This window comes from Streptomyces acidicola, assembly GCF_009377235.1.
GTDB lineage: Bacteria > Actinomycetota > Actinomycetes > Streptomycetales > Streptomycetaceae > Streptomyces > Streptomyces acidicola.
The window spans coordinates 1-41,952 of sequence record NZ_VMNX01000063.1 but is presented as its reverse complement, the minus strand read 5'-3'; the positions used below and the strand labels follow the sequence as shown (position 1 = coordinate 41,952).

Sequence of the window (41,952 nt, the reverse complement as noted above, 5' to 3'; positions counted from 1 at the left end):
CCGTCACCTTCCCCGACACCCCCCTCTCCCCACCCCTCGGCCTGGGTGGCAGCCTCCCATTCGAGACCGCGGCACTGCAGTTGCCCGAGGGCTCCCTGCTGGCCCTGTTCACCGACGGGCTGATCGAAGACCGCCACCGCGACCTCGATGCCGGCCTGGACCTCCTGCGAGGCGCCCTGGCGCACCCCGGCCGCACCCCGGAGGCCGCCTGCCAGGCAGTCTTCGACGCCCTGCTGCCCGAGCGCCCCCGCGACGACGTCGCCCTGCTCATCGCCCGCACCCGGATCCTGGCCCCCGACCGGGTCGCCGACTGGGACGTGCCCTCCGACCCCGCGGCCGTCGCCCGCGTCCGCTGCGACGCCGGTCGCCGGCTGCAGGCGTGGGGCCTGGACCAAGTGGCCTTCACCACCGAGCTGATCATCAGTGAGTTGGTCACCAACGCCATCCGCTACGGCACCCAGCCCATCCGGCTCCGCCTGCTTCACGACCGCAACCGCCTGATCTGCGAGGTCGCCGACGGCTCCAGCACCTCCCCTCACCTGCGCCGTGCCAAGGCCAGCGACGAGGGCGGCCGCGGGCTGTTCCTCGTTGCCCAGTTCGCCCAGCGCTGGGGCACCCGCCACACCTGCCGCGGCAAGGTCATCTGGACCGAACAGGCCCTCCACGACGGAGCCGCCGAACCTCGCTCCGACCTGGTCGACGTCTTCCTTGACCAATGGGACGAATAAAGATCCGGTGAGCAGACCGACCGCACACGCCGCAGCGGTCAGAAATTCCCCGGCGGGCTGGAGCACTGCGGTGTGTCATGAGCTCGATCCGTTGTCCAGATGCCCTGGGCGCCATTTGGCGTCCTCCCGGGCACGGCCGCGCGACCGACGGTCTTCCGGTCGGGACTCGGCTGACCGGTGTGCCCGCCGAATCCGTAGATCGCCATCACGTCCGCCTCCTGTGGGCGCACCCGGTCTGGATCGACACCCGCGACGGTGTGCACTGCGGGTCCGAGCGGAACATGTTCGTACGGTTGACGCAGTCGGCGGACAGACGGTCCAGGTTCGGTTTCCGGGTCAGCGGGTCGGTGGTGCCGAGTCGCTGGCACTGGAACTGGTCGGTGATCAGCGGTACGACGTGGCCAGGTGACACCGGGACCCCTCACCGCTCGCACTGATATCGATTTCAACCTTCCGGGCACGGGATGTCAAGCAAATCCCCGGAAGGCATTGACCAAGTGACGACCACAGACCTACGGTCCCTGACATCGATTTCAAACCAGGGAGGCGCAGGGTGTCGATCTTGTCCCCGCCCCAGGCTTCGCCGCATGCCGCAGCCGTCGAGGCTGCGCCGGAAACCCGTCGGCAAAGGCGCCGCGGAAACCTGACCGGCCTGCTGTTCGCCGTCCCCGCACTGATCCTGCTGGGCGTTTTTCACGTCTGGGCCAGCGTCTTCAACGTCGCGATGTCGCTGACCGACTGGTCACTGGGCGGAGCCTCGTTCGTTGGTCTGCGCAACTATCTCGAGCTGGTCGGCAGCGCCGAGTTCCAGAACTCGCTCGTGGTGACGCTGTTCTTCGTCGTCGGCACGGTACCGGTGACGATCCTGCTCGCGCTGCCGATCGCCTACGCGCTGCAGTACCGGTTGGCGAAGTTCCACCTCTACCGGGTGCTTGTGTTCACGCCGTACGTCGTGCCGACAGTGGCGTCCGCGATGGTGTGGGGCGTGATCTTCGGTTCCAACCAGGGCAGTCTGGCCAACTGGATCCTGTCGTGGTTCGGCGCCGATCCGCGGCAGTGGCTGGTCGACGGAACCGGTGTGCTCAACCTGCTCCTCGAACCGCTCGGGGTCCGGCTGCCAGGGCTGTGGGCCGGGCCCAGTGTGGCGCTCTGTGTGGCGATGCTCGCCCAGATCTGGCACATGCTGGGCTTCGCCGTCATCGTCCTGCTGTCCGGACTGGCCGGAATCGGCGAGGAGGTCCGTGAGGCGGCCAGGATGGACGGCGCCGGAGAGTTCCGCATACTGCGCAGTGTCGTGGTCCCGCTGTTGTCGCCCACGATCCTGTTTCTCGCCGTGATCTCGCTGATCTTCGCCGTCCGTGAGTTCAACATCATCTACGTCCTGACCGGTGGCGGGCCGCAGGGCAGCTCCGAAACCTTGTCGATGCTGATGGTCCGGCAGTTCTACGAAGACAACGAGCTCGGGCGGGGTGCGACCACCGGCACGTTCCTCGCGTTGAGTGTCGCGGCGCTGACGCTGGTCCAGTTCTGGATCTCCCGGAAGCGAGTCCATTATGAGTGAATCGCGAACGACGAACCGGCTCCTCCGCCGGGCCGGTAATCTGCCGGCGCACCTCGGGCTGGCCGCGGTCTGCCTGGTCCTGCTTGTGCCGCTCTACTGGATGGTGACGACGGCGCTGAAGCCCCTGCAGGAGGCATTGGCGACACCACCGACACTGTGGCCGCACCATCCGGCCTTCTCGAACTTCGTCGAGGCACTGCGGCAGGCTCCGTTCGCTCGCTACCTGGCGAACACGGTGCTGACGGCAGTCCTGACCGGGGTCGGCAACGTGGTGATCGGCTCGCTGGCCGGCTACGCGCTGGCGCGTGGACGCTTCCGCGGTCGCGGTGCTCTGCTTGCCTTCGTGCTGGCCAGCGTGATGGTGCCGGCGGAGGCGACTTTCATTCCGAACTACGTGACGATCCGCGATCTCGGCTGGTACGACAGCTACCTCGCTCTGGTCATGCCCTGGCTGGTAGGTGCGTTCAGCGTCTTCCTGTATCGGCAGAGCTTCCATTCGCTGCCGGAGAGTCTGCTTGAGGCGGCCCGCCTGGACGGCTGTTCCGAGTTCAGGATGTTTCGCTCGGTCGCCTTCCCGCTGGTGCGGACGACCTCCCTGACGGTTTTCGTGCTCAGTTTCGTCTGGACCTGGAACGCGCTGCTGTGGCCCCTCCTCGTCACCTCTCGCCCTGAGCTGCGTGTGCTGCAGCTTGGCCTCACCGCCTTCCAGACGGAAGGCGGCGTCTACGTCAACCTGCTGATGGCGGCGACAGTGCTGTCGGTCGCGCCGGTCCTCGTGCTGTTCGCCACGTCCCAGCGCCTGGTCATCAGCGGCATCGCAGAAGGAGCCCTGAAATGAACGTACTCGCCCGCCTCAGATCTCGCCGCCGACTGACGGGGGCCGGGGTCGCCGCCATTGTGGCCCTTGTCGCCGGCGCCTGCGGGGTCAGCGGTGCGACCGCGCCGAAAGCTGAGCAGGGAGACATCCCGGCCGAGGTAAGCAAGCCGACGACAATCAGCTTCTGGCATGTCTACACCGGTGCCGACGGGACGGCGATCGACGCACTGGTGAAGAAGTTCGAGGCGGCCAACCCGAACATCAAGGTGGAGCCCCAGTTCGTCGGCGGCTTCGCGGATGTCCACAAGAAGGTGGTATCGGCGTTGCAGGCCGGATCGGCGCCGGACGTCGCGATCGCTTATCCGCCCAACGTCTTGGAGTACGCCAAGTCCAAGCGGGTGCTGGACCTTACCCCGTACGTCAAGAAGGCCGGAGTCGGTCTCTCCAAGTCGGACATCAGCGACATCCTCCCGAGCGAGCTGCAGCGGAACCGTTACAGCATGAACGGCGGCGCCTACCTGAGCTTCCCCTTCGCAGTGAACGTCGCGGCGCTTTACTACAACGGCGATCTCCTCCGTAAGGCAGGCTTCGACGCCCCGCCCCGGACGTGGGCCGAGTTCGAGCGCCAGTGCAAGGCGGTAAAGGCGCTGGGCAAGACGTGCTACGCCGCGAATGCGAACGCCTCCACTCTGAACGCGATCGCCTACTCCTACGGCACCTCGCCGGTGACGCCGGAAGGCAAGGCGTCTTTCGACGCGCCGGAGTGGGGTGACACGCTCGGTCTGCTCGGTCGGCTGGTGAACTCCGGCTCGGCTCAGCTCGCCAGCACCGGCGACGCCCAGACCGCCGACCAGAACGAGTTCGTGTCCGGGAAGGCGGCGTTCATCATCCGGCCGAGCCGGGTGGCTCCTTTCCTGAGCCAGGCAGTGGGCGACAAGTTCAAGTGGAACGCCGCCGCGCTGCCGCAGGCCAAGCAGACCGACACCCCGACCACGGCGTTGTACGGCCCCGGCCTGGTGGCCTTCAGCTCCGATGCCGATCGTCAGCTGGCGTCGTGGCAGTTCATCCGTTTCCTCGCCTCGGCCCAGACGCAGGCGTCGTGGGCGATGAGCACGGGCAACCTGCCGGTCCGGCACAGCGTGCAGACCGACAAGTCCTACGCGGCGTACCTGAAGGAGCACCCCGCCACCGCTGCCGCGGTCGGGCTGACGGGCGGCGCGCACTGGGAGGGCGCAGTGGGTGATCAGGGCATCGTGACCTACCTGCCGCAGAAGTTCCGCAATTCGATGGAGGACATCGAGGCCGGCGTGCTCAGCGGGGCGATCAAACCGGTGCAGGCGCAGGACCAGCTGCAGGCGCAGGCGACCCAGGCCCTGTCCGCAAAGTGATCCAGAACGCGAACCAGGGAGGCGGGAAGGCGTGAACCAGCCGAACATCGTGGTGTTCCTGAGCGACGACCATGCCGAGTGGGCGCTCGGATGCTCGGGCAACTCCGAGATCCGAACCCCCGCTCTCGACCACCTCGCTCGCACAGGCGTCCGGATGCGTAACGCCTTCACCGTCAGTCCTGTGTGTTCGCCGGCCCGTGCCTCGTTCTGGACCGGTCTGCTCCCGTCCCAGCACGGCTTGCACGATTTCCTGGCCGAGCGCGATCCCGAGGTGAACGCTGTGCCATGGCTCGGCAGGGAGACGTTGCTCGCCGACCTGTTGCAAGACGCCGGATACCAGACCGCGATGGTGGGCAAATGGCACCTCGGCCGCTCGGAGCAGCAGCGGCCCGGCTTCGATCACTGGCGGCCGCGAGACTACCTGTCACAGGTGTCTCCGGCCGCCGGCCGGCACGCGGTCACCGATGACGCCGTCGCCTTCCTCCGTGATCGCGACATCGACCGTCCGTTTTTCCTGTACGTCGGCCACTATGCGACGCACAGCCCGTGGCGGGACCACCCCGAGCGGATCGTCGGTCAGTACCGGACGGCGTCGTTCGCGGATATTCCGGATGATCCCGTCTATCCCTATGGCCGGATGGCCGGTGAAGCGCTGTTCCCGACCCGGACCGATCCGCGCGAGGCGCTGGCCCAGTACTACGCCGCCGCGACGGAGATCGACGAAGGCGTCGGCCGGGTCCTGGACGAGCTCGAGGCGCAGGACCTGGCCGACGACACCCTCGTGGTCTACCTGTCGGATCACGGCCTGATGACCGGCCATCACGGGTTGTGGGGCAAGGGCAACGCGACTGTGCCGTACAACATGCTGGAGGAATCCATCAGGGTTCCGATGATCCTGAACCATCCGGGAGTTCTGCTCGGCGGCCAGACGCGCGACGAATTCGTGACGCAATGCGACTTGTTCGAGCTGCTGCTGGAGCATGCCGACGTGCCCGTCCCGGAGGCGGTCCGCCGTCGGCATCGGTATCCCGGCAGGTCGTTCCGTTCGTTGTGCCGGGGCGGCGCGGAGCCCAACTGGCCGGACGCCGTGTACGGCGAGTACGGCGACACCCGGATGATCCGCACCCGGGCGAACAAGCTGGTGAACCAGCCGACGGTCGGGCGGACGATGCTGTTCGACCTGAACGGCGACCCGCGGGAGACGGCCGACGTTGCCGGGCAGAAGCAGTGGGAGACGACCGTGTCGGTTCTGACCACGCGGCTGAACAGCTATTTCGCCCAGTACGACGAGCCGGACACGAGCGGCCTCCGAGTCGCCGAACTGCCCCGGCACAACCGCCGGGAGGCCTGGCGCGACCACGGGCGGCACGACATCGTCGCCCACCCGCCCTGGCTCACCGACCAGGCCGACCGCTAGGGCCCTTCTGATGGATCTCCGTGGAGGAAGGAGCGGCGTCCGGTGCGTGCGATCGGCGTGCGGCGTGGAGGGTCATGTGGCGGAGCCACCTGTCCCTTCGCGGCGTGCGTCGAGCGTGCGTGCCGGGCGTCGCGACGCCGCGGAGATCCATCAGAAGGGCCCTAGGGGGAAGCAACGCAGACGATCTATCGACACGTCAACTTTGAAATCGATTTTGACCACCAGCCATGCTGCTGGCCGGGCGGACGTTCCGGTAAGCGCGCAGGCCACCTGAAACGTCATGCCCCCGTCACGGGCGAACCGTCCCCGCACGGCGGCCCCGACAACCCCGGATGAGCACAGACGCAAGGAGCGAAGGACATGGGTGCGTGCTGCGGCCCCACGGGCGGGCAGGAGCAGGCGACAGGGCGGAGGGATCTGCCCTTCGAGCCGCCTCGCCGGGACACCCGCGAAGTCGTGCGCGGTATGGTCCGCGTCCCGGGCGGGCGTTTCCTGATGGGCGGAGCCGACCCGGACGCGTTCCCCGAGGACGGCGAGGGTCCGGTCCGGTCCGTCACGCTCCCGCCGTACCTGATGGACGCCCACGCGGTGACCGGCCGACAGTTCGCGGCCTTCGTCAAGGACACCGGCTACATCACGGACGCCGAACAGCAGGGCTGGTCGTTCGTGTTCTACGCACTGGTTCATCCCCGGGCCGCCACAGCTGTGCGCCGCGGCGCAGTGGCCGAGGCGCCCTGGTGGCTCGCCGTCGACGGCGCCTTCTGGCGGGCACCCGACGGGCCGGGATCGTCATACGCGGAGCGCCCGAACCATCCCGTCGTGCATGTCTCCTGGCACGACGCCGCCGCCTACGCGGCCTGGGCCGGCAAGCGGCTGCCCACCGAGGCCGAGTGGGAAATGGCCGCCAGAGGCGGCCTCGAACAGACCCGATATCCCTGGGGGCAGGACCTCACCCCCCGAAACCGGCACCACTGCAACATCTGGCAGGGACGCTTCCCCCAGGTGAACACGGGCGAGGACGGCTACCTCGGCACAGCCCCGGTGAACGCCTACGCGCCGAACGGCTACGGGCTGTACAACGTCGCCGGGAACGTCTGGGAGTGGTGTGCCGACTGGTGGAGCGCCACCTGGCACGCCGCCGAAACCCGGGAGACTCGCGAAGACCCCCAGGGGCCGCCCAGCGGCGCATCCAAAGTGATCCGCGGCGGGTCCTATCTCTGCCACTCCTCGTACTGCAATCGCTACCGAGTGGCCGCGCGCACCCACAACACGCCGGACAGCAGCACAGGCCACATGGGCTTCCGCTGTGCGGCGAGCCTGCCCCCCACAGATATGAGATGAACCGGCCTGGCCAAGGGCTTGATCTCGATTCCTCTCGACCCTAGGCTGAAATCGATTTCAGAATGTGAGGAGTGTGACCGCATGGAAGCGCACGTGTTCCGTGGCAGCATCGGAGACACAGTCGCCCAGTCGGCCCCCTGGTGGCCCGGTCCGGACGAGGGGCTCCCTCGCGGGCCCAATGTCCTGATGGTGGTGCTCGACGACACCGGCTGGGCGGACTTCGGGTGCTTCGGGTCGGAGATCGCCACCCCGACGATCGACGCGCTCGCCGATCGTGGGCTGCGCTACACCGACTTCCACGTGACGCCGCTGTGCTCACCGACCCGCGCCTGCCTGCTCACCGGCCGTAATCACCACTCCGTCGGCATGCGGTTCCTCGCGGACACCGACACCGGCTTCCCCAATTCCCGCGGCAGGGTCGACCCGGACGTGCCGATGCTGCCCGAAGTGCTGCGTCGCCAGGGCTGCTACGGCACCTACCTCGTCGGCAAGTGGCACCTGGCGCCGCGGCACGAGGTCACCCCGGTCGGCCCGCACCACAACTGGCCGCTGGGGCGCGGCTTCGACCGCTTCTACGGCTTCCTCGACGGCTGCACCGACCAGTACACGCCCGAACTGTTCGAGGACAACCACCAGGTCGAGCCGCCGTCCGACGACGACTATCACCTCAGCTCCGATCTCGCCGACCGAGCCATCCGCTACCTCTCCGACCACGTCGCCTACCGGCCCGGACGCCCCTTCTTCCTGCAGCTCGCGCTCGGCGCCACGCACGCCCCGTTCCAGGCGCCACGCGAGTACATCGACAAGTACCTGCCGGTGTTCGCCAAGGGCTGGGACCGTACGCGTGCCGACCGGCTACGCCGCCAGATCGAACTCGGTGTGGCGCCCGAAGACACCGAACTCGCCCCGCGCAACCCCGGCGTGGCCCCGTGGGAGGGCCTCTCCGACGACGAGCAGCTGCTCTACACGCACCTCCAGGCGGCCTACGCCGGATTCCTCGAACACGCCGACGCCCAACTGGGCCGGGTCATCACCGAGCTGGAGCGGCTCGGCGTCCTCGACGACACGCTCGTTCTCGTCCTCTCCGACAACGGTGCCAGCAAGGAGGGCGGCCAGAACGGCGCGGTCGACACCAACGGCCCCTACAGCGGCGCGCCGCAGAGCGTGGCCCAGCAGCTTCCCCTCCTGGACCGGATCGGTGGCCGGGACGGCCCGGCCCACTACCCCGAGGGATGGGCGATGGCCGGCAACACCCCGTTCCGCCGGTACAAGCAGTACGTCGACCTCGGAGGCGTGCGCTCCCCGCTGGTCGTTTCCTGGCCCGGGGGGATCGCCGCACACGGCGAGGTCCGCCGGCAGTTCGTGCACGCCATCGACGTGATGCCCACCGTTCTCGACCTCATCGGCGCCCCGTCCGCCGCCGATACCCACGGCCGCAGCATCAGCGCGACCTTCGGCGATCCCGCGGCGTCCACGCGGGACACCCAGTACTGGGAGATGCTCGGGCACCGCGCGCTCTGGCACCGCGGCTGGAAGGCGGTCACCGAGCATGTCAAGGGGACCCCGTACGCGGAGGACACCTGGAGGCTGTACGACACGGCCTCGGACTTCTCCGAGACCCACGACGTCGCCGCCCGGCATCCGCAACGACTGGCCGCCCTGCAGGAGCTGTGGTGGAGCGAAGCACGCGCCAACAACGTGCTGCCGCTGGACGACCGCACACTCGTCGAACTTCTGAGAGTGCGGTCCCCGAACGGACTCATGGGCCGCGACCGCCTGGTGCTGCGCCCGGGCCAGGGGCACATCCCGTTCTGCAGCATGGTGACCGGAACGGACCGCTCCATGAAGGTCACCGCCGCACTGCGCGGTCACCAATCGGGCGACGAGGGTGTGCTGTTGGCCAGTGGCAATGTACAGGGCGGCTACGTCCTGTACGTCCGCAAGGGGCGGCTCACCTTCGAGCACGCAGCGCTCGGACAACGCGTCATCTGCACCGCCGATACCGAACTGCCAGCCGGTGACTGCGAGGCCGGCTTCGCCCTGCACCGTCGTGACGACCGGTCGGCGCGGCTCGTCCTGCTCCATGGAGCCGAACCGGTCGGCAAGGCCGAGATACCGCTCACCTTGCCGCACCTGGCGTTCTGGGGAATGGACGTCGGGCGCGACCCTGTCAGCCAGGTCTCAGCCGGCTACACAGGCGATTTCCCGTTCCCGCCGCACGTGATCGACCACGTATCGATCACGTTCACCAGTGAATCGCCGCTGAGCGAAGTTGCCGAAGCCATGGAAAGCAAGGAGTAATCCCGGCCGTGAAGAACATCATCCTCGACGTCGACACCGGTGTGGACGACGCGCTCGCCATCCTGTTCGCCGTACGCCATCCCGGCCTGCGGCTCCGTGCGGTCAGCTGCGTGGCGGGCAACACGCACGTGGACGCCGTCGTCCGCAACACCCTTACCGTCCTGGAAGCGGCCGGTGCCGACGACGTGCCGGTCGCGCGCGGTGCCGAACGGCCGTTGCTCGCCGAACCACATGACGCCACTCACGTCCACGGCCAGGACGGGCTCGCCGACCTCGACCTTCCCACACCGATCCGGCAGCCGGTCGACATCCATGCGGTGGAACTGATGCGGCGCGAGATACTCGCCAGCCCGGACCCGGTGACGCTGGTGCCGCTGGCACCGATGACGAACATCGCGCTGCTGCTGCGCGCCTACCCCGAAGTGGCCGGCAACCTCGAACGGATCGTCTTCATGGGCGGCTCGGCTGCCGTCGGCAACGCCACGGCAGTCGCGGAGTTCAACGTCTGGCACGACCCGGAGGCTGCCGCGATCGTGCTCGGCTCCGGTGTGCCGATGACGATGTACGGACTCGATGTCTTCTACGAGGTGGCGCTGGGGAGCGAGGACATCGACAAGCTGATCCTCCACACGGACAGCGGGGCAAACCTGGCTGGGCGGCTTCTGCGCCATCGGGCGATGGCTTCCGGCGGTGACACACGCATCCCGATACCGGGGGGAGGGTCGATCGGCGACGCCGGAGCGGTGTGCGCGGTCGCCGACCCGGCCGGACTCACCACGCGCACGCTGCCTGTTGAGGTGTGCCTGGTCGGTGAGCAGACCCGCGGACAGACCGTCGTCGACCACCGCACCAGCACACACGACACTCCCCCGCCCGGCCGCGGCACCGCACGGCGCATCGATGTCGCATTGGGGGTCGACCGCGAACGCTACCAACGGCTGTTCCTCGATACCGTCAGCGGCGTCACGGTCTGACGCCGGACACTGTCTGCCCGGCCCGCCCCGAGAGAAGAACAGCCCTGAACCCAGGCGGGCGTCGGCACGGCCCACGGCCAGCCCGGACGGTGGACACAAGTGCCGACGGTGCCATGCCGTTGCGGGGCGTCCGGCCAGACCTGTACGCGCTGTTCGCGGGCGGCTGTGGGTCAATCACCCACGGTAAGCTGCCCACAGAAGACAATCCGATCCGGAACGGTGGCCATGGTCAACATCAGCGACGTCGCGCGCGCCGCCGGAGTGTCACCATCCACTGTTTCCCGTGTACTCAACCAGCCCGATATCGTCACCCCGGACAAGCGGGACCGGGTCCTCGCCGCGATAGCACGTCTCAACTACCAGCCCAGCACGTTTGCCCGGGGGCTGCGCCGTGGCACGTTCGAGACTCTGGCCCTGCTGGTCGGCGACATCGCCCAGCCGTTCCACGGTCGCCTGGCGAAGGCCGTGGAACTGGCGGCCGAGGAAAAGGGCTACAGCGTCCTGCTCTGCGACCTCGACCACAGGCAGGACCGGCTGGTCGGCTTCCTGCGTTCCCTGCCGAAGCGCGGCATCGACGGCATCCTCATCGCGACCGCCGACAACCTGGACGTCCCGGCCGTCCACGAGGCGCTGACGGCCTTCCTCGCGCAAGACATCGCCGCCGTCACCACCTCCCAGCACCTCCAGTCCGTCCCGGTCCCTGCCGTGGTCGTGGACCGCACGGCCGCGGCCCATGACGCCACCCGGCATCTGCTGGACCTGGGGCGCTGGCCAGTGGCCTTCCTCGGCGGCGGGGCCTCCGCGTACTCACAACGCCTCGCCGACGGCTACCGGGCGGGCTGCCGTGACGCCGGCCACCGTACCCAACCCCGGCTCATGCTCGACGGCGGCTTCCAGACCGAGCCCGCGATGCGAGCCGTCGCAGCCCTCCTCGCCGAAGGGACCATTCCCGAGGGGATCGTCGCGGCCAACGTACCGATGGCCCTCGGTGCCCTTCGCGCACTGGCAGAACGAGATCTCGACGTCCCGGACGACGTGGCGATCATCGTCTGTGAAGACGTCCCCGTGGCTGCCTACATGCGACCGTCCCTGACCTGCGTGAGCACTGACCTCGACGCCTACGGCCGCCGCGCGGTGGACACTCTCCTCGCCGCCGTCGCGGGCCACGACGTCCCCCGGGTCACCGTGCTGCCCCACACCCTCATCCTCCGGGACTCCGCACCTGCCGCAGTCCCTCCGCCCGGAAGCTGACAACCCCGAATCCAGGAAGGCAACACTCCCCCGCAAACGCACCGCTCTGCGGGGCCTGCGGGCCGCGTGCCATCGGTCCCGCATCACCGAAAAGCCGGAGCTGTGCCGGAGATCCCTCCATCTGCCCGGCAGCCAGGCAGCTTGCACGCTGCTACCGAGTCGGCAGGGGCCTCCCGCCGAAGAGGGCGGATCTCCACGAGGAAGTTGGAATTTCCCACTCCCGCAGTGGTCCGGCAGCATCCGCTGACCGGCCACGCCACGCGGATCGCTCAGCTGCGGGAGCTGTCGGCGTGAAGCGTACGCGGGACGGCCCGCAACGTGTTGTGGCGCCGGAAAGGCAGGCGGTAGCACCGGTCAGGAGGGCCAGCGCCTCCTCGGCGCATCCTGCCGCGACCACGGCCTGCCCGAGCCGGGCGGTCGCGAGGGCGGCGCCGGCGTGGTCCCGGGCCTGGGTGTAGCAGTGGCGGGCCTGCTGCCAAGCACCGATCGGGTCACGGCCGCGGTCCTCGTCCAGCTCGGCGCAGGTCTGCCAGATCGGTCTGCAGCCGGTCGCTGCCGGCCTTGTCCGCCCTGGCCCTCTGGCCAACCCGGTCTCCCGGCCCACCAGACAGGAAGACCGCCCAGGGAAAGCACCACACCCAAGCCTTCCTCTGCCTCGCCAGGCGACAGGGCGACGTGCTCTTCGCGATGCTCCGCGACGGCACCTTTCGCGCCGCCGGGGCCGCCGCCCGCCGTTGTGCGTCAAGGCCGTTGGCCTCCGTGGAGGTCAGCAGACCAGAGACCGGCTCAGCGGGCCCGAGCGCAGGTGACGGCCGAGAGGTTCGGGCGCCGTGAGCCGGCCCGCCGCCACGACGAGCCGTCCGCCCACCACAACGGTCTCCGGCCAGCCGGTGATCTGCATGCCCTCGTACGGTGTGTAGTCCGTCGCCATGTGCAGGTTCGCGCTGCGGACGGTCCGCGTGACCGCGGGGTCCCAGACGGCCAGGTCCGCGTCCGAGCCGGGGGCGATGACCCCCTTGCGGGGGTAGAGGCCGTTGAGCCTGGCCGGGTTGGCGCACATCACCTCGACGAAGCGCCCGGCCGGCAGACCGCCCTTGACCACCAGTTCGCTGAAGACCACCGGCATGCGCGTCTCCACCCCCGGCAGGCCGTTGGGCATCGCCCGCACGTCGTGGCTCACCGACTCCTTCTGGGCGGTGTCGTAGCAGCAGTGATCGCTGCCGATCGTCGCCACCTGACCCATCAGCACCCGTGACCGCAGTCCCGCCACCGTGCCGGCGTCGCGGAGCGGGGGGCAGCACACGAAGCGCTCCGGATGCGGGCCCGCGTACGCCGTGTCGTCCAGGGTCAGATGATGGGCCACCGTCTCCGTGAAGGCGCGCACCCCTCGGCCCCGGGCCCGCGCCACCAGGTCCACCGCCTCGGGCGTCGACTGGTGGACGAAGTAGACGGGAGCCGCGACCGACTCGGCGATCGCCAGGATCTCCGCCACCGACGCGTTCTCGGCCAGCTCCGGCCTCGTATCGGCGTGGTGGCATGCGCCGATCGTGCCGGCCGCCTCGCCGCGCTCCTGCGTGTCGGCGATGATGTGGTCGGCCTCGCAGTGGATGACAACCATGCCGCCCAGATCCCGCAGTGTCGTCATCACATTGAGGATCGTCTTCTCGTCGGCCATGGTCTCGCCGCGATACGTCGTGAACATCTTCACCGTGACGATGCCGTCGGCGGTCAGCGACCGCAGCTGTTCCGGCACCGTGTCGTCCCACTCGACCACACACGCGTGCAGCGCGCTGTCACACAGGCCCTGCTCCGCCTTGGCTCGCTGGGCCGCGGCGACGTCGGCCGGGTTCTCGCCGGGGCGCGGGATGGCGAAGTCCACGATCGTCGTCGTACCGCCGAAGACAGCGGCGGTGGTCGCCTGCAGGTAGTCGTCCAGGGAGGTGAAGTCCCCGGAGGTGAAGCCGACATGGCAGTGCGGGTCCACACCGCCGGGGAGTACGAGGCGCCCGGAGGCGTCGATCTCGGTGGTGCCGGGGGGCTGCGCCGAGCGGTACGCGCCCGGTTCCACCACTCCGAGCACCTTTCCGCCGCCGATCAGGACGTCGGCGGCGCCCTGCCAGTCGGCGTTGACCACGGTGCCACCTCGGACGACGAGGTCGATCGGCTGCGGATAGGACATGAGAGACCTCCAACGAGCAGGTGAAAGGCGGGAATCGACGGTCAGCGGGTGGACAGGTAGGCGTGCCAGCCGCCGTGCTTGGTGATGTCCGTGACGCCGGGGGCCGTCAGCGCCTGGGCGCGCATCCGCATCGAGAACGAACCCGAGCCGTCCTCCAGGGTGATGACGCCCAGTTCGAGCTCCGCCGGCTCCTCGGGGAGCAGCTTCTCGCGCAACACCTCGTAACCGACCTCGTACACCTCGCCCCGGATCGCCGCGCCGCCCTCCGTGACCGGGTGGAGACCGGGGAACTCGTCACGTACGGAGTAGAAGCGGTAGGCGGGTGCCGTGCGGGCGGGACCGAGCAGGCGGGCGTCGCGCAGCGCGTGGTTGAGGGATCCTCCCGACATCGCCTGGCCGTTGACAAACATCTTCAGGGTGGTCATGGTGCGGTGCCTCTCTCGTCGACGGGTTCAGAGAACGGGGGTGGTGGCGTCGTACATCAGGCGGCCGGGGCCGAGATCGTCCACCGGGTCGGCGGGGGCCTCACCGGCGATCAGCCGGGCCAGCGTGTCCCCCCACACGGGCGCCAGGGTGAACGCGTAGGTGCCGCCCGCGACGAAGAACCCGGGGTGGCCCGGGACCTCGCCGATCACCGGCATCTCGTCCGGGGTCGCTGCGAGCGGTCCGGCCCACATGCGCAGCAGCCGCAGATCGCCCAGGAACGGCAGGATCCGCCCCGCCTGGGCAAGGTTGCCGGCCATGCTCGGCAGGCTGACGGTGCTGCGGCCGTCCATGTCCAGGCGGGCGGCGGGCCAGCCACCGCCGATCAGCAGGTTGCCGGCGCTGACCTGCTTGACCGACATGCCTTCGCCGATGTGCTGAACCAGGTGGTGCATCACCGGCGGTACGCGTACGGTCACGTGCATCTGGATCGCCACCGGTGACATACGGACGTGGATTCCGGCCAGCGCGGCGATGTCGGTGATCCACGGCCCCGCCACGTCGACGACGACCGGCGCCGTCCAACTGCGGTCGCCCGAACGCACCGTGTAGCCGTCACCGATCCGCTGGATGCCCGTCACCGGGGTGAACGGGTGCAGGTGGGCGCCGTGGCGACGGGCGGCGGCCAGATAGGCTGGGGTGATCAGGAGCGGGTTGGCATAGCCGTCGAGCGGGCACCAACTGGCGGCGCGCACCCGCTGCGACAGCAATGGCAGCCGCTCACGGGCCTCGTCGCCGGTGAGTACCTCGGTGGGGATGCCCGCCGCTCGTTCCCACTCGTGCTTCTCGCGCAGCTCCTCTTCCTGTGCGGCGGTTTCGGCGACCATGAAGCCGCCGCCGCGCCGCAACTCCACGTCGGCGCCGAGCCGTTCCTCGATCTGCGCCCAGTGGTCGGACGCCCGGCGCTGAAGCGGCAGCAGACGGGCGCTGTCGACCGGGACCTCCTGGCCGGGGCGACGGGTGTGGATGGCCTGGATGTGGAGGTTGCCGGCCGTGGTGCCGGAGCCTTCGCGGTTGGGTGCGCCGCGCTCCAGCACCACGACACGATGACCGCGTTCGGCGAGGTGGAAGGCGGTGCTCGCGCCGAGGATGCCGGCGCCGATGACGATGACGTCGGGCCGGTTCATCGGTCCTCCTCTCCTTCGACCGTGGCGGCCATGGGCAGCGGTCGCAGGGGCATGCGGGCGGCGAAGCACTCCGGCTCGCCCCGCGCGGCGAGGGCGGCGACGATGTGCCCGCACTCGCGTCCCTGGCAGGGGCCCATACCGGCCCGGGTGGCGGCCTTGGTGCCGTGCAGGTCGTTCCAGCCGGTCGCGACGGCCTGCCGGATCTCGCCCGCGCTGATCGCCTCGCAGCGGCACACCTCTGTGGCGTCGGGAATGGCGGCCACGGCGTCGGCGGGCAGCGGGTAGAGGCGGTCGGCCAGCGCCGCGAAACGGTTCAGTGAGCGGGCCCGGCGGTGCAGTGCCGCCACCCGGCGAGGGTCGCCGGGGCCGGAGGTCAGGCGGCGCAGGATCGCGTGCGCGGCCAACTCGCCCCGTACGCCCGCCGCGTGCACGCCCGCGATGCCGGCGCAGTCCCCGGCGGCGTACAGCCCGTCCACCGAGGTCGCGCCGTCCGCGTCGACGACCGGAAGCCGTTCCGTGCCGGTCGGGTCGGGCTCGGTACGGCAGCCCAGCAGCCGGGGCAGTTCCGTACTGGGCCGGAAGCCGAAGCCCACGCACACCGCGTCGGTCTCCAGCCGCCGTACCCTGCCGTCCGCCTGAGCGATCTCCACGGCCTCGACCCGCGTGCCGCCGTACGCGGCCAGAACGCGGGCTCCCTGCTCGACGCGCGCTCCGTGACGCGCGAGGGTCAGGAGATAGCGTGCCGCCTCCGCCAGCCGTGCGGGCTGCCGCAGTGCGCCGACGGCCGTGTCCGCCCCTGGCCGGTACGGGTGGTTCAGCTCGACCAGCGCCTCGATCCTGGCGCCAACCTCCAGCAGCGCGCAGGCCACCGGGAGCAGGAAGGGACCCGTCCCGGCCAGCACGACCCGCCGGCCCACGGGCACCCGGTCCATGGTGGCCAGGTGCAGCGCGAACCCGGGGGTGACCACGCCCGGCAGCGTCCATCCGGGAAAGGGCAGGGAACGTTCGTACGCGCCCGTGGCGGCAAGCGTGGCCCGGGCCCGGACCCGGCCGAGGGTGCCGGTGTGGACATCCGAGGTGAAAAGGGTGCGCCCGTCGTCCTCGGCGCCCCAGACCAGTGTGCCGGTGCGGCAGGCGACGCCCGCCGCCCGCACCTCGCGGATGAGTTCGGTGCCGCGCGGGCGGAAGTCACCGAAGGCAGCGGTCAGTTGCGGTGCCCGGCGCTTGTAGTACTGGCCGCCCAGTTCGTCGGACTCGTCGAGGAGTACGACGTTCAGCCCGCCCCTCGCCAGCACCAGCGCCGCGTGCAGTCCGGCGGGGCCGCCCCCGACGACCGCGACGTCCGTCTCCAGGTCAGCCATGCGTCGCCGTCCGGATGTCCATGCCGTCGGTGACGTGCGCGGTGCAACTGCGGGAGCCCGGGCGGCCGTCGATGGTCACCTCGCACTCCAGACAGACGCCCATTCCGCAGAACGGGCCGCGTAGCCGGCCGTCGACCGGGTTGCGGCGCAGCGCCCAGACGCCGGCCGCGACCAGGGCGGCGGTCACGGACTGGCCGGCCCAGGCCTGGGTGCGGGTGCCGTCGATGGTCACGGTGACGGTCTCGGGGATACGGGGTGTGCGTTTGGCGGTGCTCATGGCAGTGCTCACAGAGGTCAGAGGATCCGGTCCAGGAACTGGCGGGTGCGTTGGTGCTCCGGGGCGGCGAAGAAGAGGTCCGGGGACTTGTCCTCCACCACCACACCGTCGCTGATGAACACCACCCGGTCGGCCGCCGCTCGGGCGAAGCCCATCTCATGGCTGACGACGATCATGGTCATGCCCTCCTCACGGAGCCGGACCATGACATCGAGCACTTCCCCGACCATCTCCGGATCCAGCGCCGATGTCGGTTCGTCGAAGAGCAGCAGCTGCGGGCGCATGGCCAGGGCACGGGCGATGGCCACCCGCTGCTGCTGGCCGCCGGAGAGCTGGGCGGGGTAGTTGCCGGTCTTGTCGGCCAGGCCCACCATGGCCAGCAGCTCGCCTGCCGCGGCGCGCGCCTCAGCCCTGGGTACGCGGTTCACGTGCACCGGGCCGGCCGCCACATTGTCGAGCGCGGTCATGTTCGGGAACAGGTTGAACTGCTGGAAGACCATCCCGGTGCGCCTGCGCTGGAGGGCGATCCGGCTTTCGCGCAGCGCGCCCTTCTCGCCGTAGCCGATCCGCTCGCCGCAGATGGTGACGGTGCCCGAGTCCGGGGTCTCCAGATGGTTGAGGGTGCGCAGGAACGTGCTCTTGCCGCCGCCCGACGGGCCCAGGACGAGCACGACCTCGCCCTGCCGGACCGTCAGGTCGATGCCCTTGAGGACGTCGACGTCGCCGTACGACTTGCGGACCTGGTGCGCTTCCACGACGGTCTCGATGGTCATCGGGTCTCCAATTCGAGTGCCGCGTTCCTGGTACGGCGGCCGCTGCTCGGCCGGGCCTGGTGCCCGCGGCCGACGCGCGCCTCCAGCCACCGCTGGACGAGGCCCCACAGGGTGGTCATCGCGAGGTAGTACAGGGCCGCGGCCGTAAGGCCCTCCAGGACCCGGAAGTTGGTCTGCACGGCGAACTGCGTGCGGCGCAGCAGCTCTTCGACGGAGATGACCGAGACCAGCGTCGTCGTCTTGAGCAGGCCGTTGAAGCTGTTGCCGAGCGGCGGGACCATCACCCGCAGGGCCTGTGGCATCACCACCACCCGGAACACCTTCCAGGGCGGCATGCCCAGGGCGCGCGCGGCCTCCGACTGACCGCGCGGGACCGACAGCACCCCGGCCCGGACGATCTCCGACAGATACGCCGCCTCGTTGAGGACAAGGCCGACCAGGGCCGAGGTGATGACGCCGAGGCGCAGGCCCAGCTGGGGCAGGCCCGTGTAGATGATGACGAGCTGGACCAGCAGCGGGGTGCCCCGCATCAGCCAGACGTAGCCGCCGGTGACCAGCCGCAGCGGCACGAATCCGGACGCTCTGCCGAGCGCCACGAGCACGGCGAGCGGAAGGGCGAGCGCCATGCTGACCGCCGTCAGCCAGACCGTCGTCCAGGCGCCCTGGAGGAGCAGGGGATCGTGGAGGAAGGAGAAGAAGGCTTCCCAGGACCACATGGGTCTCGCCCTTTCCGTGGTGGATGACGGGGCCGCTACTTGGCGCTGATCGCGCCGGTGGACACCTTGAGCGGGCCGGAGTAGGCCGTGACGCCGTACTTCTTGAACAACTTGGCCAGGTAGCCGTTCTCACGCAGGGTGTTCAGCGCGTCCGCCACCGCATCGGCGGGCTTCTGCTTGCCGAATCCGAGCGCGAGCGGCGCCGGGTTCACGCCCTTCACCGCCGTCTCGAAGGCGCCGTCCTTCTGGTAGTAGCTCGTGACCGATTCGACGATTGCCACGCCTTCCACCTGGCCGGCCGACAGTGCCTGGTAGGCGTCGGCCGTGGTGGTGAAGGTGCGGACGGTGACCTGCTTCTTGCCTTCGGCCTTGAGCTTCTTGTTGAGCGCGGTGAGGGTGTCGAACTCGTAACCCGGCGCCTCCACGGCGATGGTCCGGCCCGACAGATCGTCCTCGGAGGTGATCTTCTTCGGGTTGCCCTTGGCGACCGAGACGGCGACGCCCTGAATCTCGTAGGGGACGAGCTTGATCGTCTTCGCCCGCTCGGGCGTGTAGAACATGCCGGTGTCGATCATGTCCCAGCGGCCCGACTGGACGCCGGGGATCTGCGCGTCGAAGGGGATGTTGACGAACTTCGGGGTGAGGCAGAGGAGCCCCGCGATCTCGTTGCCGAGGTCCACCCGCATGCCGACGATCTTGCTGGAGGAGTCCAGGTACTGCATGGGCGGCAGGGTCGCGTTCGTCGATATCGTCAGCGTGCCCGCCGTGACCAGGTCGCTCTTGCCCAGCTTGGGCGTGCAGCCGCTCGACGCGGCGGAGGACGAGGAAGACGACGAGGACGAGGACTGGCTGCCACAGGCCGTGGCCGTCAGCAGCAGGGCGGCGGATGCGGAGGCCGCAATGAGGAGTCTGCGCACGGTCGGTTCACCTTTTTCCGGTACTGGTGGAACAGGGCTGCAGCCCGGCCTCGTCGAGCGCCGCCGACAGACGGGTCAGCGCGGACGGGTCCTCCAGGGGGAGCAGCGGCGGGCGTACGTGCCCCCCGGGCTGCCCGAGCAGCCGCATCGCGGCTTTGAGCTGCGAGGTGGGTGAGGCGAACCTTGAGCTGTAGTCGTCGTTGACGAGCAGGTTCACAAGCCGTTCGTAGCGAGCGGACCATGTCCGGGCCAGATCGAGGTCACCGGCCCAGTAGGCCTCGTAGAAGGGAACGGCGAACAGCGCACCGAGGCCGCCGCCGTCGATGTTTCCCGCACCGCCGAACTCGGCCATGACGGCCATCCCCCGACGGTGGATGAAGCGGCCGAAGACCTGGACCCGGCCGGCCAGGGCCGCGCAGGTGTCGGCGACCTTCAGCTCGTCGCCGGAGCTGTCCTTGACGGCGACGACGGTGTCCAGTTCGGTCAGCTTGAGCAGGGTGTCGACGGTGATGTCGACGGCGGTGCCGCGCGGCCAGTTGTAGACCATGAGCGGAAGGTCGACCGCCTCGCCGAGGGTGGTGTAGAAGGCGACGATCTCGTCCTGGCTCGGGTGGACGTACGGCGGCGGGGTGGTGAGGATGCCGTCCGCTCCGATGGAGCGGGCGTGTTCGCCGTACCGGATGCACTCCTGCGCGGTGTACGCGCCGCAGCCGATCACCACGGGTATCCGTCCGGAGAGTTCGGCGACCGCGATCTCGGCGACCTGGCGCCGCTCCTCGGCGGTCTGGGAGAACCACTCACCGGTCGTGCCGTTCACCAGGACGCCGTGGACGCCTTGCTCCGCGTACAGCCGGAGCAACGCACGCCAGGCGTCCACGTCGAGCGAGCCGTCGGCGGCGAACGGAGTGGGGGCGGCGGGCCAGTAGCCGCGCCAGGGCATGGCGCCCGAAGTGTTCATGGTGAGCTCCGATCGAGCGTCCGCGACATGGTCAGGGACACCTTGTGGGATCGATTGCACAGCACGCTGGCAGGCCGCGGAAGGGAGAGTCAAGGGGCGGTGGCCGAAAATAGCCTCCGAAACGTAGTGTTTACGCCACCGACTCGACATCGTCTGCGATGATGGAGATGGCACCCCGGTCGACGAGCGGGGACTCAATGGGATCGATTCCACGATCGGGGGTGGACCGGGTGGCAGTCACCTTGGACGAGGTGGCCGAGGCCGCAGGGGTCTCCAAGAGCACGGCCTCACGGGTGCTGAGCGGCTCCAGCCGGGTCAGTGCCCAGACGCGGCGGGCGGTGCAGTCGGCGGCGGAGCGCCTCGGCTACCGCCCGAACAGGGTCGCCAGCGGACTGCGTACGCGACGCAGCAATCTCATAGGACTGGTGATCACCAACCTGGTGAACGCCTCGTTCCACGTCATCACCGAGGTGCTCCAGCAGCGGCTGGACGAGTGCGGCTACCAGGTACTGCTGTGCGTCACCGACTCGGACCCCGCACGTGAACGCCGCTACCTGGACACGCTCCTCGACCACCGCGTCGACGGGCTGGTCATCGTGGGCACCGGCGAGAACACCGACATGGTCCGGCAGGTGAGTGCGGCCGGCATCCCGGTGGTCAACCTGATGCGCGCACCCGTCGGCGTCTCCGGCGACTGCGTGATGGCCGGCGATCGGGAGGGCGCCGAGCTGGCGGTCCAGCACTTGCTCGGCATGGGACACCGGCGCATCGCCTTCATCGGCGGCCCGCCGGAGGTCGACTCCGGACGCGACCGTTACTCCGGTTTCGTCGCCGCCCTCGCCGCCGCCGGGATCGAGCCCTATCCCGCCCTGGTCGCGCGTGGCCCCTACACCGTGCCGTTCGGTACGGAGTCGGTCATGCGGCTGATGGCCGCGGCCCATCCGCCCACAGCTCTGTACAGCGCCAACCACGAGGCGACGTTCGGGACTCTCGGGGCCCTGGTCCAGCTCGGCGTCCGGGTGCCGGAACAGCTCTCTCTCGTGTGCCATGAGGAGGCACCCTGGTTCCCTTACTGGCACCCTCCGATCACCGTGGTCGACAACAGCGCCCGCGACCTCGGCGAACTCGCCGTGGAGCAGCTGCTGCGCCGGATCGACAACCGCCCCGACGACGCCGGCGCCGCCCCGGACGACGCCGGCCGTCTGATCCGCGTCGGTTCCCGGCTGGTGGTACGCGGCTCGACCGCGGCTCCGAGGTAGCGGTCCGCGGGCGGTGGACGACTTGGCCGTACGCACCCTTGCCCCGCCCGTGCGGTGCACGGGCGGGGCACTCGAACGACCCGGGTAAGAGTGGATCCCGCTGCGGGGATCGGTCGAGGGCAGGAAGCGGGAGTCAGGACTTTGTCGGAGCCTGCGCCCACTCCGCGGCCGCCCGGTCCAGAAGCGACTGCCGGTCGAGGTCCAGCAGCAGTCCGTCCCCGACCAGTCGGGTGACCAGGCCGTCATAAGCGGCCAGGTAGTCGTCGAGCGAGCTGTAGCGCTGGAGCAGTTCCTGCGCCGAATAGGGCTGCCAGCCACCGTAGTTGCCGCAGACCGCGGTGATGCTCACGGTGGACACCGGTGTCACCGCGGGTGGGAACGGAGAGCCCAGCGGCAGGTCGGCCGCCGGGAAGCGCACGCCTCCGAGCGGGATGCCGTCGGCATCGGTCCCAGGCACCGTCACTTCCTGATCGGGCAGGCCGTTGAGCAGCGCCGGGTCGGCGGGACGTTCTCCAGCTGTGAACAGCCGCTCGGACGGCATCGGCTTTGTCGGTCCGGCGATACCGAGATGCCGCTCCAACGCCACGAGCAGCGCCCGCGCGTAGGGCTGGCTGTGGAGAGGGTTGAGCGGGATCGGTTCGCCGTTGTTGCAGCCGAACTGCTGGAACGCCGTGTCCGCCGAAGCCGCGGTCAGGACCGGGTTGTGGGCGGCCGGCCAGTCGTACCGATGGTAGTCGCCGACCTCTTTGGCCCCCCGGGAGACACTGGCCCGGAGTCGGTAGTAATCGGTGTACGCCGCCACGTCCACGAAGACGGGATCGCTCTTCGGCCGGCGCAGCACCTGTTCCGGAGTGAGCGGAACGCCGTCCGGCCTCATGTACGGCGACTGTGGAGCGCCGTCCGCCGCGGCGACCGCGTTCACCGCGAGTTGGTTGCCGACGCCGTCCTGGGTACTGTCTGTGCCGCCGGGACCGGAGTCGTCTTCGCATTGGCGTCGCCAGCTCTGGGCATCGCCATCGTTACGGCCGTCGCTGCTGTCGTTGCTGCCGCATGGGACAGAAGCCTTCAGACCTCAACGACCCCGGATAGCACTCGACCTACGGGCGGCTAATCCCCTGCTTCAGAGGCCGCTCTATCTGGACCTACAGGATCCGTTGTCAGGGTGTCCACTCCAAAGGATCAGCCTCAACCGCATCGCTGCTTCGGAGGCAGCAAGGCCACCAGCGAGACCCCGCAACTCGCGGCCACCGAGCCTGCCTCCACCAGGTCCTCAGCCGACAGGACGATAAATCAGACGCACAGCCATGAGTTCCCAGGCCCAACTCCAGGGCCGCTACCTCGGCGGGCGACCGCCCCACGGCTACCGGATCGCCGACGCCGGACCCCACCCCAACCCTTCGAAAGCCGCCACCGGCCAGCGCATCCACAAACTCCAGCTCGCCCCCGTCGCCGCGCCCATCGTGCAACGGATCTTCACCATGTACGTCGACGGCATCACGCGAAGACATCGTCTGCCGGGCCCTGGACCAGTGGATCGCCCGGGCCTTCACCCCCGACCGGCTCACCGCCACCATCGAAGCCCTCACCCACGCCTGCGCCGCAGCAAGCACCGCACAGACCCACACACCCGAGCAGGCCCAAGCACGCCAAGCAATCAAGGACTGCGAGCGGCGCCTTGCCCGCTACCAAGCAGCCCTCGAAGCCGGAGCCGACCCAGCCGTCGTCACCCAGTGGATCAACAACGCGCAGCAAGACTAGAAGGCGGCGCAGAAGAAGCTCGACGCACTCCCCACCATCACCCGGAAGAAGGAAGCCCCACTCGACGCACAACAGATCCGAGAGATGACCGAGAGCTTCGGAAATATTGCACAGCGTATCCAGACGGTCGACGCCGACAAGAAAGGCCCACTCTACGAAGCCCCAGGCCTCACAATCAGTCACAAACACGCCACGAGGACCGCGACCGTAAGGTCGAGGCCCTCGTCACCGTATCGTCAATAGTTGTGTCCGAGGGGGGACTTGAACCCCCACGCCCGATAAAGGGCACTAGCACCTCAAGCTAGCGCGTCTGCCATTCCGCCACCCGGACCAGGTGTCTGCCGCCTTGCCGGGGCTCTCCCCTGGGGCGACACGCACAACAATACCAAGGTTTCGGAGTGGCTCTCACCTGCATATAGGGGCCCGAGGTGCTAGTTGACGGCGGCCGGACGTGCAGCTTTCACGCATAGTGCACGTCCGATTACTTTTCGCCTGGCGCCTCGGCGCCCGTTGTCGTATTCCCGTCAAGGCATGAGGTGATATTCCAGGAAGTTCCCGGGCAGCCGCTCCCCTGCCGGCCCCTGGGTCACGGCGCGCACAAGTAGCTCTCCGCCCACAAACGCGCCGCGCCAGGACGCGCCGAACCCGCCGAACAACTCGTCACGGTCGCCCCGGGAGCGGGGCTTGCCGTGGCCGACCTTGAACGCGCGGATCTGCGGGGCAAGGCGGTCGAACGTCGCCTGGTCGTCCGTGGACAGCGTGGCGACCAGGGCGCCGTTCGACGCGTTCATGGCGGCGAGCAACTCGGCCTCGGTGTCGACCAGGACGATGGTGTCGACCGGGCCGAACGGTTCGGCATGGTGCAGCGGCGAGGAGGGCGGCGGGTTGAGGAGCGTGACCGGCTGGGCATACGCCGCCATGTCCTGGCCGGACAGGAAGCGGGCTTCGCTCAGCTCGCCGCGGTGCAGCGGGACGGCCCCTCGGTCGATGGCCTCGGCGACCTGGTCGCGCAGTTCCTTGGCCTTCGCCGCGTTGATCAGCGGCCCGAAGTCGAGTGCCGGGTACGGGTCGTCGGGGTGCTCGACCGCGAGCGGGTGACCGACCCGCAGGGAACGAACGGCCGGCAGGTACGCGGCCAGGAACTCGTCGAACAGCGCGCGCTGGACGACGAAGCGCGGGTAGGCCGTGCAGCGCTGCTTGCCGTAGTCGAAGAGCTTGGGGATGACGGTCGTCAGGGCGTCCCAGTCGGTGTAGTTCCAGATGCCCCAGGTGTTCAGGCCCTCCTGTTCGAGTACATGTCGCTTGCCGAGGTCGGCGACGGCCGTGGCCACCGCCGCGCCCGTGTCGCGGCCCCCGACGAAGGAGACGCAGCCGATCTCGGGTGCCCGCACCAGTGCCTCGGACAGTTCGCCTCCGCTGCCGCTGACGAGGGTGACGGGGATCCCTTCGCGTGCGGCGAGCGCGCCGGCCAGGGTGAGGCAGGCGACACCGCCGTCGGTCGGGGTCTTGGCGATGACCGCGTTGCCGGCCAGTGCCTGTACCAGCATTGCGTGAACGAGCACGCTCATCGGATAGTTCCAGCTCGCGATGTTGGACACCGGGCCGTCCAGCGGCGCGCGGCCCTCGACCATGGGCTCGATGCCGTCGACGTACCAGCGCACGCCGTCGATGGCCCGGTCCACGTCGGCCTGTGCGAGGCGCCAGGGTTTGCCGATCTCCCAGACGAGTAGCAGGGCGAGCAGTTCGCGGTGCTGGGTGAGGGCGTCGAGGGTGGCGGCGACGCGGGCGCGGCGTTCGTCGAGGGGGACGTGACGCCAGGCGCGGTGCTGGTCGAGTGAGGCGCGCACCGCCTGCTGGGCGGTGACACCGTCCAGGCGGGGCGGGCCCACGATGGGGCTGCCGTCGACGGGGCTGGTGGCCGGGAGCGTCCGGCCGTCCGGCTGCCAGGCGGCGCTCCAGAGGTTGAGGACACGGTCGCCCCGGAAGGCCTCTGGGGCGACGGCGAGGCAGCGCTGCCAGGCGTCCGACCAGGAGGTTCCGGATTTCAGGGTGAGGGTGGTTGCCATTCGATTACTCCGCTCTCGGTGCACAGTCGAGAAGGAAGCCCCGCGAGGCCTTCCTTGGAGGGGCGGTGGCAGGAGACGGGCGGGCAGAGTCGGGCATGGCTCGTCTCCCGTACCGGGAAGCGCCTGACTGCCTGCTGGCGGGTACGGAGACGTCGTACGGAAGAAGGCGGCGAGACTGCGTGGTGCCGCATGGTCACCGCGCTTCAACCGGGAGGGACGCTGCGGTCGTTCCGTTGGGGTCGATTCAGTCGGGGTTGGTTCCGTTGGGGGCGGTTCCCGCATGCTCGGTGTCCAGCCGGGCCAGCACCAGGTGCGCCGTCTCGGTCGGTGTGCCGCCCACCTGGACCCCGGCCGCCTCCAGGGCCTCCTTCTTCGCCTGAGCCGTGCCCGATGAGCCGGAGACGATCGCGCCCGCATGCCCCATCGTCCTGCCCTCGGGCGCTGTGAAGCCGGCGATGTAGCCGACGACGGGCTTGGTGACGTGGTCGCGGATGTACGCGGCGGCCCGTTCCTCGGCGTCGCCGCCGATCTCCCCGATCATCACGATGAGTTCGGTGTCCGGGTCGTCCTCGAAGGCGGCCAGGCAGTCGATGTGGGTGGTGCCGACGACCGGGTCGCCGCCGATGCCGACGCACGTGGAGAAGCCGATGTCGCGGAGTTCGTACATCAGTTGGTAGGTCAGCGTGCCCGACTTGGACACCAGGCCGATGCGGCCGGGCTTGGTGATGTCGGCGGGGATGATGCCCGCGTTGGACTGGCCGGGTGTGATCAGGCCTGGGCAGTTGGGTCCGATGATGCGTGTGCCCTTCGCCTGTGCGTAGGCGGTGAAGGCGACCGAGTCGTGGACCGGGATGCCCTCGGTGATGACGACGGCGAGGGCGATGCCGGCGTCGGCGGCCTCGATCACGGCGGCCTTGGCGAACGCGGGCGGTACGAAGACGACGGTCACGTCGGCGCCGGTCTCCTCGATGCCCTCGTACACGGAGCCGAAGACGGGGACGGCGCGGTCGTCGAAGTCTACGGTGCGGCCGGCCTTGCGGGGGTTGACGCCGCCGACGACGTCCGTGCCGGCCGCGAGCATGCGGCGCGTGTGCTTCATGCCTTCGCCGCCGGTCATGCCCTGGACGAGGAGCTTGCTCTCCTTGGTGAGGTAGATGGCCATGTCCGGTCTCCTTAGGCTGCGTTGGCGAGGTCGGCGGCCCGGCGTGCGGCGCCGTCCATGGTGGTGGCCTGCTGGACCAAGGGGTGGGCGTGCCCGTCGAGGATGGCGCGGCCGCGGGCGGCGTTGTTGCCGTCGAGGCGCACGACCAGCGGTTTGGTCAGCTGGACGGTCTCCAGGGCCTGCACGATGCCGTCGGCGACCGCGTCGCAGGCGGTGATGCCGCCGAAGACGTTGACGAACACGGACTTCACGGCCGGGTCGGAGAGGATGACGGAGAGGCCGTCGGCCATGATCTGGGCGCTCGCTCCGCCGCCGATGTCGAGGAAGTTGGCGGGTCGGGCACCGCAGCCGGCGACCACGTCGAGGGTCGACATGACGAGGCCCGCACCGTTGCCGATGATGCCGACCTCGCCGTCCAGCTTCACGTAGTTGAGGCCCTTGGCCGCGGCCGCGGCCTCCAGGGGATCGTCGTGCGCGGCGGCCTCATCACCCCAACGGGCCTGCCGGAAGTGCGCGTTGTCGTCGAGGGTGACCTTGCCGTCGAGGGCGAGGATCTGCCCCTGCGCGGTACGGACGAGGGGGTTCACCTCGACGAGTACGGCGTCCTCACGGACGAGGACATCCCAGAGCCGCACGAGGACGTCGACGGCCTGCGGTGGCAGTCCGGCGGCCTCGGCGATGTGCGCGGCCTTCGCCGCTGTCACGCCTTCGGCCGGGTCGACGGGTATGCGCGCGACCGCCTCCGGCCTGGTCGCGGCCACCTCCTCGATCTCCATGCCGCCCTCGGCCGAGGCGATGGCCAGGAAGTGGCCGGCCGCGCGGTCGAGAACGTAGCTGACGTAGAACTCGCGCTCGATGTCGACAGGCTGGGCCAGCATCACCTTGCCGACCGTGTGGCCCTTGATGTCCATACCGAGGATCTGGCGGGCCGTCAGTTCGGTGGCAGCGGGGTCGGCTGCGAGCTTCACTCCGCCCGCCTTGCCACGGCCTCCGGTCTTCACCTGGGCCTTGACCACGACGCGTCCGCCGAGCCTGCGGGCGATCTCCCGCGCCTCCTTGGGCGAGTCGGTGACCTCCGCCCGCGGCACCAAGATGCCGTATTCCGCGAAGAGTTCCCTTGCCTGGTGTTCGAACAGGTCCATTCCGGCTCCTGACCACTGAGTCATCTGGGAGGGCCAACCACCAAGCCCTCGTAAAGTGCCGCACGCCCCCTGGACACCACCCACCGGATGCGGGATAACAAGCTTCATACAGTATTCGTCGACTGTATGCAATCTATCGCGACAGGATCCACGAGCACCATGTGAATGGCGTGTGAGCTGCGCAAACACGCGCCCGATCCCCTACGGAGGGACAGGACTTCGCTATGCCCGACGACAACGGCCAGAACCTCATCTCCGGTGGGCACCTGGTCGCCAAGGCACTCAAAGCGGAGGGTGTGGAGGTCATCTACACCTTGTGCGGCGGCCACATCATCGACATCTACGACGGGTGCGTCGACGAAGGCATAGAGGTCGTCGACGTACGCCACGAGCAGGTCGCCGCCCACGCCGCCGACGGCTACGCCCGTATCACCGGCAAGCCCGGCTGCGCCGTCGTCACCGCGGGCCCCGGCACCACCGACGCCGTGACCGGTGTCGCCAACGCCTTCCGCGCGGAGTCGCCGATGCTGCTGATCGGCGGCCAGGGAGCCCTCACCCAGCACAAGATGGGGTCCCTGCAGGACCTCCCGCACGTCGACATGATGACCCCGATCACCAAGTTCGCGGCGACCGTGCCGGACACGGCGCGCGCGGCGGACATGGTGTCGATGGCCTTCCGCGAGTGCTACCACGGTGCGCCCGGCCCCTCCTTCCTGGAGATCCCGCGCGACGTACTGGACGCCAAGGTGCCCGTGGAGAAGGCGCGTGTGCCGAAGGCCGGTGCCTACCGCGCCTCCACCCGCTCGGCCGGCGACCCCGAGGCCATCGAGAAGCTCGCCGACCTCCTCGTGCACGCCGAGAAGCCCGCCATCCTGCTGGGCAGTCAGGTGTGGACGACCCGCGGCACGGAGGCGGCCATCGACCTCGTACGGACCCTCAACATCCCCGCGTACATGAACGGCGCCGGCCGCGGCACCCTCCCGCCCGGGGACCCGCACCACTTCCAGCTCTCCCGCCGGTACGCCTTCTCGAACGCCGACGTCATCGTCGTCGTCGGCACGCCCTTCGACTTCCGCATGGGCTACGGCAAGCGGCTCTCGCAGGACGCGACCGTCGTACAGATCGACCTCGACTACCGGACCGTCGGCAAGAACCGCGACATCGACCTCGGGATCGTGGGCGACGCCGGGCTGGTCCTGAAGTCGGTGACCGAGGCCGTCTCCGGGCACGCCTTTAATGGATACAGCAACGGGGGCGCGTCGAAGCGCAAGGAGTGGCTCGACGAGCTGCGCGCCGCCGAGCAGACGGCCATCGAGAAGAGGCTGCCCAGCCTCAAGTCGGAGGCCTCACCCATCCACCCGTACCGGCTGGTCAGCGAGATCAACGACTTCCTCACCGAAGACTCCATCTACATCGGCGACGGCGGCGACATCGTCACCTTCTCCGGTCAGGTCGTGCAGCCCAAGTCGCCCGGCCACTGGATGGACCCGGGCCCTCTGGGCACCCTCGGCGTCGGCGTCCCCTTCGTGCTCGCGGCCAAGCAGGCGCGGCCCGACAAGGAAGTGGTCGCCCTCTTCGGTGACGGCGCCTTCTCCCTCACCGGCTGGGACTTCGAGACCCTCGTCCGATACAACCTCCCCTTCGTCGGCATCGTCGGCAACAACTCCTCCATGAACCAGATCCGCTACGGCCAGAAGGCCAAGTACGGCGAGGAACGAGAGCGGGTCGGCAACACCCTCGGTGACGTCCAGTACGACAAGTTCGCGCAGATGCTGGGCGGTTACGGCGAGGAGGTCCGCGACCCCGCCGACATCGGCCCCGCGCTCCGCCGCGCCCGTGAGTCCGGTAAGCCGTCGCTGATCAACGTCTGGGTCGACCCGGACGCGTACGCCCCCGGAACCATGAACCAGACTATGTACAAGTGAGGTGCCCCCGATGACAGGAACCAAGGCCCTCGAAGGCATCCGCGTCCTGGACATGACGCACGTCCAGTCCGGGCCGTCCGCGACCCAGTTGCTCGCGTGGCTCGGCGCGGACGTCGTGAAGCTGGAAGCGCCGACCGGTGACATCACGCGCAAGCAGTTGCGAGATCTCCCGGACGTCGACTCCCTCTACTTCACGATGCTCAACTGCAACAAGCGGAGCATCACCCTCAACACCAAGACCGAGCGCGGCAAGGAACTCCTGACCGAGCTGATCCGGCGTTCCGACGTCATGGTCGAGAACTTCGGACCGGGCGCGGTCGACCGCATGGGGTTCACCTGGGACCGCATCCAGGAGATCAATCCGCGTATCGTCTATGCCTCCATCAAGGGGTTCGGCGAAGGCCCGTACACCAACTTCAAGGCGTACGAGGTCGTCGCGCAGGCCATGGGCGGGTCGATGTCGACCACCGGGTTCGAGGACGGGCCGCCGCTGGCGACGGGTGCCCAGATCGGGGACTCGGGCACGGGCATCCACGCCGTGGCGGGGATTCTCGCGGCGCTGTTCCAGCGGGAGAACACCGGGCGCGGTCAGCGGGTCAACGTGGCCATGCAGCACGCCGTGCTCAACCTCTGCCGGGTGAAGCTGCGCGATCAGCAGCGCCTGGCCCATGGCCCGCTCGCTGAATATCCCAACGAGGACTTCGGCACGGAAGTTCCCCGCTCGGGAAACGCGTCCGGCGGCGGTCAGCCCGGCTGGGCGGTCAAGTGCGCGCCGGGCGGACCGAACGACTACGTCTACGTCATCGTGCAGCCCGTCGGCTGGAAACCGCTCAGCGAGCTCATCGGCCGGCCCGAGCTCGCCGACGACCCCGAGTGGTCGACGCCCGAGACCCGGCTGCCGAAGCTGAACAAGATGTTCCAGCTCATCGAGGAATGGACCAGCACCCTCCCCAAGTGGGAGGTGCTGGAGAAGCTCAACGCCCACAACATCCCGTGCGGGCCGATCCTCTCCACCGAGGAGATCATCGAGGACCCGTCGCTGGCCGCCAACGAGATGGTCGTCAAGGTTCCGCACCCCGAGCGGGGCGAGTTCGTGACCGTGGGCAGTCCGCTGAAGCTCTCCGACTCCCCCGTGGACGTGACCAGTTCGCCGTTGCTCGGCGAGCACAACGAAGAGGTCTTCGTCGGCGAGCTCGGCCTCGGCGACGAGGAGCTGCGCCTGCTCAAGTCGAACGGAGTGATCTGAATTGATGGCCGAAGACCGGGGCTTGCGGGTGCGTACGCTCCTCGACGCCGTACGGGCCGAGGGCCGCAGCGCGCTCACCGCGCCCGAGGGCAAGGTGATCGCCGACGCGTACGGGATCGCCGTTCCGGGTGAGGAACTGGCGAGGGACGTCGACGAGGCGGTGGCGTACGCGGCGCGCTTCGGCGGGCCGGTCGTCATGAAGATCGTCTCGCCCGACATCCTGCACAAGACCGACGCGGGCGGCGTGATCGTCGGGGTGGAGGGTTCCGCCGACGTGCGGGCCGCCTTCCACAAGATCGTCGAGAACGCACGGGCGTACGACCCGCAGGCGCGCATCGAGGGCGTGCAGGTCCAGGAACTGCTCCCCCAGGGGCAGGAGGTCATCGTCGGGGCGGTCACCGATCCGACGTTCGGAAAGGTCGTGGCCTTCGGACTCGGCGGCGTGCTGGTCGAGGTCCTCAAGGACGTGACCTTCCGGCTGGCTCCCGTGTCCGCCGACGAGGCCCTGTCGATGCTGGACTCGATCCGCTCGGCGGAGATCCTGCACGGGGTGCGCGGCAGCGCGGCCGTGGACCGGTGGGCGATCGCCGAACAGATCCGCCGGGTCTCCGAACTCGTCGCGGACTTCCCGGAGATCGCCGAGGTGGACCTCAACCCGGTGATCGCCACTCCGGAGGGCGCGGTCGCTGCGGACATCCGTGTGATCCTCGCGGACTCGGTGCCGACGCCACGGCGCACCTACACGCGCGAGGAGATCCTCACCTCCATGCGTCGCCTGATGCAGCCCTCCTCGGTCGCCGTGATCGGCGCCTCCAACGAGCAGGGCAAGATCGGCAACTCGGTGATGCGCAACCTCATCGACGGCGGCTTCTCCGGGGAGATCCACCCGGTGAACCCCAAGGCCGATGACATTCTGGGCCGCAAGGCGTACAAGAGTGTCACGGATGTTCCCGGTGAGGTGGATGTGGCGGTCTTCGCGATCCCCGCCAAGTTCGTGGCCTCGGCCCTGGAGGAGGTGGGACGCAAGAAGATCCCCAACGCCGTACTGATCCCCTCCGGGTTCGCGGAGACCGGCGAGCACGAGTTGCAGGCCGAGATCGTGGCGATCGCCGAGCGGCACGGCATCCGGCTGCTCGGGCCGAACATCTACGGCTACTACTCGACCTGGCAGGACCTGTGCGCCACGTTCTGCACCCCGTACGACGTCAAGGGCGGTGTCGCGCTGACCTCGCAGTCCGGTGGCATCGGAATGGCCATCCTGGGCTTCGCGCGCACCACGAAGACGGGCGTGTCGGCGATCGTCGGGCTCGGCAACAAGTCCGACCTGGACGAGGACGACCTGCTCACCTGGTTCGGTGAGGACCCGAACACCCAGTGCATCGCCATGCACCTGGAGGACCTCAAAGACGGGCGCGCCTTCGTCGAGGCGGCGCGGGCCACCGTCCCGAAGAAGCCGGTCGTGGTCCTGAAGGCGGGCCGTACGGCGGCCGGAGCGAAGGCGGCGGGCTCGCACACGGGCGCGCTGGCCGGCGACGACGCCGTGTACGACGACATCCTGAAGCAGGCCGGTGTCATCCGGGCGCCCGGGCTGAACGAAATGCTGGAGTACGCGCGCGCGTTGCCGGTGCTTCCGACGCCGCAGGGCGACAACGTCGTGATCATCACGGGCGCCGGCGGCAGCGGCGTCCTGTTGTCCGACGCGGTCACCGACAACGGGCTCTCCCTGATGGAGATCCCGCCGGACCTGGACGAGTCCTTCCGGAAGTTCATCCCGCCCTTCGGGGCCGCGGGCAACCCGGTCGACATCACCGGGGGTGAGCCGCCGTCGACGTACGAGGCGACGATCCGGCTGGGGCTGGAGGACCCGCGCATCCACGCGCTCGTCCTCGGCTACTGGCACACCATCGTGACCCCTCCCATGGTCTTCGCCGAGCTCACCGCGCGCGTGGTGGCCGAATTCCGCGAGCGCGGCATCAGCAAGCCCGTGGTGGCGTCGCTCGCGGGCGACGTGGAGGTCGAGGAGGCCTGCCAGTACCTCTTCGAGCGAGGGGTCGTGGCATACCCGTACACGACCGAGAAGCCAGTGGCCGTGCTCGGCGCGAAGTACCGGTGGGCACGGGCGGCGGGGCTGCTGTGACCGGGGCGCCCGCCGTGAACCGGCCGGGGGTCCGGGGGTTGGCCCCCGGGTCTGACGCAGCCCGGTGGGCACGGGCGGCGGGGCTGCTGTGATCTCCAGGGGCCGCCGGGGGCCGATATCAGGAGTGTCGGGGGGCGGTAGATGAGGTGAGTTAGCGCGGGGGCGGCCGACGGTGCGCGTCGGCCGCCCCCAGGACCCGTGCGCACACGAAAGGCATTGGACAGGGGGCGCTGGCCAGAACTTTCGACGCAAGGGGTGCTTTCGCGATATGACAACCACCGACCTGACGACGTCCGTCCCTTATAGGGAGGTGACGGACCGCAATGGCCGCCTGTACCGCGTCGGTGAGACCGACCGGGACATCATGGGGCGACCGCGCTGGACCATGGTGCTCTTCCCCTGGATGGGGATGCTGGGCATCAGTTCCTCGGAGTACGCGTTCACATCCGCCGAGGACACCCTGCACGAGGCCCACCTCTGGAACAGTGGGCACATATTCTGGCTGATGGGCGTCTGGGTGTTCTTCCAGGCCGCCGTCGCCTTCCCAGCGGGACAGCTGCGCGAGAGCGGCAAGTTGCCCGCACGGTACGCGATGATGCTCGGCGCGTTCGGCACTGTCTGCGGCTATGTCTCGCTGGCGTACGCGCCTCACGTGATCGTCGCGTACATCGGCTTCGGCATGTTCAGCGGCATCGGCGCCGGCCTGGTCTACGCGACCTGCGTGAACATGGTCGGCAAGTGGTATCCGGAGCGCAAGGGCGGCAAGACCGGCATGGTCAACGGCGGCTTCGCCTACGGCTCGGTGCCCTTCGTGTTCCTGTTCACCTCGTACATGGACCTCAGCAACTACCAGGGCGTCCTGGTGATGGTGGGGCTCATCTGCTGCGCCGTCGTGGCCTTCGCGGGATGGTTCTTCAAGGACCCGCCGAAGAACTGGTGGCCGCCGCACGTCGACCCGCTGAAGCAGACCGACGACCCGAAGATCCGGCGGGCCCTGGAGAAGAACCCTCCGGCGGTGAAGCAGTACACCCCGAGGGAGGCAGCCCGCACACCCGTCCTGTGGATGATGTGGTTCTGTCTGCTGTGCACGGCCGGAATCAACATCTTCGGTATCGCCTTCCAGGTGCCGTTCGGCAAGGACATGGGCTTCGCGGGCGGAATCGTGGCCACGGCGATGTCCCTGAAGGCCATCGTCAACGGCACGGGACGCGGTGTGATCGGCTGGATCTCCGACCGCTTCGGTCGGCGCAACACGCTGATCATCGTGTGCGTCGTGCTGGGCACCGCCCAGTTCGGTGTGCTCGTCTCCGGCCAGATGGGCAGTATGCCGTTCTTCCTGTTCTGCTCCATGGTGTCCGGGTTCGGCGGCGGCGCGATCTTCCCGCTGTTCGCGGCCATGACGGCGGACTACTTCGGGGAGAACAACAACGCCTCCAACTACGGCATGGTCTACAGCTCGAAGCTCATCTCCGGTCTCGTGGGCTCCGGCATGGGCGCGGTCGTGGTGAGTGCCTGGGACTACGAGGGCGCGTTCGTGCTGGCCGGCTCCATCGGTCTCGCGTCGGCCGTCCTCGCGCTGTTCCTGAAGTCACCGGACCGGCCGCGTACCCGGGGCATCGCGCCCAACCCGCAGCCTCTGGGTGAGGAGATGGCCTGACATGACCGTTGGTCAGACAGGGCAGGGGGACCGGACATGACGGCCGAGCCCCTCGCCCGAGGTACGACCGACAGTACGCGGTACCGCGAAATCACCGACCTCAGGGGGCGCGTCTACCGAGTTGGAGAATCGGACCGGCAGATCCTCGGGCTGCCGAGGTGGACGATGGTGGCCCTGCCGTGGGCGGCCATGCTCGCCATCAGCGTCTTCGAGTACGCCTTCGGGGCCGCCGATGACACCCTCTCCCGGGCCCACCACTGGTCCTCGACCAACACCTTCTGGGTGCTGAGCGTGTGGATCTTCTTCCAGGCGGGGGTCTCCTTCCCCGCCGGAAAGCTCCGTGAGAAGGGCATCCTCAGCAGCCGTGCCGCCATGGTCACGGGGTCGTTCTGCTCGCTGATCGGTTTTGTGAGCCTGAGTCACGCGCCGAACGTCGGGGCAGCCCTGCTGGGCTTCGGCGTTCTGGGCGGGCTCGGTTCCGGACTGATCTACTCGACCTGCGTCAACATGGTCGGCAAGTGGTATCCGGAGCGCAGGGGCGGCAAGACAGGGCTGGTGAACGGCGCGTTCGCGTATGGGGCCGTGCCATTCATTTTCCTGTTCTCGTATGGCTTCAACACATCCAACTACCGTACGGTGCTCGACCTCGTCGGCTTCTATGTGCTGGCGGTCACCCTGGTGTCGGGACTGTTCTTCAAGGACCCGCCGAAGAACTGGTGGCCGGAGCAGGTGGATCCGCTGAACCGGGCGGGTGACGCCAAGTCGTCCGCCGCACTGGCCAAGAACCCGCCTGCCTCGCGCCAGTACACCCCGGGCGAGGCGCTGCGGACCGGCGTCGTCCCGCTCATGTGGTTCTGCATGCTGTGTTGTGCGGGCGTGTCCATCTTCGGTATCTCCTTTCAGGTTCCGTTCGCCAAGGAGATGGGTTTCGGTCCGCTGGTCGCTGCGTCCTCCATGGGCGTGATGTCCGTCATCAACGGCACGGGCCGGGGCGTCGTCGGCTGGCTGTCCGACCGGCTCGGCCGGCGCACGACGCTCACGTACGTCTGTCTCGTCCTCGCGGTGGCCCAGTTCGGGGTGCTGTGGGCGGGCGAGATCCGCAACGAACCGCTCTTCCTGGGTTTCGCGTTCCTCTCCGGCTTCGGCGGAGGCGCGTTCTACCCCTTGTTCGCCACACTCGTCCCCGACTACTTCGGCGAGAACAACAACGCCTCCAACTACGGCATGGTCTACAGCGCCAAGCTCGTCAGCGGTCTCTTCGGCGGCGGCCTGGGCGCCGTGGTCATCGACGCGTGGGGCTTTGTGGGCGCGTACACGACGGCCGGGGTGGTGTCCCTGGTCGCCGCCGGTCTCTCCCTGCTGCTGCGACAGCCGGGCGGTCCCACGAAGGGAGGGTTGTTCCGGCGGACCGCGGACGCGACCACCTGACACTCCATGCATGAAGCGGCCGTCCAGTGGCCCGATACCACTGGACGGCCGCTTCATGTGTGCCGGGTACACCTGCCGTGCCGGATGACGTCCTGCCGTGCCGGGTGACCTTCTGTTGTGCCGGTGGTGCCGTCAGCAGTTCTCCCTCAGCGAGTGCAGGTGCGCGCTGGAGCGGCGGGCGAAGGTGAACGAATCTGTGGGGTTGTCGTGCTCGGCCTGCCAGTGGTGGGCGAGGCGGTGCCCCTGGAGGCGGGTGACCGCCGAGATGAATCGCTGGTAGTCGATGTCGCCGTCGCCGACGTCGACCATGCGGTAGCCGTAGGGGTTGGACGGGTCGCTCTCGCCGTCCTTGACGTGGAAGAGCGGGTAGCGGTCCGGCTGCTTGAGTACGTAGTCGATGGGCTCGAAAGGCGCGGGTGTGCCGTCGGGCCGCTTGGAGAAGCGGAACTGGGCGACATAGGCCCAGTAGATGTCCATCTCCAGGTGGACCAGGTCGGGGTCGGTCTCGGCGAGCAGCACGTCGTAGAGGCGGACCTTGGGGTCGTCGGTGGCGAAGGAGAACTCCTCGGAGTGGTTGTGCTGGTAGAACTTCATGCCCCGGGCCCTGGCCGCCGCACCGTAGGTGTTGAACTCCTCGGCGGCCCGCTTCCACGCGTCGACGGTCGAGCCGTAGCGGAACGGGCCGGCGGCGGTGCCGATGTGCTTCAGGCCAAGAGCCTGGGCGTCGTCGAGGACCTTGTCCAGATTCTGCGCGAACGTGTAGGCGTTGGGGTCGCTGGAGTAGTAGCCGACGTGGCTGCCGATCGGGTTCAGGCCGTGGTTGCGGGCCAGGCGCTTGAGCTGGGCGAGCGTGATGGGACCCGCGGAGCCCTGCGTGTAGCCGGCGAACTCGACCTCGTCGTAGCCGTACTTCTCCAGTTCGGCGAAGACAGGCGCGAAACCGAGCGTGGAGACCTTGTCGCGCAGGCTGTACAGCTGGATGCCGAGCCGCCCGGGCGGCAGGACGGGACGGCCCCGGCCCGCCGCCTCGGCCGTGGCAGAAGTGGCGGCCGAGGCGGGAGACGCGGCCGTACCCAGGAGAGCGGCGGCCGTGGCGCCCGCGGCCACGCCGAGCATGCCTCTTCGGCTCAGCCGGTGGGAGAGTTCGGGATCGTTGTTCTTGCTGGTGGCAGCCGTGCTGCTGGGGCGGATCAAGCGGCTCATGCCTGGAACTCCTCGGTGTCGTGGGGCGTTGTCAGTGGTGAGTGCTTCACTTGTGATCAGTCGGAAGAGACCGGTCGGGTGGGACCGCGGGCCATGGCGTGCCCGTCGGCGCCGATCAGTCGAGACCGGCGAGGTGGAGCAGCAGTGGTTTCACATCGGTGGCCGCGAGGCGGCCGTCGACAGCGCGGGGGGTGGAGCAGATGATGAGCGGACCGTCGTCGTCGCTCGTGGGAAGGCGGCCGTGGCTGCCGCGAATAGGTGACGGGTCCAGGGGCACGACCGCCATGCGGTAGCGCATGCCGAGTTTCTTGCGGGCGAGTGCCGTGGCCGCCTTGAGTTTTACGTAGGGGTCGAGCGGATCCATGAACAGCTCGACCGGGTCGTAGCCGGGTTTGCGGTGGATCTCGACGAGCTGTGCGAAGTCGGGCGCGCGGGCGTCGTCGAGCCAGTAGTAGTACGTGAACCAGGCGTCCGGCTCCGCGACGGCGACGAGTTCGCCGGAGCGCGGGTGGTCCAGGTGGTGGGTCTTCTTGCCCTCGTCGTCGAGGAGCTGCTCGATGCCGGGCAGGTCGGCGAGTGCTGCCCTGGTCGCCTCCAGGTCCTCGGGGCGGCGTACGTAGACGTGGGCGATCTGGTGGTCGGCGACCGCGAAGGCACGGGAGGCCATCGGGTCGAGGTACTCCATGCCGTCCTGCGTGTGCACTTCGAGGAGGCCGGCGCGGCGCAGTGCGCGGTTGATGTCGACGGGACGGCTCACACGGGTGATGCCGTACTCGGACAGCGCGACGACTGTACGGCCCTCCGCGCGGGCGTCGTCGAGGAGGGGTGCGAGCGCGGTGTCCAGGTCGGTGGCCGCTTTCAGGGAGCGCGGGTCGTCGGGGCCGTAGCGCTGCAGGTCGTAGTCGAGATGAGGAAGGTAGCAGAGAGTCAGATCCGGGTGCCGGGTCCGGATGATGTGGCGGGTCGCGTCGATGATCCAGCGGCTGGAGTCGAGGCCGGCACCGGGGCCCCAGAAGCTGAAGAGCGGGAACGTGCCGAATTTCTCCGTGAGTTCGTCGTGCAAGGCCGGGGGCCGGGTGTAGCAGTCGGGTTCCTTGCGGCCGTCGGAGTAGTAGATCGGACGAGGGGTGACAGTGATGTCGGTATCCGCGCCCATGGCGTACCACCAGCAGATATTGGCGACCGTGTAGCCGGGATGGGCGCGGCGGGCGGCGTCCCACAGCTTGTCCCCGGCGACGAGGCCGTTGTGCTGGCGCCAGAGCAGGACGTCGCCGAGTTCGCGGAAGTACCAGCCGTTGCCGACGATGCCGTGCTCGGCGGGGAACGTGCCGGTCAGGAACGTGGACTGGGCGGCGCAGGTGACGGCGGGCAGGACGGTGCCGAGGTGGGCCCGGGAGCCGGACTGACCGAGGGTCTTGAGGTGGGGCATGTGGTCGAGGAGCCGGGGGGTGAGGCCGACGACGTCCAGGACGAGGAGAGGAGTGGGCCCCGCTTCGGGGTGAGGCTTCACGGCAGCTCCTTGAGGCCGAGGTCGGTCAACAGGTCACGGGCGAGGGCGAGTTCGGCGGCTATGCCCTCGGCGAGCTGAGCGCGGCCGCGAGGGCGCAGCTCGGGTGGAAGGGCCTGCCAGGTGTAGGTCTCCACCTCCAGGTGCCTCGTGAGCGGATGGGCGCCGCCCACGAGGCGGGTCAGGGCGGTGCGGAGTTCGGGGAGGGTGGAGGTGAGGGGCGCGGCGGGAGCCGCGTGCAGCGGGACGTGGAAGTGGGCGCGCCAGGGCGAGGCGTCGGGCAGGGCGTCGCCCGTGAGGGCCTCACCCAGGTCGTCGGTGCCGCGCAGTCCCGCGGAGATGGGGGTCCCTCCCGCTCGAACCGAGTTGAGAGTGGGGGAGGTGCGGGTCTGGTGCAGGAAGCGGGGCTCGTCGAAGGCGGCGAGTGCCTCACGGACCTCGGGGAGATGGGGGTGTTCGGCGTGCAGGGCGGCTGAGAGCTGGGACTTCACGATGGGGACGTGGGCGCGGGTGAGCGCGTCCAACGCGGTGTGCGGATCTTCGAAGGAGGTGGCGAGGTGGCAGGTGTCGACGCAGATACCGATGCGGTCGTGACCGATCGCGGTGAGCGGGCCGATGGCGTCGGCGGTGGTCTCGACCGTGCAGCCTGGTTCGGGTTCCAGGCCGACGCGGATGGAGCGGCCGGTCAGCTCGTGCAGGGCGTCGAGGCGTTCGGCGAGAGTGGTCAGTGCCTCGTGGGCGCGGGCGGCACGGTCGTCGTCATACGCGGTGTGCCAGGCCAGCGGCAGGGTCGAGATGGTGCCCTCGGTGGCGTCGTCGGGGAGAAGCCCTGCGAGGACGCGGGCCAGGGCCGAGGTGTGGTCGAGGCGTTCCGGGTCGGCCCAGTCCGGCTTGTAGACGCGGTACTTGACCTCTTCGGCGCCGAAGCCCTCATAGGGGAAGCCGTTGAGGGTGACGACCTCAAGGCCGCGGCGGTCGAGTTCGGTGCGCAGCCCACGCAGCGCAGACGGGTCGGTGACGAGGGCGTGGGCGGCGTCCTTCGCGAGCCACAGCCCGATGCCGAGGCGGTCACGGCCGAGCCTGCGGCGCACGGGTTCGCAGTGGTCGCGGAGCTGGGCGAGAACGCCGTCGAGGGTCTCGGCCGGGTGGACGTTGGTGCAGTAGGCGAGGTGGACGGTGGAGCCGTCGGGGTGGCGGAAGCGCATCGCTCACTCCCCGCCGCGCAGGACGGAGTTGCCTTCATGGGTGGCGGCCGTGCCCGCGACGTCGAGGTCGAGGCGGCCGCTGAGCCCATAGAAGGCGACGGGATTGCGCCACAGCACGCGGTCGACGTCGTCGTCGCCGAAGCCGCTCGCGAGCATGGCGTCACCGACCCTGCGGGTCTTGAGGGGATCGCTTCGCCCCCAGTCCGCGGCCGAGTTCACGAGCACCTTGTCGGGGCCGTACTCCTTGAGGATCGCGACCATCCGGTCCTCGTCCATCTTGGTGTCGGGATAGACGGAGAAGCCGAGCCAGCAGCCGCTGTCCTTGGCCTCCTTGACGGTGGTCTCGTTGAGGTGGTCGACCAGCACCCGGTCCGCGGCCAGCGAGGACTCGCGGACGACGTCGAGGGTGCGGCGCAGGCCGGCGAGCTTGTCGCGGTGCGGGGTGTGGACGAGGGCCGGCAGTTCGTGGTCGGCGGCGAGCTGGAGCTGGGTCGCGAGGGCGGTGTCCTCGGCGGGGGTCATCGAGTCGTAGCCGATCTCACCGACGGCCACGACGTGGTCCTTGACGAGATAGCGGGGCAGTTCGTCGAGGACCGGCACGCACCGGGGGTCGTTCGCCTCCTTGGGGTTGAGGGCGAGGGTGCAGTGGTGGGCGATGCCGTACTGGGCGGCACGAAAGGGTTCCCAGCCGAGGAGGGAGTCGAAGTAGTCGAGGAAGGTGACGGGCGAGGTGCGGGGCTGACCGAGCCAGAAGGAGGGTTCGACCACGGCGCGGACGCCCGCGGCGTACATGGCCTCGTAGTCGTCGGTGGTCCGTGACGTCATGTGGATGTGGGGGTCGAAGATGCGCATCAGGACTCCTTGCCGGACGGGGTGCCGGGGTGGGGGGACGGCTCCGGAGCGGTGGGCACGTCGGTCGCGGGTCCGGATGCTCGCCCGGACGCGGGCTCTGGCCCGGGCGGGTGCTCACCCCCGGACGCCGGCTCGGTCAGGGCCAGGACTCGGTAGAGGTCCTCGGGTACGGGACGGCCCGCAGCGCTGCGTTCATCGGCGTAGTCGCTGAGCATGCGGGCGAGTTCGGCGTCGGCGCGGGCTCTGTGGGCCAGGTCTGCCACCTCGTCGACGGGGACGCCGGTGAACAGGCACTTCAGGACGCCGTGCCGCCAGTTGTGGGTGTCCAGGTGCCGGGCGGCGTACGGGCCGAGCGCGGCGGCGACCAGGCGGGTGTCGTTGGTGCGCAGGGCGTCCTCCACGATCGTCACGGCGTCCGGGCCGGGCACGAGGTGGGGCAGGGCGTGCAGGACGGCACGGCGTTCGGCGGCGGTGCCCTGGCGGTAGACGCGGGTGAGCGTGTCCGCGTCGGCACGGGCCGCGCGGAGGATGAGGATGCGTACGGCGTCGGCGTGCTCGGGACCGCACCGTCGGCCCGCCTCGGCGAGGCGCAACTCCCAGACGGAGATGGGCCCGTGGAGCCCCGGCCGGGCGGCAGCCTCGTCGAGGGCCCGGTCGAACCAGGCTCGGGCGGCGGTGTCGAGGTGGCTGCTGACGGAGGTGCGCAGCTCGTCGAACGGGGCGAGGGCGAGGGCGAGGGTGCTGCCCGCCGCGGGGGCGCCCGGGATGGAGGGGTGGTCGTTCACGGGGTTCTCCCTTCGGAGGCGGCGGTGGACTCGCCCGGCGGGGGTACGGAG

General features: G+C 69.2%; 35 protein-coding genes and 1 tRNA gene. 15 read left to right on the top strand and 21 right to left on the bottom strand.

The features are described from left to right. On the top strand, positions 1-728 hold a 728-nt coding region (locus tag FPZ41_RS18595; protein WP_152864035.1), incomplete at its 5' end, for an ATP-binding SpoIIE family protein phosphatase. Positions 729-933: 205 nt separating this feature from the next. On the opposite strand, the gene FPZ41_RS18590 is transcribed toward FPZ41_RS18595, so the two are convergent. Further along, positions 934-1,140, bottom strand: coding sequence for a sulfatase-like hydrolase/transferase (locus FPZ41_RS18590; RefSeq protein WP_152864033.1), 207 nt, complete (start codon positions 1,138-1,140; stop codon positions 934-936). Positions 1,141-1,281: 141 nt separating this feature from the next. Here FPZ41_RS18590 and FPZ41_RS18585 point away from each other — a divergent pair, with 141 nt between their 5' ends. The 8 genes from FPZ41_RS18585 (at position 1,282) to FPZ41_RS18550 (ending at position 11,778) form a co-directional block, all read left to right on the top strand. Next, complete coding sequence (locus FPZ41_RS18585) at positions 1,282-2,289, top strand: carbohydrate ABC transporter permease (protein WP_131571978.1); 1,008 nt, start codon at positions 1,282-1,284, stop codon at positions 2,287-2,289. Next, positions 2,282-3,127, top strand: a complete 846-nt coding sequence (locus FPZ41_RS18580) for a carbohydrate ABC transporter permease (protein WP_152864031.1) — start codon at positions 2,282-2,284, stop codon at positions 3,125-3,127. The genes FPZ41_RS18585 and FPZ41_RS18580 overlap by 8 nt, the downstream gene beginning before the upstream one ends. Beyond that, entirely contained in the window at positions 3,124-4,494 is a 1,371-nt protein-coding gene (locus tag FPZ41_RS18575; RefSeq protein ID WP_152864029.1) for an extracellular solute-binding protein, read from the top strand. Before FPZ41_RS18580 ends, FPZ41_RS18575 begins: the two co-directional genes overlap by 4 nt. Positions 4,495-4,525: 31 nt before the next feature. Then, entirely contained in the window at positions 4,526-5,911 is a 1,386-nt protein-coding gene (locus FPZ41_RS18570; RefSeq protein ID WP_152864027.1) for a sulfatase-like hydrolase/transferase, read from the top strand. A 360-nt stretch (positions 5,912-6,271) separates the two neighbouring features. Then, on the top strand, positions 6,272-7,252 hold the full coding sequence (locus FPZ41_RS18565) for a formylglycine-generating enzyme family protein (RefSeq protein ID WP_152864025.1): 981 nt from the start codon (positions 6,272-6,274) through the stop codon (positions 7,250-7,252). An 81-nt stretch (positions 7,253-7,333) separates the two neighbouring features. Next, positions 7,334-9,553 (top strand): arylsulfatase, encoded by a 2,220-nt coding sequence (locus tag FPZ41_RS18560; protein WP_152864023.1) that lies wholly within the window; start codon positions 7,334-7,336, stop codon positions 9,551-9,553. 17 nt (positions 9,554-9,570) lie between these two features. After that, the gene (locus FPZ41_RS18555) at positions 9,571-10,527 is read left to right on the top strand and encodes a nucleoside hydrolase (RefSeq protein ID WP_322620405.1); all 957 of its coding nucleotides are present in this window, start codon (positions 9,571-9,573) and stop codon (positions 10,525-10,527) included. Positions 10,528-10,752: 225 nt separating this feature from the next. Continuing rightward, positions 10,753-11,778 carry a LacI family DNA-binding transcriptional regulator gene (locus FPZ41_RS18550; RefSeq protein ID WP_131567182.1) on the top strand — a complete coding sequence of 342 codons (1,026 nt, stop codon included), beginning with the start codon at positions 10,753-10,755 and terminating at the stop codon, positions 11,776-11,778. Positions 11,779-12,544: 766 nt separating this feature from the next. Here FPZ41_RS18550 and hydA read toward each other — a convergent pair. Genes hydA through FPZ41_RS18500 form a run of 9 tightly spaced genes read right to left on the bottom strand, consistent with a single transcriptional unit; the run spans position 12,545 to position 20,569 of the window. Continuing rightward, complete coding sequence (gene hydA, locus FPZ41_RS18540; protein ID WP_152864019.1) at positions 12,545-13,957, bottom strand: dihydropyrimidinase; 1,413 nt, start codon at positions 13,955-13,957, stop codon at positions 12,545-12,547. A gap of 41 nt (positions 13,958-13,998) precedes the next feature. Then, complete coding sequence (locus FPZ41_RS18535; protein ID WP_131567193.1) at positions 13,999-14,382, bottom strand: allophanate hydrolase-related protein; 384 nt, start codon at positions 14,380-14,382, stop codon at positions 13,999-14,001. Positions 14,383-14,409: 27 nt separating this feature from the next. Further along, the gene (locus FPZ41_RS18530) at positions 14,410-15,567 is read right to left on the bottom strand and encodes an NAD(P)/FAD-dependent oxidoreductase (RefSeq protein WP_152864017.1); all 1,158 of its coding nucleotides are present in this window, start codon (positions 15,565-15,567) and stop codon (positions 14,410-14,412) included. Continuing rightward, positions 15,564-16,928, bottom strand: coding sequence for an FAD-dependent oxidoreductase (locus FPZ41_RS18525; RefSeq protein ID WP_152864015.1), 1,365 nt, complete (start codon positions 16,926-16,928; stop codon positions 15,564-15,566). The genes FPZ41_RS18530 and FPZ41_RS18525 overlap by 4 nt, the downstream gene beginning before the upstream one ends. Continuing rightward, positions 16,921-17,205 carry a (2Fe-2S)-binding protein gene (locus tag FPZ41_RS18520; RefSeq protein ID WP_152864013.1) on the bottom strand — a complete coding sequence of 95 codons (285 nt, stop codon included), beginning with the start codon at positions 17,203-17,205 and terminating at the stop codon, positions 16,921-16,923. Before FPZ41_RS18520 ends, FPZ41_RS18525 begins: the two co-directional genes overlap by 8 nt. A 17-nt stretch (positions 17,206-17,222) precedes the next feature. Beyond that, on the bottom strand, positions 17,223-17,972 hold the full coding sequence (locus tag FPZ41_RS18515) for an amino acid ABC transporter ATP-binding protein (protein ID WP_309505239.1): 750 nt from the start codon (positions 17,970-17,972) through the stop codon (positions 17,223-17,225). Positions 17,973-17,974: 2 nt separating this feature from the next. After that, positions 17,975-18,694, bottom strand: a complete 720-nt coding sequence (locus tag FPZ41_RS18510) for an amino acid ABC transporter permease (RefSeq protein WP_152864011.1) — start codon at positions 18,692-18,694, stop codon at positions 17,975-17,977. Positions 18,695-18,729: 35 nt separating this feature from the next. Next, positions 18,730-19,611, bottom strand: a complete 882-nt coding sequence (locus tag FPZ41_RS18505; protein ID WP_322620404.1) for an ABC transporter substrate-binding protein — start codon at positions 19,609-19,611, stop codon at positions 18,730-18,732. A 7-nt stretch (positions 19,612-19,618) separates the two neighbouring features. Beyond that, positions 19,619-20,569 carry a dihydrodipicolinate synthase family protein gene (locus tag FPZ41_RS18500; RefSeq protein WP_152864009.1) on the bottom strand — a complete coding sequence of 317 codons (951 nt, stop codon included), beginning with the start codon at positions 20,567-20,569 and terminating at the stop codon, positions 19,619-19,621. A 230-nt stretch (positions 20,570-20,799) separates the two neighbouring features. Here FPZ41_RS18500 and FPZ41_RS18495 point away from each other — a divergent pair, with 230 nt between their 5' ends. Then, a complete protein-coding gene (locus FPZ41_RS18495; protein ID WP_322620403.1) occupies positions 20,800-21,828 on the top strand; it encodes a LacI family DNA-binding transcriptional regulator in 1,029 nt (342 codons plus the stop codon). A gap of 133 nt (positions 21,829-21,961) precedes the next feature. Here the strand turns inward: FPZ41_RS18495 and FPZ41_RS18490 are convergent, their stop codons facing one another. The 6 genes from FPZ41_RS18490 to sucC form a co-directional block, all read right to left on the bottom strand. Further along, positions 21,962-22,750: an alpha/beta hydrolase domain-containing protein gene (locus FPZ41_RS18490; RefSeq protein ID WP_152864005.1), complete on the bottom strand. Its 789-nt coding sequence runs from the start codon at positions 22,748-22,750 to the stop codon at positions 21,962-21,964. A 572-nt stretch (positions 22,751-23,322) separates the two neighbouring features. Continuing rightward, positions 23,323-23,775, bottom strand: a complete 453-nt coding sequence (locus FPZ41_RS47110; protein WP_194236137.1) for a hypothetical protein — start codon at positions 23,773-23,775, stop codon at positions 23,323-23,325. Positions 23,776-23,832: 57 nt separating this feature from the next. Continuing rightward, a tRNA-Leu gene (locus tag FPZ41_RS18480) sits at positions 23,833-23,917 on the bottom strand. Between the two features lie 193 nt (positions 23,918-24,110). After that, on the bottom strand, positions 24,111-25,652 hold the full coding sequence (locus FPZ41_RS18475; protein WP_152864003.1) for an aldehyde dehydrogenase family protein: 1,542 nt from the start codon (positions 25,650-25,652) through the stop codon (positions 24,111-24,113). Between the two features lie 244 nt (positions 25,653-25,896). After that, positions 25,897-26,814 (bottom strand): succinate--CoA ligase subunit alpha, encoded by a 918-nt coding sequence (sucD, locus tag FPZ41_RS18470; RefSeq protein WP_152864001.1) that lies wholly within the window; start codon positions 26,812-26,814, stop codon positions 25,897-25,899. An 11-nt stretch (positions 26,815-26,825) separates the two neighbouring features. Next, the gene (gene sucC / locus FPZ41_RS18465) at positions 26,826-27,956 is read right to left on the bottom strand and encodes an ADP-forming succinate--CoA ligase subunit beta (protein WP_152863999.1); all 1,131 of its coding nucleotides are present in this window, start codon (positions 27,954-27,956) and stop codon (positions 26,826-26,828) included. Between the two features lie 224 nt (positions 27,957-28,180). Between sucC and FPZ41_RS18460 the strand changes: the two genes are divergently transcribed. From FPZ41_RS18460 to FPZ41_RS18440, 5 genes are all read left to right on the top strand, one after another. After that, complete coding sequence (locus FPZ41_RS18460) at positions 28,181-29,881, top strand: thiamine pyrophosphate-binding protein (RefSeq protein ID WP_152863997.1); 1,701 nt, start codon at positions 28,181-28,183, stop codon at positions 29,879-29,881. Between the two features lie 10 nt (positions 29,882-29,891). Further along, entirely contained in the window at positions 29,892-31,127 is a 1,236-nt protein-coding gene (frc, locus tag FPZ41_RS18455; RefSeq protein ID WP_152863994.1) for a formyl-CoA transferase, read from the top strand. 4 nt (positions 31,128-31,131) lie between these two features. Continuing rightward, on the top strand, positions 31,132-33,264 hold the full coding sequence (locus tag FPZ41_RS18450; RefSeq protein ID WP_152863992.1) for an acetate--CoA ligase family protein: 2,133 nt from the start codon (positions 31,132-31,134) through the stop codon (positions 33,262-33,264). Positions 33,265-33,532: 268 nt separating this feature from the next. Continuing rightward, positions 33,533-34,921 (top strand): OFA family MFS transporter, encoded by a 1,389-nt coding sequence (locus tag FPZ41_RS18445; protein WP_152863990.1) that lies wholly within the window; start codon positions 33,533-33,535, stop codon positions 34,919-34,921. 36 nt (positions 34,922-34,957) lie between these two features. Further along, positions 34,958-36,349: an OFA family MFS transporter gene (locus tag FPZ41_RS18440; RefSeq protein ID WP_152863988.1), complete on the top strand. Its 1,392-nt coding sequence runs from the start codon at positions 34,958-34,960 to the stop codon at positions 36,347-36,349. A 132-nt stretch (positions 36,350-36,481) separates the two neighbouring features. Here FPZ41_RS18440 and FPZ41_RS18435 read toward each other — a convergent pair whose 3' ends face one another. The 5 genes from FPZ41_RS18435 to FPZ41_RS18415 all read right to left on the bottom strand — a co-directional run bounded on the left by FPZ41_RS18435 (position 36,482) and on the right by FPZ41_RS18415 (position 41,901). Then, positions 36,482-37,552, bottom strand: coding sequence for a sugar phosphate isomerase/epimerase family protein (locus tag FPZ41_RS18435; protein WP_152863986.1), 1,071 nt, complete (start codon positions 37,550-37,552; stop codon positions 36,482-36,484). A gap of 115 nt (positions 37,553-37,667) precedes the next feature. Further along, positions 37,668-39,062: an alkaline phosphatase family protein gene (locus FPZ41_RS18430; protein ID WP_322620402.1), complete on the bottom strand. Its 1,395-nt coding sequence runs from the start codon at positions 39,060-39,062 to the stop codon at positions 37,668-37,670. Beyond that, a complete protein-coding gene (gene eboE, locus FPZ41_RS18425) occupies positions 39,059-40,264 on the bottom strand; it encodes a metabolite traffic protein EboE (RefSeq protein ID WP_152863984.1) in 1,206 nt (401 codons plus the stop codon). Before eboE ends, FPZ41_RS18430 begins: the two co-directional genes overlap by 4 nt. A gap of 3 nt (positions 40,265-40,267) precedes the next feature. Continuing rightward, a complete protein-coding gene (locus FPZ41_RS18420; protein WP_152863982.1) occupies positions 40,268-41,116 on the bottom strand; it encodes a TatD family hydrolase in 849 nt (282 codons plus the stop codon). Further along, positions 41,116-41,901 carry an EboA domain-containing protein gene (locus FPZ41_RS18415; protein ID WP_407698793.1) on the bottom strand — a complete coding sequence of 262 codons (786 nt, stop codon included), beginning with the start codon at positions 41,899-41,901 and terminating at the stop codon, positions 41,116-41,118. Before FPZ41_RS18415 ends, FPZ41_RS18420 begins: the two co-directional genes overlap by 1 nt. Between the last annotated feature and the right edge of the window lie 51 nt (positions 41,902-41,952).

What these genes read in the sequence shown, in the direction of transcription:
- frc (WP_152863994.1), top strand. Translation starts at nt 29,892, where the DNA reads ATGACAGGAACCAAGGCCCTCGAAGGCATCCGCGTCCTGGACATGACG.
- FPZ41_RS18560 (WP_152864023.1), top strand. Translation starts at nt 7,334, where the DNA reads ATGGAAGCGCACGTGTTCCGTGGCAGCATCGGAGACACAGTCGCCCAG.
- FPZ41_RS18565 (WP_152864025.1), top strand. Translation starts at nt 6,272, where the DNA reads ATGGGTGCGTGCTGCGGCCCCACGGGCGGGCAGGAGCAGGCGACAGGG.
- FPZ41_RS18475 (WP_152864003.1), bottom strand. Translation starts at nt 25,652, where the DNA reads ATGGCAACCACCCTCACCCTGAAATCCGGAACCTCCTGGTCGGACGCC.
- FPZ41_RS18445 (WP_152863990.1), top strand. Translation starts at nt 33,533, where the DNA reads ATGACAACCACCGACCTGACGACGTCCGTCCCTTATAGGGAGGTGACG.
- FPZ41_RS18510 (WP_152864011.1), bottom strand. Translation starts at nt 18,694, where the DNA reads ATGTGGTCCTGGGAAGCCTTCTTCTCCTTCCTCCACGATCCCCTGCTC.
- sucD (WP_152864001.1), bottom strand. Translation starts at nt 26,814, where the DNA reads ATGGCCATCTACCTCACCAAGGAGAGCAAGCTCCTCGTCCAGGGCATG.
- FPZ41_RS18435 (WP_152863986.1), bottom strand. Translation starts at nt 37,552, where the DNA reads ATGAGCCGCTTGATCCGCCCCAGCAGCACGGCTGCCACCAGCAAGAAC.
- FPZ41_RS18520 (WP_152864013.1), bottom strand. Translation starts at nt 17,205, where the DNA reads ATGAGCACCGCCAAACGCACACCCCGTATCCCCGAGACCGTCACCGTG.
- FPZ41_RS18500 (WP_152864009.1), bottom strand. Translation starts at nt 20,569, where the DNA reads ATGAACACTTCGGGCGCCATGCCCTGGCGCGGCTACTGGCCCGCCGCC.
- FPZ41_RS18525 (WP_152864015.1), bottom strand. Translation starts at nt 16,928, where the DNA reads ATGGCTGACCTGGAGACGGACGTCGCGGTCGTCGGGGGCGGCCCCGCC.
- FPZ41_RS18450 (WP_152863992.1), top strand. Translation starts at nt 31,132, where the DNA reads ATGGCCGAAGACCGGGGCTTGCGGGTGCGTACGCTCCTCGACGCCGTA.
- FPZ41_RS18460 (WP_152863997.1), top strand. Translation starts at nt 28,181, where the DNA reads ATGCCCGACGACAACGGCCAGAACCTCATCTCCGGTGGGCACCTGGTC.
- eboE (WP_152863984.1), bottom strand. Translation starts at nt 40,264, where the DNA reads ATGCGCTTCCGCCACCCCGACGGCTCCACCGTCCACCTCGCCTACTGC.
- FPZ41_RS18420 (WP_152863982.1), bottom strand. Translation starts at nt 41,116, where the DNA reads ATGCGCATCTTCGACCCCCACATCCACATGACGTCACGGACCACCGAC.
- FPZ41_RS18530 (WP_152864017.1), bottom strand. Translation starts at nt 15,567, where the DNA reads ATGAACCGGCCCGACGTCATCGTCATCGGCGCCGGCATCCTCGGCGCG.
- FPZ41_RS18535 (WP_131567193.1), bottom strand. Translation starts at nt 14,382, where the DNA reads ATGACCACCCTGAAGATGTTTGTCAACGGCCAGGCGATGTCGGGAGGA.
- FPZ41_RS18575 (WP_152864029.1), top strand. Translation starts at nt 3,124, where the DNA reads ATGAACGTACTCGCCCGCCTCAGATCTCGCCGCCGACTGACGGGGGCC.
- FPZ41_RS18440 (WP_152863988.1), top strand. Translation starts at nt 34,958, where the DNA reads ATGACGGCCGAGCCCCTCGCCCGAGGTACGACCGACAGTACGCGGTAC.
- FPZ41_RS18550 (WP_131567182.1), top strand. Translation starts at nt 10,753, where the DNA reads ATGGTCAACATCAGCGACGTCGCGCGCGCCGCCGGAGTGTCACCATCC.
- sucC (WP_152863999.1), bottom strand. Translation starts at nt 27,956, where the DNA reads ATGGACCTGTTCGAACACCAGGCAAGGGAACTCTTCGCGGAATACGGC.
- hydA (WP_152864019.1), bottom strand. Translation starts at nt 13,957, where the DNA reads ATGTCCTATCCGCAGCCGATCGACCTCGTCGTCCGAGGTGGCACCGTG.
- FPZ41_RS18580 (WP_152864031.1), top strand. Translation starts at nt 2,282, where the DNA reads ATGAGTGAATCGCGAACGACGAACCGGCTCCTCCGCCGGGCCGGTAAT.